Raw genomic sequence first — 44,600 nt, 5'->3', positions numbered from 1 at the left:
ATTCAACATCTTGTCGTGTCAATTCCTCCCTGATGGGTTAGATGGCGGCATCCTGCCGCGTTTTTAAGGCTGGCCATTGAGAGCGGAGAAGGATCTTAGCCTGCCCACGTCTTCGTTATTCCATAAACCCCTAGCAGTTTTAACATCGTTTTTTTGCGGGTGCAGTGGGGTATAATTTCAGCGTAGGGTTTTACTGGGAGAAGTTTGATGATTTCGGAGGCGAAGCCAGAACTTGTTAGCACTAAGCACGGCGGCGCGGGTTTGCGTCGCCGAAGGGAGGGCTTTGCCTGTTAGGAAGGCTCTACTCGATAGCAAACGCGCCGCTTCCGGAAGTTTTCGGAAGCGGTTTTTTCGTTTCTCTACCCTACACCGTCGTTAAGGAGGAGTGAGTATGAAGGACGAGACGAAATATGACGATCTTTATCGGTTACGGCATAGCGCAGCTCATCTCATGGCTCAAGCTGTGGGAGAGCTGTTTCCAGGCGTGAAATATGCCATTGGCCCGCCTATTGAGGATGGCTTCTACTACGATTTTGAGCTGCCGTGCCCTATTCGAGAAGAGGATCTGGAGCGGATCGAGGAAAAAATGCGGGAGATCGCCGCACGTGATCTTCCTATTCAACGCGAGGTGCTTTCCCGCGAGGAGGCGATAGAACTGGAAAAACGGCTCGATCAACCCTATAAGCTGGAGCTGATCCGCGATATCCCAGAAAACGAAGAGATCTCCTTCTACCGTCAGGGCGATTGGGTAGATCTCTGTCGCGGGCCTCACGTGGAATCGACGGGGAAATTAAAACACTTCAAGCTCCTACATACAGCGGGGGCTTACTGGCGCGGCAACGAAAAGAATAAGATGCTGACCCGCATCTACGGCACGATTTGGCCGACCGAAGAGGAGCTCAAGGACTACCTACAGCGATTAGAAGAGGCAAAGAAACGCGATCACCGCGTTTTAGGCAGAGAGCTGGGCCTCTTTATGTTTTCGCATGAGGTAGGGCCTGGGTTGCCGCTATGGCTTCCGAAGGGCGCGGTTCTTCGGGAAACGCTCATGGAGTTCATGAAGGCTGAGCAGACGCGTCGCGGCTATTTGCCGGTAGTAACCCCTCATATTGGAAACGCACGCCTATACGAACGTAGCGGCCATCTGCAAACCTATCACTCAAAAATGTTCCCGCTGATGCGCGGAGAGGAGGAGGACGAGACCTATGTTCTCAAACCGATGAACTGTCCCCATCATATCATGATCTACGCCTCTGAGTTGCGCTCCTATCGCGATCTCCCTCTTCGCTTGGCCGAGTTCGGAACCGTCTATCGCTATGAACAGAGCGGGGAGCTAACCGGCCTGTTGCGCGTGCGTGGGTTTACGCAAGACGATAGCCATCTCTTCGTAACCCCGGAGCAGCTCAAGGAAGAGTTTAAAGGTGTCGTAGACCTTATGCTTTACACGCTGCGACGCCTAGGCTTAGAAGAGTATCGCGTGCGAATCGGCGTGCGCGACCCCAAAGACGACAAGTATATCGGCTCCGATGAGAATTGGGAGGCAGCCCAACGCGCCATTATCGAGGCGGTACAAGACCTCGGCATGGACTATGAGATCGCGGAGGGTGACGCCGCTTTCTACGGCCCGAAACTCGACCTCATGGTGCGCGATGCCTTACGTCGTGAATGGCAGATGGGCACGGTGCAGGTAGATTACAACCTTCCAGAGCGCTTCGAGCTAGAGTATGTGGGGGAGGATGGCCAGCGCCATCGGCCTATCATGATCCATCGCGCGCCGTTCGGCTCCTTAGAGCGTATGGTGGGGCTGCTGCTGGAGCACTATGCGGGTGCCTTCCCCTTCTGGCTGGCGCCGCAGCAAGTAACCATTATCCCCATTGCCGATAGGCATTTGGAGTATGCACAGCGCGTTCGGGCCTACCTTCAGGAAGCGGGCTTCCGGGTGGAGATAGACAGCCGTAACGAGAAGATGGGCAAGCGCATTCGCGATGCCGAGGTGCAGAAGGTGCCCATTATGCTTATCTGCGGCGACAGAGATGTGGCAGCCCAAACGGTGAGCATCCGCAAGCATGGGGAGGGCGATCTCGGCGCGCGCTCCATCGAAGCTACCATTGCCTACCTCAAAGAGCTTCAGGAGAGTTAAGCGGCTCCGGAGGGGTGTTGGCGAGACGCGCAAACTCTTCCAGGGAAAGCGTTTCGCCGCGTCTCTCCGGTGCGATCTTGGCCGCAGAAAGCCAGGCAGCCACACGTGCACGATCGTTTGGAAGCCCGATCTGTGAAGCGGCAGCGAGGAGAGCCTTCAGAAGGGTTTTACGACGTTGTCCGAAAGCGGCGTGCACGATCGAAAAAAAGCGCCGCTCATTTTCCACTGGCTGGGTGCTTGGCGAGACCGGCACGATCTTTAGAATCGCGGAATGAACCTCCGGTTGCGGAAAGAAGACCGTGCGCGGCACGACGCCGGCGATCTCAGCCGTTGCATGATACTGTACAAATACGGAGAGCGATCCGTAATCCTTACTGCCCGGCTTGGCAACAATCCGCCGGGCAAACTCCTCCTGTACCAGCAGGATCATTTGGCGGAAACGGTTTTTGTGAGAGAGCAGCCTTTCTACGAGGGGCGTGGAGATGGAATAAGGAATATTGGAGACCGCCGAGCCGATACTGCCGACGCCGAAAGCCATATCGAGGAGAACATCAAGATCGAGTTCAAGAAAATCGGCAAAAACAAGGCGTACGGTGGGATAGCGGCTAGCAATGGCCTGTAGAGGTGGCTTAAGCCGTGAATCGACCTCGATGGCGGTCACCCTTGCGCCCTGTTCGGCTAGGGCTTGGGTCAATGCCCCAAAACCGGCGCCGATTTCGAGCACCGGCTCCTCGGGCCGCAGATCGGCGACGAGGAGAATGCGCTGCAACGTGTTGCGATCGAAAAGAAAGTTCTGCCCTAACCGCTTACTAGGATGAATGCGGTGCTCGCGTAGCCAAGCTCGAAGGACGTTGAGCGAGGTAGGCTGAAAATCTTCTGGATGCATTAGGGAGAAGTCGCCGGGACTGCTGCCGGATGGTCATCAGCCATTTCGGCCCCGACGACCCTATTTTCTCAGTTTAGGATGTGGACGCGCACGTGGTGCATGTCTCGAATGTGGGCGATATTGTGCAACGAGTCGATACAGAGATCGATTCGGTTGCCCTTGATAGCGCTGCCGACATCGGCAGCGATGGCGTAACCGTATCCCTCAATATAGAGACGTGTGCCTAAGGGAATGTAGTGAGGGTCTACGGCCACCACACCGTACCCACATTTAATGCCGGTGCTGGCGCGCCCAGTAGCGCTGCCCTCATGAGGGTAGTAGTAGGTGGCGTTCATAATGAGAACGCGCCTACCGGAAAAGTAGCCGCGTGAGGCAAGTTTGGCGGCTATGCCTACCTGAACAACTTCCGGCACGGGCTTTTTAAGGATACGCTCTGAGAGGCGAATCCTTTTTATTTCGGTGCCGTCTGGCCGAAGCCAGATACGGTAGGTCACCTCTTTTTCGCCTTTCACTCCACCACGCAAAATACGACTGGTACCGCTTCGCAGCAGAGAGGTCGGCTTCCTGAGGGTGGGATAGGGGATCGGTTCCCTGAGCGTCACCGTTTTCGTGAGCGTCTGTGAGGTTTGAGGTGCGCTCGTGGTAGTATCCGTTTGTCGCGGTGTCGCGTCTCCTGGCCGTGTGGCGCCCACACCGATGGCGAGTGCCATGACCCCGATCGCGGAGATGCGACGGACAGGCGAAGAAGTCGCCAAGAACCTGTCCCTCCTTTCTGTAGGATTTTCCGATGGCCCGAACACCGTTCGGATGCCTTATCTGCGTGCCACTGGAAGCGACATAAGAGCCGCCTCGCGTGTGGCTGCAACAAACATCCGGCCGAATGCCGGATGTTGGCGGGCAGTTTACTATAAACAGCCTCCTTTTGTCAACCCTACCGCCTTTTGGCGCCATCAACACTCACTTTGTTACCCTTTGTTGAACTTTCTTACCTAGGCAGGATTCGCATCTCGCAGCGCGAAATAACATGAAGCTGTATCAAAAAAGGAGAACAGACAAAACATGCCCGTGCAAGCTTTCTGTCGGTTTTTTCGCAGCCTTGTCGTTGCCTCCTGTACTCTCGCCGCTCTTTTACCACCTATAGGCGATGCATGGGCCGCGAGCGTCCAGGCAAAGCGCGATAGCGACTTTCTAAACTCCATTGGGGTTAACTCAGCCATCTGTCAACGCGGTGAAATTCTCGATAAGACCATAGAGTGTGTGCGGTATCTCGGTGTTCGATGGATACGCAGCGGCATCGAGGGCAATCCTCCCCTCGATAAACTGATCTATCTTCATCAACAGACCGGCGTGCGCTATAGTTGGGGGCTCGGCAGCGGTGGCACCGACATTAAAAAGCTCCTTATCACCGGAGAACAGCTTGCAAAAGCCGGGGCCCTATTAGCCTTTGAAGGGCCTAATGAACCGAACAACTGGGGAATCACCTATCAGGGACAGGAGGGTGGCAGAAATCTCTCGTGGCTGCCGGTAGCGAAACTTCAAAGAGACCTCTACCAAGCCGTAAAAAAGGACCCCTTATTGAAACACTACCCTGTCTGGTCTATCTCTGAAAACGGAGCGGAAACGGATAACGTGGGGCTGCAGTTCCTTACGATTCCCCCAGGAGCCAACACCCTGATGCCTGCCGGCACAAGATATGCCGACTTCGCCAATGTGCACAACTATATCTACCATCCAAACGCTCCGGGGCTGGCCGATAACAAAACGTGGAACGCCGCAGACCCCACCTCCGCCTGTAAAGTGGACGGCCTCTATGTGGAGTACGGCCTGACATGGGCGCATCACTATCCGGGCTACACCGAATCCCAGCTTCTTTCGCTACCGCGAGTCACCACAGAGACGGGAGCCCTTATCGGAGGCGCGATCACCGAGGAGGTTCATGCCCTGAACCTGCTTTCCATGTATCTCGACCAGTTCAAGCGCGGTTGGAGCTATACTGCCGTCTATCTCTTGCGCGACAGGGTAGACGAGACGGGGAATCAGAGGTTTGGGTTTTACCGACCGGACTACACGCCCAGAAAAGCGGCCGTCTATCTTCATAATCTGACAACGATCCTAGCCGATCAAGGCGTCCTCCATGACCCCGGCCGGCTCGCCTATGCCATTCCCAACGAGCCGGCAACGGTACACGATATGCTGCTACAAAAGAGCAACGGCACCTTCGATCTAGTGGTGTGGGATGAACAGATAGAGGGCACAAGCTTGGTGAGCGTGCAGTTTGAGAAAACGGTTCCTACCGCAAAAATCTACGACCCCACCGTGGGCACCAATCCCATACAGACGCTCACCAACGTTCGGAATCTTCCCTTGACTTTAAGCGACCATCCGGTTATCATAGAAATATCCCACTAACAAGTCGCTGCCCGTTAGCTTTTTTAGGGAGGGACGTTCACGTTTCTCGCCCCTCCCTTGCCTTCGATATCTAAGCCAACTCCTAACGAGGTGAGTGAGGCCTTGGCGAAATGCTTTTCGAAAAGAAGATGGAAAGGTTCCATCTCCTTCTTGCGCTCTGCAGTACAGGGCATGGGGATTGTTTGGTGCGAGCCTCACCAACGCCGTGGATCCGGTGCCAATTTCAGCGCAAGGGACTTCCGCAATGCTATGAGGTCGTCAATCGCCTATTTTTTTCAAGCCACTCACATAACAATGGGTCGTACAGGACTCGAACCTGTGGCCCGCTGATTAAGAGTCAGCTGCTCTACCAACTGAGCTAACGACCCTTGCCGACTTTAAAGTATACTCGGCAATCAGTAAAATGTCAAGAAAGGCAGCGAGAATGTATCTCGGACGGAACATTAGCCCAAAGTCGGCAGCGGCAGTGATAATAGATAGGAAAATGGCAAACGTTGAGGCGCTTATTCCTTTTCCCCGTTCGGCGATAGAGGCGGAGCTTGCGTCGAGAGCCGGCACTCCATCTAATGTAGGAGGGGCTCACATAGTAGGCGGTCGTATCGTAGTTACCCAAATAAGCAAACGTACGAATGGGGGGACCGAAAACTTTTTCGGTCCCCCCACGCAGGTCCTCCCACGGTTATCTACCGCCTCCACCCGCAATCGGAGGCCGTCGTGGCGGCAGGTGCTCGCGCGCCATGTAAGAGTTGTCGGGGCCTGAAGGCGTGCGAAGAAAGTAGAAGAGGGCCCCTGCCGCGATCAAAACCGCAAGCACAATAAGAACCACCGCCACAAGAGGACTTAACTGTTTCTTCATCGCTCGCTCCTATTTGAACCGGTCATTCTCTACTGAGTGAGAGTGAAGTAGTAGAGATGGGTTTTATCTGGGGTGAGGCGAAGCAGCGAGGGGCCTTTTAAGGCTTTGGCATGTCCGTCTAGGAACGAGACGTTAGCAAGTCCCTGCTCAAAATCGCGTGTATTCGGATTGTTGATATTGCAGGTGTTCACTGACTTTCCATTATGCAGCGGATTCGGCCCGAAGAACGTCCAGGTATATGGATTACCATTGTTGTCTGTAAAGGCACCACACCAGCCGATACCTTGCGGGGCAATTGAAGGAAAAGTAAAGTGCCAAGCATCGAAGTTACCGGCGTCGTAGAGAAAAGCGTACTCTGCCGGACGAGCTACAGCAGCAATCGTGACACTCGGCACTGGTCGTGCCATTGCTATACCAGTCCAGAATCCTCCAAGGTCTGCAGCGCCGGCCACCCCATCATATTGGGTACCTGGTGGGACGAAGTTATTGATCCACTGCTTATTTCTCGTGATCCAACTAGAGAAGTTGCCTCCTGTCAGCATATTCATAGTGGCAATGTTTCCCATGATGCCGTAGGAGGTCATGTAGTCGAAATACTGATGCGGACCGGGTTGTCCCCAGTAAATAGTGTGCCCTTGGTAAAAGCCATCTGGATCAAACATCAGTTGGTAGTTCTTGATGTAGGGTTGGGTGGTATCCTGCCAGGTGACAAAGCTGTAGCCCGTTGAATTGTCCCCAGGGTTGGAGCCACAGAGAAGGGGTATCGTCTCATCATAATCCTGGATGTACATCTGTACACCCGTGTTGAGCTGCTTAACGTTGGAGAGACATACGGTTTTGCGGGCCTGTTCCCGTGCTTGGGCGAAGACGGGGAACAGAATCGCTGCAAGTATCGCAATGATTGCGATAACTACAAGAAGCTCAATGAGGGTAAACCCTCGCACTGCGTCTTTTGTCCGCACATGACGGTGAGAGAACATCTGTTTCATTTTCATTTTGCCTCCTAAGATGTTTGGTTTTTGACCGATTGCACAGAAGGCTCCTCGTTTTTGAGAAGCCTAAAGCCTCATCTCCTCAGGTATGGGGAGATGTGATGAGCAGACAGCTTTCTGGTGAAGGTATCCGTCCTCGGTTGTCCGCTACGGTGCGAGGCAAACACAACGAAACGTGGGTTTCTTTGACGATCTGCTACCTCTTACAACTAGCAAGAAAGAACACCTAGGTGCAGAGGCCTATTTTTCATATTATAACACCCCTTCGAGCCTACGTCAAGAGCAGTGTATTCTTTCTCCCAGCTATTTTCAATGATAGGGTTGTGACTAACTGCATCCAAGCCAAAAGAGAAGAATCCCTTTCAATAGTTCACAATAGAAATAGATTTGGTGTAGGCTCAGCTTCTCGGTGGGCAAAGGCTGACCACGCAACAGCAGATCGATTCGGGCATCCATCCCCGGTAAGAGCCAAAACGTTTGAAGGACGAGAAGACCTATTAAGAGAAGGACTAAAGGAAGGCGAAAGCGCAGCCTCTTTCCTGTTAGGAACACAAGCACCAATAGCGCCAGAGCGCACCCCCACTCCACCCGGTTGAAAAGGTGGAAGGTTGCTCGCCCCACATCTAAGGCTACCGGCATTGTGAGGGAAGGCGCCTGAAATTTGGCAAGCGTCGCCAGAAAGGATACCCCGACGAGCATCCCTGCCCAGTAGATAGCCAACAGCACCACCGCTCTTCGCAACCAAAAATGAAGCCAGACGGAACGCATTTCGGACACCTTATTTTGGATAAATACATCTTAATATACCCTGAAAGCCGTATGTTTTCATAAGCGGAGGCCTGCAACAGGGGAGTATTTGCTATTGTGCTCCAGAGCGCGACGATACTATGGTGGATACCGCAGATTGACGGTCTCCGGGACTTGGGTGTTTCGAAGGCGTCACAAAAAAGGATAAAAACGGAGTAGTGAGGCAAATGGGCGTTTCTACTAACCTCACCTCAGGTAAAATCTTTTCACCTAAGCGACCGCGCTAGAGATGGCGGCTTTGCCTTGGCGCGACAGACAAAGCGGCCTTCGAGCAGTATAACCGGTTTACTGTGGTCTAGTTGGCAATAAGGCCGGCTATGAACCCATCCGCCTGCCCAGCTAACCAGGTGCGAATATGGGGGCGCAACGCCTTGCGCCCCTGCTAAACAACGAAGGAGAAAGCTAATGTTCTTTGCCAACGTGTGGAAGCCTATCATACCGCTGGTTATGGCTAGCTGTGCTCTTGCGGTGAGTGCACAACAAAGCCCTGCACCCGGTAATAGCCCCATTGTCGATCGGTTCGGCCAATATCTTCCTACCGATTGGCCCGGCAAAGTCCATACGGACGCCGATCTTCAGGCCGCCCTAACAAAAGAGCAAGGCCTCATGCGCTCTCAATGGCTGGTGCCCCAGCACCGCGACCCTTTTGGAGGGGAAACCGACCTAGGCTGGCACGCTAAAGCCACTGGTTTCTACTACGTGCTGCAACATAACGGGAAATGGTGGCTCGTTACTCCTCAGGGCAATCCGTGCTTCTATACTGGGGTCTGTACTGTCCCCACACTCGTTAACGGCACGCCCATCACCGGCCGAGAAAACCTGTTTGTCTGGTTACCTCCAAAAACTGGGACCTATGCACCCGCTTGGGGGAGATCGCCTTGGGACAGAAGCGATACAACCGAATATTTCTCTTTCGATACCGCCAACCTCATCCGTAAGTTCGGGGCAGATTGGGCGCAACAAGCGCGTTCAGAAGCCATAGAGCGCTTGCAACATTGGGGATTTTGTGGGGCGGGAAAATGGTCAGAGATGTTACCTAACGTTCCCTCCCTTCCGGTTCTTGGGTATTCTGCAGACTACATAGGCCGCCACCCCGACATCTTCGACCCCAAAGTGCAGGCTCAGATCCGCCAATCCCTCCAGCAACAGATCGCGCCGCGCCGTGACGATCCCTATATTCTGGGATGGTCTATCAAAAACGAGTTCGACGAAATCATTACAACCCAAGAGATCAAAGATCTCCTCCAAAAACCGGCCGCTGTTCCGGCTAAACGGGCTTTAGTGGATGAGGCTCTCAAAACTCGTTACCACAATGATGTCGCTGCTATGGCCGTCGCTTGGCATGTTACCTCTTCAACTCGAGAGGCGCTCTATAACGCCCAGCCCAACCCACCCGCAGACGACCTAGAAGCCCTCCGTCAGTTCTTCGCCAAGAGTTACTATGCCTTTCTCTATAAAACGGTGAAACAGATAGACCCCCATCATCTCTACTTCGGCTTCTGGATCGTGCCTGGCTGGTGGCAGAATGCGAGCGATTGGCAATTGATCGCTCCCTATTGCGATGTCATCGGCTACGACCGCTATGCCAACACCTTCGCTGACCAGTGGCTTGAGGGTCTTTTTGCTTCCACTAAAAAGCCGGTTCTCTGCGGCGAGTTTTCCTTTCCTCCTTACTACCAAGGGCAGCGCGGTTTTGGACGCTATTTCATCTCAACGACGGATGAAAACCAAGAAGCCGATCTCTATACAAAGTGGGCGCGCGATGCAGCCTACAACCCCTACTGTGTGGGGTTCATGTGGTTTGAATATCGGGATGAACCCATTACCGGTCGTGGGCCCGGGCACGGTACGGAAAAGGTGTACGGCGAGAACTATGCCTTTGGGCTCGTGGACGTGGCCGATCGGCCTCGCTGGGACCTTGTGAGCCGAATGAGGGAGGTAAACCTGCAACTCGATCGCCTAAGGTCAGCAGGGCCTACAACTTTGGCAAAATAGGCGCTCAGTCTACGGCGTTTTCTCGGTTCAGCAACTGCCAACAGGCCTGGGCGATAGCCCACTCTTCATTCGTATGAATAACCAAAACGCGGATAGGAGAAGAGGGTGCGGCAATGTCCTCATCTTCTGTTGTAGACATATTTTTGTTCTTATCAAGGGTTATCCCCAAAAAGGCTAGTCGTTGGCAGGTAGCCTCCCGCACGCGGTGGGACTTCTCTCCTATCCCTCCCGTAAAGATAAGGACATCAAGTCCCTCCAAACAAGCGCTCATGGCCCCGATATGCCAACATAACCGTTGGACGAACATACGAAACGCGAGCTCCGCCCGCCGTTCGCCTTTCTGCATCGCGGCCTCTATCTCCTGCATGCTGCTCGAGATCCCAGAGATGCCTAAAAGGCCCGATTGCCTCTCTAATACCTGTTCTAGCTCTTCAACGGTATAGTGGCCTCTCTTCAACAAATAGAGAAGCAGCCCGGGGTCAATGGAACCGGATCGCGTGCCCATCATAAGACCTTCCAAGGGGGTAAAACCCATGGTTGTAGCGACGCTACGACCGTTTTGAACGGCGGCGAGCGAGCATCCGTTGCCCAGGTGGCAGGAGATAACCCGCAGTGGAGACAGATCGCGCCGAAGTATAGAGGCTGCACGCGATGTGACGTAGCGATGACTGATACCATGGAACCCATAGCGGTGAAAGCCCAGCTCTTTCCATGCATAAGGCCCTGCATAAAGCGCGGCCTCCTCCGGCAGAGTGCGATGGAAAGAGGTATCGAAGACAGCGATTTGCGGTATCTCCCCGAAATGTTCCTCCACTGCCTGGATGCCCTCTAGGGCTATGGTGTTGTGTAGAGGAGCTAACTCGGCAGCGAGTTGAATGTCGCGCTTAACCGTGTGGGTAATCAGTGTTGGTTCGAAATACTTTTCCCCACCATGAACCACGCGATGCCCCACAGCATCAAGTTTTTCATGGGTGGGAAGCACCGATAGCTCATCTATTGTGTGCAACATCTGCCTGATTGCCAGAGCGGGAGAGGCAGCCTCTATTTCACGGTGGATGGTTTTCGATTCCGTTTTCGCTTCCAAGCGCGCTTTGCCCTGCATCCGCTCGGGATGTTGCCACACAACGCGACCTTCCCAAATCGGCGCTAATGGGTCTTTTGGCAACGTTTGTAGGGCATAGAGGGCCGCTTTATGGCTGCTCGACCCTTCATTCAGTACCAGAACCTTCATCGTTTTTTACCACGGCCAACTCCAATTTTTCACTTCGGGAAGGTCATCGCCATATTCACGAATATAGGCCTTGTGCTCTAGCAGTTTATCGCGCAACATCTGGCGTAGATGGGCATGTGCCTGCAGACGTGGAACCCTATCAAGCACATCCATAGCCAAGTGGAAGCGATCGAGCTCGTTGAGCACACACATATCAAAAGGTGTCGTTATGGTGCCCTCCTCTTTATACCCCCTCACATGAAGGCGTTGGTTCGTGCGACGATAGGTCAAACGATGGATCAGCCACGGATAGCCGTGAAAAGCGAAGATGATAGGACAGTCGGTGGTAAAGATACTGTCGTACTCCTTATCCGACAGGCCATGCGGATGTAGGCTCGGAGGTTGAAGGGTCATAAGGTCAACAACGTTGACGACACGAATTTTGATGTCTGGGATATGCTTGCGCAGCCAATCCACGGCAGCGAGTGTCTCCAAGGTGGGCACATCGCCGGCACAAGCCATAACCACATCAGGTTGACCGCCCTGATCGTTGCTGGCCCACTCCCATATGCTTACACCCGCTGTGCAGTGCTTAATGGCGTCGTTCATGCTGAGCCACTGCAGCTCTGGATGCTTTCCCGCAATCACCACGTTAACATAGTTTCTGCTACGCAAACAGTGGTCCATCACGCAAAGAAGGGTATTAGCATCGGGCGGCAGATAGACTCGGACGATCTCGGCCTTTTTGTTAACCACTACATCTATGAAACCGGGGTCTTGATGAGTAAAGCCATTATGATCTTGACGCCAAACGTGAGAGGTAAGCAGATAGTTTAGGCTGGCGATGGGACGACGCCAGGGTAACTCACGGGTAACTTTCAGCCATTTGGCATGCTGATTGAACATCGAATCCACAATATGGATAAAGGCCTCATAACTGGCAAAGAGGCCGTGGCGGCCTGTTAAAAGATAGCCCTCCAGCCAACCTTGACACATGTGCTCGCTCAAGACCTCCATCACTCTTCCTTCCGGCGAGAGATGGTCATCGGTGGGTAAAATGGGCTCGGTGGTCATTCGGTCGGTAACCTCAAACACGGCCTGCAGTCTATTGGACGCCGTTTCATCCGGGCACATAATGCGGAAGTTGCGGCTTTCCAGGTTTTTCTTCATGACATCTCTTAAAAAGCATCCGAGAACGCGCGTGGATTCGGCCTGTTGAACGCCCGGCTTCTCTACGTCAACGGCGTAGTCTCGAAAGTCGGGCATACGGAGGTCGCGCAGTAAAGTCCCGCCGTTAGCGTGTGGGTTTGCGCTCATGCGCCGCTCACCTTGAGGGGCCAACGCGGCGATCTCCGGACGGATTCTTCCTTTTTTATCGAACAGCTCCTCCGGCTTGTAGCTACGCAGCCAGTTTTCTAGAAGGCGGAGGTGCTCGGGTTTTCGATGGAGCTCGGCCAGCGGAACCTGATGGGACCGAAAGGTTCCTTCGACCTGTTGCCCATCTACAACTTTAGGGCCCGTCCATCCTTTGGGAGTACGCAGGATGATCATCGGCCAATGCGGGCGCTTGGAGAAACCACGAGAACGCGCATCCGCCTGAATAGATTGAATCTCGCGAATCACGTTTTCCAAAGTAGTGGCCATTTGGGGATGCATGATCTGAGGGTCATGCCCCTCCACCACATACGGACGATAGCCATAGCCCTCAAACAGTTTAATCAGCTCCTCCGAACCTATGCGTCCGAGCACTGTTGGACCGGAGATCTTATATCCGTTTAGATGCAGGATGGGCAGCACAGCTCCATCACGCACCGGATTCAGAAACTTGTTAGAGTGCCAACTTGTGGCGCAAGACCCTGTTTCCGCCTCTCCATCACCTACCACACAACACACCAAAAGATCGGGGTTATCGAAGGCGGCCCCATAGGCATGAAGCAGCGAATAACCGAGTTCACCCCCTTCATGAATGGAGCCCGGTGTCTCTGGGGCCACGTGGCTCGGAACGCCTCCGGGAAAGGAGAACTGTTTAAACAGCCTCTTGAGACCCTCTTCATCTTGCGAAACATTGGGGTAGATCTCTGAATAAGTGCCCTCTAGATAGGCGTTAGCAATGAGGGCTGGGCCGCCGTGCCCTGGGCCGGTTATGAAAATGGCGTTAAGGTCGTAAAGACGAATAAGGCGGTTCATATGGACATAGATAAAATTGAGGCCAGGCGACGTACCCCAGTGCCCAAGTAAACGCGGCTTGATGTGTTCCGGTGTCAGTGGCTCGCGCAAGAGGGGGTTATCCAACAGATAGATCTGCCCTACCGACAGATAGTTTGCCGCCCGCCAGTAGGCGTCAAGTAGTTCAAGTTCTTCAGGAGGCACAGGCTGTGGTTGCTGCTTTACCGCTCGCTTCATCGTTTATGACCTCGCAGTATGATGGGTATCCTTAAGAAAACTGTACCCTAAAATGGATAAAAGTAGGGTAATATCTTGTTATCAATGGCGGGAGGGTAACGATGTTTCAAACGATTCTCGTTGGTTACGATGGCTCTGAAAATGCGCTGCATGCGGCGGAGAGTGCGGCTCGCCTGGCAAAACTTTTTGGCTCCCACGTCATCCTGCTGAACGTTTTTCCCTATCCCTATACGTTAATACCGGACGGTCTTTTCGACCAAGGCGAGGTCGCTCTCGACGCGGAAACGGCAGCACGCCTGGCGCGCGAAGACCTCAAGGTTGTAGAGGATGTGGCGCTGCCGGTATTTGAGAAATACGGGGTGGCCTGCCAAATTGTGCAAGAGATCGGGGCACCCATCGAAAAGATACTGCACACGGCTCGAAAGCACCAGGTAGACCTTATCGTCGTTGGCAGTCGCGGCCTAAGCGGTTGGCAGCAGCTCCTACTCGGTAGCGTGGCCAGCGGGGTTCTGCAGCAGCACGATTTTCCCGTGTTGGTGGTACGCAAGCAACGCGTGGAGTTTCGCTCTTTGCTTCTGGCCACCGATGGGTCTGCAAACTCCGTGAAGGCTACGGAAACGGCCTTCGAGTTTGCCGATCGGCTCGATGTGCCTCTCTCGGCGCTCTATGTGAAGGACACACGAAAACATTGGCTGGCTCGCAGGGCAGAGGCACCCATAGATACGGGCCAGCTTCAGAAAACGCTTGAAGAGGAACTTGAGCGGTTACGGGGCGACAGAGATGTGCTGATCCACTTTCGCATTCGTGAGGGCAACCCGGCCCAAGAGATCGTGGAATTTGCCGCTGAAAACGATAAAGACCTCATTATTGTGGGCAGTCGAGGGCTTGACCCAGTGCGATCGCTCTTTCTCGGCAGCACCTCTCGCGCCGTGGTGCATCATGCGCCCTGTTCGGTGCTGGTGGTTCCCCGCGGAGAGTAGCCACGCTTCGCCAATAAGGAGGAAAAGATGAACGCTTTAGCATGGAACCGCTTTCAATTTGGATTTACAATTACCTATCACTACCTCTTTCCACAGCTCACCATGGGGCTTGCCTTGCTGATCCTGCTCTTCAAGCTGATAGCCCTCAAAACGAAAAACACGTACTATAACGATGCTGCCCGCTTCTGGGGACGCCTGTTTGGCATCAATTTTGCCATAGGAGTGGTTACGGGCATTCCCATGGAGTTTCAGTTTGGCACCAACTGGGCGCGCTTCTCTAGCTTTGCCGGAGGCGTTGTGGGCAATACTCTCGCCATGGAGGGCATGTTCGCCTTCTTTGCCGAATCGGCCTTTCTTGGGCTTTTCCTCTTTGGCGAGCGCAGGTTTGGCAACAAAATTAACCTGCTGGCGGCCTTTATGGTGTTCTTCGGCTCTTGGCTTTCCGGATACTTCATCATTGCGACAAACGCCTTTATGCAGCATCCGGTTGGCTACCGACTTGCTTCAGATGGAAGGCTTGAATTGGTGGATTTTTGGGCTTTTGTGCTTAACCCTTGGGCCATCTATGAGTATCTGCACAACATGTGCGCCTCCGTGGTGACCGCCTCATTTGCCGTTGCGGCGGTGGGTGCGCTTTACCTTCTGCTGGGCAGGCATCAGGAGTACGGTAAAGTTTTTCTTAAGATGGGCGTTGTTGCAGGTCTTGTCTCCTCGCTTCTTCAGGTGTTCCCCACAGGCGATGCACAGGGAAAGATGTTGGCACGCTATCAACCGCCCGCTTTAGCCGCGATGGAGGGGGCTTTCAAAACCAGCGCTCATGCCCCTCTTGTGATCATCGGTCAGCCAAACGAGCGCACAGGCCAGATCGAAAACCCCATTACGGTGCCAGATGTGCTGAGTTTTCTCGCCTACGGCTCTACGCGAGCCGAGGTGCGGGGGCTTGACTCGTTTCCACCCGACCAGAGGCCGGATAACGCGATTATGGCCTACTATGCTTATCATATCATGGTAGGTTTAGGCACGATTTTCATCGCGCTTATGGGGCTTTCTGCCTTTTTGTTATGGAAAGGGCGCCTCTACACCTCTCGTGCCCTACTTTGGGTGCTACTGTGCAGCTTCCCCTTTCCCTACATCGCTACGACAATGGGGTGGGTGGCTGCGGAGATGGGGCGGCAGCCGTGGGTGGTCTACGGTCTGCAGCGCACGGCCCACGCCACATCACCTCTGCTTAGCGGTGGGGATGTGGCCTTCTCAACGCTCGGGTTTATGGGGCTATATCTCGTTATTGGTATCGTATTTCTCTATCTCTTTTGCCGCGAGCTGGCCCACGGACCTAGCCCACTAACCGCCACAGGCGAGGCGGTTGTCCCGGAGTCGGGAACGGCAGTTACGATTTAAGAAAGGAGAGAAAAATGGCCACGCTCTGGTTCGCTCTGCTTTGCCTGATGCTGATCGTCTATGTGGTGCTAGATGGATTTGATTTCGGTGCGGGCATTCTCCATGTGTGGGTGGCTCGTAGCGATGAGGAGCGCCGAACGATCATTGCCGCTATTGGGCCGGTTTGGGATGGCAATGAAGTATGGCTTCTTGCAAGCGGAGGTGTGTTGGTGTGCGCCTTCTCTCGCGTCTACGCAGCGGGCTTCAGTGGATTCTACCTTCCGCTTATGATGGCGCTCTGGTTGCTTATCCTCAGGGGGCTTTCCATTGAGATGCGCTCGCACGAAACGAACTTCCTATGGCGCAGCTTTTGGGATGGCCTGCTCTTCTTCTCCTCAACGCTCATGGCCATTGTGCTGGGCGCGGCACTAGGTTGCATTATTCGTGGAGTCCCTCTTAACCAAACAGGCTTTTTTGAGGGCCCCCTGTTCACCGACTTCCGCGTTAGTTCGCATCCGGGCGTGCTCGACTGGTACACGGTTCTGGTAGGCCTTTTCGCGCTCTGTACGCTGGCTCTACACGGTGCCCTTTACCTCTATTGGAAAACTGCCGGATTGGTGCAACAACGATGTCGTGCTGTAGCGCCCTATCTTTGGGGTATTCAGGTGGTGCTCGGCATTGTTACTACCTATGCAACTAACGCGGTTCGGCCCGATCTCTATGTGCATCTCGTGGCTCGGCCATGGACATGGATATTTGCCGTGACGATCTTGCTGGGTGTTGTTAGCTTACCGATAACGCTGCAAAAAGAGCGAGAGTTGCCGGCATTTCTTGCCTCCTGCGCCATTATCGTCGGTTTGCTGGGGGCCACGGCGGCGGGGCTTTATCCCACCGTTCTTCACTCTACGATAAGCCCCTCCTACGATCTCACCATTTACAATGCCGCTAACGGCACAAGCACGTTGCGCATCGCTTTGTTCTGGTGGGTACCCGCTTTCCTTTTGGCCATTCTCTACTTTGCGACTATTTACCGCCTCTTTCGTGGTAAGGCAGAGCTAGACCCAACCGGTCAAAGCCACTACGGCTAGAGGCTCATCGACAAAGGGAGCTGAGCCAAACGGGGATTGCCCCGTTTGGCTCTTATCAGCTCAGAAGGCAAACGGAATGTTGATGTCGAGGTCAACCCCGAGTTGGTCGCATCCGGCAACCACTTTGGCCCGCACGGTGCGCCCGTGGCGGAACGCGATGGCGGTGACGGTGTAGTTGCCCTGCGGCAAGTTGATGAGATGATACATACCGTCTGGCGCCGTGGTGGCGTAGAACACGCGCTTCGAACCAGCGGTACGGGCAATCACCGGAATGTTTCCTAAGGGCGTGCCATCCACAGTGACCTGTCCCATAATGCCGCCCACGTTCGTGCCTCGTGCATTTTGAAGTGCGAGTGTCGCTGCGGCATCTATGCGCCCATAGCCATAAGTGGGGTCGTATCCTCCATCCCTCCGATTATTCAGCTGATGGCAACCCCTTTCAATGTAGTTTACAAGAATCTGTGGGGCGTTCGGCGTGAAGGGAGTAATGCCCAACCGTGCTGCTAGGAGGGCTGCTAGAGCGGCGACATGAGGACAGGCTAATGACGTGCCAGGCAGATAGCCATAGTCAAGTCCATAAAGCCCAAGGGCAGCGTACTCTCCGTCGGGATTATTGGGGTCGGGGTTGGAGAGAAGCACCTGGTAGGTCGGTGCGAGGGACCACACAAGCACGTACTCCTGGATGGGGTTTAACCCTAAATCCGCTCCATTTGGGCTATTGTTGTAGAACTCGGTGATGTCACCTCCGGGCGCCGCGCAACCGAGTTCATACCCATCGTTGCTATAAGAGGCCAAATGCTCATCAAGCACGGTGTTTGGCTCTCCATCCGGTCCGATGGGGTCGCCATAGGCTGTGGCGGCCACAGCAAGCACACGGTCACAACTAGCTGGATAGCGCCGTGTTCGGGCGAGGATGGGGTAGCTAGGGTCGCCATCGTTACCGGCAGCGGCCACACAGAGGCAGCCATGGTTCCACGCGTAGTTAATGGCGTCCTGCAGTGCCTGCGGAAAGTCCGTGGTATCGAGTGTAAGGCTGAGATTGATAACGATACAGTGCTGATCGGCAGCATATTGGATGGCATCAATCAGATCCGAATCCGAGCCATCCCCATTGGCGTCTATGATCTTTATGGGCACGATAACAGCAGGGAAGGCCAGTCCGGGAATGCCGATACCGTTATTCGGCGCTGCCGCAATAATACCCGCTAGGCTCGTGCCATGCCCCACATCATCGAAGGCGTTGGTAACGCCCCCACCCTGGTCGCCATCAATGAAAGTATGGGCGAGCGCCTCATCAATTTGGCCTCCATTGCTGATGTCGGCATCTGTTACGCCACCGCTTGGGTTGCCCGTATAGGTAAAATCAGGATGGGTAAAATCTATGCCGCTATCAATCACGGCCACACGAGGCAGCGCCGGCGAGAGCGGATTGCTTCGGTAGATTTGGGCGCGCTCCTGAGCCGTCTCATAATGGCCAGGGTAGATGTTCCAAGCGGCAAGGGCGTTCACCGTTTCGAGGTTCCAGGTGTAAGTCCAGTAGGACGAGTCGTCTTGGCGGGCCGTATCCGGAGTGTCCAAGCCTGAGAGCACCACAATGAGGTGTTCCAAATCTACCCGTTTCCAGTAGTAGTCGTTCGGGTCGGGCAGGGGAGTGCTGCACAGTTCCACCGGATAGTCCGGCTCGGCTCGTAGGACGCCTGGCTGCTTACGAAGGAGTTGAAGCGTTGCGTTGAGCGCCGAGGGCGAAGGCAATCGGTAGGTCGTCCACCCCAAGACCTTATTGCAGTGGCAGAATCGCAGAGGAGGCTGACCGTCTGCGATAGCGTGGGCTTTGAGCAAGGCGATTTTGGCAGTTCGGTTAAAGTGCGCTGCGAACTGGATGGGCGAAACCCCTGGGGCCAGCTTCACCAGAATCTGCTGGGGAGGGCGGTGCGGCTGCTTGTGAAACGGCAGGCTGAGAGGCTGCTGCAGCAGCTCCGGGCCGAGAGCTGCTACACGGTAAGCTCCACCCAACAGGGCTCCACAGAGTGTCAGAGCCACCAGTAGGCGAACGTAAGACCGACGGTAAGTTCGTTGCAACGATCGTGTCATCTTTCCTTCCTCCTAATTGAGAACAACGGTTTGCGCGATAGAGAACTTTGGGAGCGCACGGTGAGCGCTCGGAGACAAAAACACGAAGAGTTATGCATGTTTCGCTCCCTACATGCTAACCGAACCGGCTAGCGGAGCGTGCAGGATGCTTCTAGCCAATAAGAAACTTCCACAAGAGCACCCAAGGGCTAGAAACGATCAGAAAGATACACAAGAAAAATTGCGCGAATCCAATGCGGATTCCTTCTTTCGAAAAGCACAAATTTAGGCGAGGAGGAGATGTCTATGCAGCGGGCCTTCATGCAAACGCTCAAAACCAAGCCGCCGATAGAGCGATTCGGCCGGCCCTCCCGCTTCGGTGAAGAGATAGACAAGCTGGTTGCCTTCGGCAAGGGCATCGGCGATAGCGCGCGTTACAAGTGCCGATGCCACACCACGTCGGCGCCATTCAGGATGCGTGATGACGCTATCTATGCGCGCCCATCCATCCATAGAGAACAGATCGCAAGCCCCTACCGGGCTCTCCTCGATGTAGGCTAGATAGAGCCGACACCCAGAAAAACGGGACTCTGCTTCGGCCACGGCTCGCCAAAACTGGCGCTCTTCCTCCGTGCGTTCGTCGCATATCTGCAGCTCCACCCAAATTTGTCGAGCCTCTTCATCGTAAGCAGGTACTGCCGCCACCCAAACTTGGGGAGATGGTGGCAGCGGTGGCTGAGTAGCCTTATAGGCATACAGAGGATATCGGCTTCGGTTCTGCAGGGCACCTTCACGCAAAAGGGCATCCAGAAAGCCCTGTTCTTCGGCCACAGGATCTATATCTATCACAATAGGCCATCTACGATGTTGCTTAAAAACCGCAACGACCTCTTGTAGTATCTTTCTGGGGCCTCGTCCATCATCTCGCAAGCGGAGGGCCCGATTGGCATCGTGATATTTAGGGAGGGTTTCACTAAAAAGATACCAAGCGCAGTCGGTTTGCCATGAAGAGCCGGCAAAGGCAAAATAGTGAATCTCGTGTTTCAAAAGAGGATCGAGCCACCAAAGCGCGTTCATGGTGCTACAGAGAGATTTTCGCCTATTTTACCCGCTTCTTTATAATCTTTTCGTAGAATGGCACAGATGCCACAGTCCTCATAACGGCCGGCTTTTCGTATCCACTCTCGCAGAACACCTTCGAAGTGCATTCCCGCCTTCTCCATAACCCGTCGAGAGGCGGGGTTGCGCGTGAAGTAGGTGGCGTAGATGCGATTCAAGTTAAGTACGTCGAACCCAAAGGCGATAACCCGACGGGCAGCTTCGGTAGCATAGCCTTGGCGCCAGTAGGGTACTCCGATCCAGTAGCCTATCTCCGCTCGGTGATGATCGCACTCCACGCGCAGATCTATAGCTCCCACGAGGGTTTCACCCTCTCTAAGGATAATGGCGAAGGGGTATGTCGTACCAGCCGCTATTTGCGCGGTATGCCCGGCTATCCAGGCCTCCTCGGCGCCTTCGGGGTAAGGATGAGGGATATTGGAGGTCGTATCGGCGATTTCCGGGGCGCTTGCTAGGCGTTGCACCTCGGGCGCATCGCTCAAGACAAAGGGGCGTAAGAGCAGGCGCTCGGTGAGAAGCCTTAACTGGGATAAGTCTGTTGCTCTTTGTTGTAAAGGAGTCTCTTTTTCCATCTTCTTTCAGGTAGTCCTACGGGTTTTACCGTTTAGATACCGTATAACTACGTGCTTTCTGCCTTAAGGAGTTGCAAGCAGGCACCTATAATGTGAAGAAGTCTCAAAAAAATGAAGGGGGAGACAACGATGTCTACAAGCAGTGCCATTCGAGACGGACGTTTCGAGGTGCGGTTTAACGACAACTACACGGAGGCCACGGTAACCATCTATCCGCCAGAACCTGGGGGTAAACCGGTCAGTGCCGACGCGATCGTGAAGCGATTCCGTGAGTTAGGGGTTACCTATGGCATTCGGGAGAGCGCCATCCGTGAGGCCGTCCATAGCGTCCAATTGGGGCAAGACCCCCTCACTTTTGTTGCCGCCCAAGGGGTGTTACCGGTGGACGGGATGGATGGTGTTATCCATTTTCGTATCCCACCGGAGATTCTCACACGCCCATTACCGAAGAACCGTTTCGGTCAAGTAGACTGGTTTGCCATCGAGCCGGAACGTTTTGTGGAGGCCGGTCAGGAGCTTGCCTGCATTGTGCCGCCGAGTGCGGGCACGCCGGGGAAGACGCTTATTTGGCCTATTCGTGTGATAGAGGCAAAGCCAGGGAAACCGGCAGACCTGCGCCCCGGCCCTTGTGTTCGCGTGTCGGAGGACGGCTTTCATTTCTACGCCACCACCGAGGGGGTTGCCGAGCTGCAGGGTAGCCGACTGGGTGTGCGTGCGTTTTCGCGCGTGCATCACACTTTGCGTGGCGGCTTACATCGCTTTGCTCATGGGGCTGCTATTGTCGGCGACACGATAGGTGCCTGGATCGTTTCAGGAAACTTTCTTTCACTGCGGGGTCGTGCCCTCAATTCCTTGCTACGGGTAAATGGTGATCTCTACCTCCATAGCGCGATTGGCTGCAAGATCGTCGTGACAGGAGATCTCTATGTGGATGGCACCCTGAACAACTGCCAGGTTGATATTCGAGGTAAAATTTTGGGTGGACCCGATTCCCAGATCGTAGGTGGCTCTATCTGCGCCCAATCCGGCATACAGATTCAGCAGTTAGGTTCTCCTATGGGCACGCCCACCGAAGTCATGGTGAGTTCTGGCCGTTACAACCAAGTACGCGCCCAAGAGATCGAAGAGGAACTCGCTATGTGCGAGAGCAACATCGAATCGATCTATCGTGCTCTAAAACCTTTTAGCACGCTGCGCTTGCGCGCGCTGCCTGAGGAGAAGCAGACGCTGGTTCAAAAGCTACAGGATCAGCTTCAAGCCTTGGAGGAGCATCAACGAATGCTCTATGGGGAACGGCGCAGCTTGAGCATCAGCCGGCCGGAATCGGTTCATGCGACCATTCAAGTGGCGGGAACTTCTTATCCAGGGGTACGCATAGAAATAGGGAATGCGATCACGGTACTGGGGACTCCGGCAGAAAACTGTCGGTTTTATGTGCCGTTCGGCGAAAACCGCGTTCGGAGCGCTTCCCTAAAAATGGAGCAAGAGAAGGTTCTCGCTGTTTAGGAAAGAGCGGTGGAGACATCTTTTAAATTAACGCGCATCGTACGTACCCAATCTTCCGAGATATTCCTGATATGGGATGGTGAACGCCGTATCGGCCAGGCAGACATCCATTACGCGAACGACACCATCCATGCGACCATCATCTTTGAGGTGGACCTCAGCGTTGCCGAAGAGGAGGAGTTGCTCGCCCAGATAGACGACGATATCGTCTCCTCCTATCTCCCTCGTTTTGATAGGGAGGATTTCGTCGCCCATGTTTTTCGTGGCGAGGAGATCAGTCGCTATACGGATAGCTCCGGGCCTTTGGAGGATTTTGAAGAGGAGGATGGCGAGGACGAAGAAGACGACGAGGATGAGGAGGAGTAGGGTGTGACATCCTCTTCTACCTCAAGCCGCCGAAGCCGAAAACTTGGCGCTCCGGAGCCTATTGCGGCTCTCAATAGGGTGCGTATCTTGGAGCTAGATAAACCATGGACGGAGCGAGAGCCTCTCGTTGATGTTCGCATCCACTGTCCCGACGTGGTTTTATCGCCTCATCTATGCCCCTACTTACGCCGTACCGTAGCCGATATGCTGAATCGCGCCCAGGCCTCGTTGCCGCCGGGCTACAAGCTGCGCGTTAGCACCTGTCTGCGAACGCTCGACATGCAGAAGAGCGGGTGGGATAGCTTTTTTAAGCGCATGCAGGAGGAGCATCCCAACTGGCCGCTCTCCGCATTGCGACGGGCAACGAACAAGTACTTTGCACCCTACGATCAGAAGGCACCCCCAGGGCACTGCACGGGCGGCGCGGTGGATGTGGGGCTGCTCGGCCCCGACGGCAACCCCCTGGATATGATCGCGCCCACCAAAGGATGGGAAGCGGCCTATACGTGGTCGGACAAGATAGGCCTAGAAGCCAAACGAAACCGCATGATGATGGTCGAAGCCATGCTGAATGCCGGTTTTTCCAACTGCCGCGACGAATACTGGCACTACTCATGGGGCGATTCCGCTTGGGCGGTGCGGGTTGGCAAAACGGAATGCCCCTACGGATGGGCCTATCCACCGGTTGCTCTCGAAACGGACTTTTCGGGGAAAGACCTCCGCATCGAAAAAGCGCAGGTAGCAAACCCGCTTATTGAAACGGAGCGAGATTGGCACGGTCGGCCTCTCCGCGCTCGCGGTCGCTTCGACATTCTTCCCAATAGAGAAGATGATCGGCTCTTTGCCATCGGCCTTTACTGGGCCAAGGGGGTGGATGTGGAGCTAGAAGCCTGCTTGCCGGAAGAGATTAAGCGGTCTGTCCCGGTTTTCGTTGGTGACGGCAAAGAACAGTGGCGGCCCCTCGAAACTTATGAGCGACAGGGAAATCGCCTGCGCATTTGGCTTTGCCCCGAAGCCGACCGAGTCTATCTGACCGATTTCCCTCCACCGCCTAAAGAGGCGGACCAGCAAAGTTAAGCTGTGGTTGATTCTGGTTCTGCCTCAGTCCCTCTAGCCTAACCTGCAGCGATATCTCCGTTGCTCTCCAACGAAAGAAAGAGAATGCAACTTGGCGCTGCGAGAGCTACATGTCGGTTTAGAGGCTGGGGCATGCCCGTCTCTCGATCGCGGTGGAAAAACACCACGTTGTTGCTCTTTTGGTTGGCCACTACAAGCCATCGTCCGTCGGGAGAGATGGCAAAATGACGAGGCCAATCGCCCTCTACTGCCACATGGCCTAGCGGTGATAATTGACCGGTCGCTTCCTCTATCTGAAAAACAGCTAGGCTATTGTGCCCTCGATTGGCTCCGTAGAGAAAGCGCCCATCCGGCGATAGAGCCACTTCGGAAGGGTAGTTCTCACCGACGTGTGAGGAGGGTATGGTGGGGTGGGTGTTGGTGGGAAGAAGCACGCCTTTCTCTGCATCAAAGAGAAAGTGGGTGACCGTGGAATTTAACTCGTTGATCACATACAGAAAGCGGCCGTTTGGGTGGATGGCGATATGGCGCGGCCCCGCCCCCACTGGTAAGGTGGCTTGGCTGTGAGGTTCAAGCAGAGCTTTCTGGCGGTCAATACGATAGACAAAGACCCGATCGACACCTAAATCGGCCACGAAAAGGTAAGGTTGTTGCGGGTGAGGAACCGTACAATGGACATGCGGTCCTTCCTGCCGATCGGGGTGTGCCCCACGGCCCTCATGGTGAATGCTGGCGGCTTCGGGCAAGAGGGCGCCATCTGCGGCTAAGGGCAGCAGATGCACATGCCCGCTTCCGTAAGACGCCGCAAACAGCATCCGTCCCATTGGGTCTACGGAGAGGTGGCATGTGTAGGCCCCGGAGAGGGCTTGAGCGTTCTTGAACCGTAGTTCACCTGTAGCCGGTTCCAACGTGTAGGCGGTAATGCGCCCCGGCCGCGTCTCGCTGAGAGCGTAGAGGGTCTGCTTGTTCGGGTGCAGGCAGAGAAATGCCGGCGCTTCCGGACCGGCAATGCTGCGTTGCGCGGTGATCTTGCCTGCCTCTGAGAGTTCAAGTAACCCGATCTGCCCGCTATAGGTGCCAACATAGATTCGCATCATAGCACGTGCTCCTTTTTAGGGGATTCTACCAGAACCAGACACGGTTATCTTCTTGGCCTCTCCGTGTGCGAGGAAGGCAAGCTAGGGGAATGATAGTTGTCGAGAGAAAAAGGCGCGTCGAGTGCGTCCGGACACACTCGACGCGCGAAGAACTTAGGCTGTTCGACGCAGTTTGCGACGAACAACAAAAAGCCCACCGCTGCAGAGAAGGGCGCCAAGACCCGCCAGCGACGAGGCCTCCGGAGTGGAGGTGAGGGAGCCTTTGATGTAGTAGGTTTTCCATTGCCTGCGGTTATATGGAAGCCAAAGCTGCTCGGGGCGGGTGTATCTAGAAACTCAAACCCACTTACCGAGTTACTTGGAGTAACCGCATTGCTTTTATTATTGTTTTCGTATCCAAACATCTGGCCAGTGGTATTATGCCCGTGAAGATCGTCTTTTCACTCCATCCGCTTGGTGTCGTATAATTAGAGGGAATCACGGAAGAGACGGGGTTGTCGAACAGTTCAAAAAAGCCAAAGATGTTCGTGATGGTGGTGTTGCCGTAGCCGGCGTTGGGCGCTAGGGAGAGCGTGTAGGAGGCAACCCCATCGGATACCGTTTTGTTGAGAGTGATACCGTGAATCGATCCCACGTTTGTAAAAGAGCTGTAGCTCTATGCATGAGCCACCGCTATCGAGCAACCTATAACTGCAAAGGTGCACGGCAATCTACACAAGGTCTTAAGATGCATCTGTTCCTCCAAACATTTTTATTGGGTGAAGCTATACTGCAAAATCTTGGCGCTACAACAACCTACATCGCCCTATATTAAAGTATATTCTAACGATAATGTTAAATAAAACGATAAAAATACTAGTTTTACAAATTTTGCGTGCCCTATCGTTATGGGAACAGAGGATTGTAAGGGCGAAGCAGGAAATTTTTAGAGCAAACGCGAAGTAACAAAAGAGTGCAGGTGAGTGAGGCTCCTACCCAAGAAGGGAGCCAACTTAAGGAGGTTGAAAACCATGTTGACGCCCGAACAGCTTGACTTTTATCGGGAGAACGGCTATCTGCTGGTGAAAAGATTGTTGACTCAAGAAGAGGCGGCTCTCTATCGCAAGGCCTGCCATGCCTTGGCCGAGCGCCTCAGCGCCATGCGCAACATAGATGCCACTTGGGGCAGTGCCAAGCAGGCGGTCGCCGGTGCGGAGAAGACGGTGGTGCTGCATTGCCATGATGTGCAGTTCTACGATGCCCTCTTCACCCGTCTCATTACCGACCCGCGCCTAACCGATGCAGCCGCCGAGATCATCGGCTCGCCTAACGTGCAGCTTCACCACACCAAGATGTTTATCAAGCCGCCGGAGAAAGGGGCGCCGTTCCCTATGCACCAGGATGCTCCTTATTTCCCCCATGAGCGCCACACCATGATCGCGGCCATTATCCATTTCGATGACGCACCCATTGAAAAGGGCTGCGTGCGTGTGGTTCCTGGCAGCCATAAGTTAGGCCTGCTGGAGCATAATCCAGAGGGCGGTTGGCATCTGCCCTTCGAGCAATACCCCATCGAGAGCGCCGTTCCCTGCCCGGCGGAAGCGGGCGATGTGCTTTTCTTTAGCTACCTAACCATTCACGGCTCCGGACTAAATACCAGCAACGAAGCACGTACCACTCTCTTGGTGCAGATGCGCGATCCCACCGATAAGCCCACGCAGATGGTGCATCTCTCTCGAGGGCAGGGCATGATGCTGCGCGGGATAGACCCAACCGCCTCGGGCAAAGCCGCCTGGCAAGAGTAGCGCAAAAACATGATCGTCTCGAATCCGCCTTCGGATCCCGCTTCTCAAAAGCTGGTCTATACGCCTCCTCTACCGTTGGATGATTTCCCGGTAGAGGAGTTCCGTAAGCGTCGCAAAGCCTTACGCGAAACCTATCCGGATGGTATCGTGCTGGTGCGCGGCGCCACAGAGAGAGAGTTTAGAGGGCCTCTACCCTATCGGCAGAATAGTGCCTTCTACTACCTCACCGGTGTGCAGACGCCAGGAGCTTTTCTTGCGATGCTGCCGGATGGCTTGCCTCCACAAGCGGGGAATACGGGTCTGAGCAAACAGGTGCGAGAAATCCTTTTTCTGCCTGCCCGCAATCCCTCCTGGGAGCTTTGGACAGGCCCCCAACTCGGCCCTGGGGAGGAGACCCAGAAGCTTACCGGCATCGAGGCGACGTTAGAGGCAGGCCGTCTTTGGGGGCTGCTAACCACGTGGCTGTCGTACTGCCCAACGCTCTACGTTGTTGCACCCTATGGCGAGGATGCGCGGTTTTCACCGGATTATGCGCTTATCGAGCGCATTCGCCAGATGGCACCGACGGCGCAGTTTCGCGACCTCGGCCCAGGACTAGCAAAACTGCGTATGATCAAATCGCCCGCAGAAATAGAGTGCATCGAGCAGGCCATCGCCATTACCGATGCAGCCCTCCGCGCCGCACGCAATCTCATTCATGAAGGAGATGGGCGCTACGAATATGAGGTCGAGGCCGAGGTGCTTCACACCTTTCGGCGCCATGGAGCGAACTTAGGCTTTGCCCCTATCATCGGCAGCGGCATTAACGCCACGATCCTCCACTACACGAACAACAACAAGCGCATGGAAAACGGCGAAACCGTCGTTGTGGATATCGGGGCGCAGGTAAGAGCCTACACAGCCGACCTTACGCGCACCTTCATTGTAGGGGGTAAACCCTCCGAACGCCAGCGTGAGATATATGGGCTTGTGGCCGCTGCTCTGAAATACCTGGTTAGCTCCTATCGCCCCGGGGTCGACTCGCTAGACGATCTGAATATGCGCTGTAAAGCGTTTCTGAAAGATCATCCCTTGCGAGCTCCCGATGCGCACGGCGAAGAGCGGACGATGGACACCTTTATGCCGCATGGGGCAGGGCATCATCTAGGGCTCGATGTGCATGATGTGGGAGAACGCTACGAACCGTTGCAACCCGGCGCGGTTTTTACCCTCGAGCCCGGTATCTATCTTCCAGAGGAGAGAATCGGGGTGCGTTTGGAAAACGACTATCTGGTAACCGAATCGGGGCTGCGGGAACTAGGCAATGCGCTTTCCGTTGACGCGGAGTTGGAATAGATTTGTAAGATGGCAGCCCTTGTAAAAAGGGCAGAAAAGCAGTAAGATCAATAGACATGGAAGAGATTTCTCAGGAACAGCCCCGTCCGCTTTGGAGCGCCGAAGATCAGCACGCACGACTCGAAGAGCTATTAACCGACGACCCAGAAAAAAAGTTTGCGCCGCTGCGCCGCGATGTCCGCTGCCTTGGCCGCCTATTGGGATGGACGCTGAAGGAGCAGGCCGACCCCTCTCTGTACGACACGGTAGAGACGCTGCGCCAAACGGCTATTGGTTATCGTGAAAGACTGCAAGCGGGCGAAAGCGCGGAAGACGCTCTCGCGGCCATGGAGGCGTGCATTCGTTCTCTCTCGGTATCCCGTGCCTACCAGGTTACCAAAGCGTTCTCTATCTACTTTGAGCTAACGAATTTGGCGGAGGCGAACCACCGCAAAAGGCGTTTACGTGCGGCCCGTGTTGCGCCGAATCACGTTCCCCAACCCGGATCGATGGAGGGAACCCTCTTGCGCATGAAAAGAGGGGGCATTGGGGCTCAGGAAGCGTTGGAGTATCTCAGCAAAGTGGAGGTGATCCCCACATTTACGGCGCACCCAACCGAGGTGGCACGCCGCACCGTGTTGTATAAACGCCGTCAAATCGCCACGCAGATCGAACGGATCGACTGGCTTCCCCTGACCGATGCGGAGGCGCGCGAGCGCGAGGGCTTGATCGCCGCGGCGATCACCGAGCTCTGGCAGACCGATGAGGTGCGCCGGCGGGCTCCAACGGTTCAAGATGAGATACGCATGGGACTCGACTACTACCCAACGTCCCTCTTCACCACCCTGCCACGATTTTATGAGGGCCTGGCCGAGGCCTTTCAACGGGTTTACGGTGTTGCCCTAACGCCCTCCCAGCTGCCCACCGTGCTACGATTTGGCAGCTGGATTGGAGGGGATGGAGATGGCAACCCCTATGTGCATGGGGGCACTGTTCAGGATGCCCTCGAAATGGCACGACAGATTATTTTGGATCACTATCTGCAGCAGATAGAGGGATTAATAGCGCGCCTCAGTCTTTCTGTAAGACAGGCGGGCGTTTCGCATGCGCTCACAGAGGCTTTGGCACGCTACGAGCAGCAACATCCGTTGGAGGAGAAGCAGGCTCGCGCCCGATCGCGAGAGGAGGTTTACCGCTTCTTCCTAAGCTATGTGGCCCAAAGGCTTCGTGCCGTTCTTGCTGGTGATGCCTCCATAGCTTATCCTAACGCCGAGGCTTTCAAGGCCGATCTGCTTCTCGTTCGTGACAGCCTGCAGGCTAACAAGGCCCAGCAGCTTGCCCGCCTCTATCTCGACCCGCTCATAAGACAGGTAGACACTTTTGGCTTTCATCTGCACACGCTGGACCTGCGCCAGCATGCACGCGTTCACGCTAAAGCTATTCAGGAGCTAGCCCAAGCTGCTTCCACCCAAGTGGGCGAGATTCCTCCGCCCTCCTCACAAACCATACAACTGTTGGACACGCTTCGAGCCGTCGCCGCCCTAAAACGCAAGTATCCGCCGCAAGCTATTCGGGCCTACGTGATCAGCGGAGCCACCAGCGTGCAAGACATTTGGAATACCATTTGGCTTGCACGTAGCTGTGGCATTCGCGTTGAGGCCGAAGGCGATGACCCCGGTCTGATGCCGGTGCCTCTCTTTGAAACCATTCAAGACCTTCGGAACGCGCCGCAGATTTGCAGGGAGCTTTGGAGTTCTCCAGAGTATTCTCGTCTCCTCGATACATGGGGGCGTCAGCAAGAAGTCATGCTCGGCTATTCCGACTCGAACAAGGATGGCGGCATGCTCACCTCCACATGGGAGATCTTTAAAGCGCATCGAGCTTTACATCAGGTTGCAGCGGAGTGTAACGTACGGCTACGCCTGTTTCACGGGAGAGGTGGCACCGTGGGGCGTGGAGGAGGGCCAACCCATCGGGCCATTACCGCCCAGCCTCCGCATGCCTTTCTCGGCTCCATTCGCATTACCGAGCAGGGTGAGGTACTCAATTGGAAGTATGCTGACGAACAGATCGCCGAGCGCAACCTGGAGCTTATGGTGGCCGCTGCCTTAGAGGCGCTGACCAGAGCCGGTGGGTGGGGAGCCGTGATCGAGCCGGAGTGGGAGGCCGCCATGGAGTGGATGTCGCAGAAGGCATTTGCCTTTTATCGGAAGCACATCGCAGAGAATCCAGAGGTTCTCACTTACTATGAGCAGGCCACCCCTGTTGAGGAGCTGGCCCATGCCCGTATCGCTTCCCGTCCACCACGGCGAAGCGAAAAACGAAACCTGGAAGACCTACGCGCCATTCCTTGGGTGTTCGGATGGATGCAAAGCCGACATGTGTTGCCGGCTTACTTTGGGGTGGGCTATGCCTTAGAACAGTTTATCCAGGCGAACCCTAACCACGAAGCGCTGCTGCAGACAATGATGCGCAAGTTTCCTCTGTTTGAGGATATGATCCGCAATGTGGAGACCGGACTTGCCAAAGGAGACCCCAACATCGCCTGGCGCTACGCCTCTTTGGTAAAGGATAGGGCGCTTGCGGAGCGTGTCTATAACCTGATTATGGAGGAGTTCCATCGCACGGCTCAAATGGTGCTGCGCATCACCGGTCAACGTACGCTTTTAGAAGAAAACCCCACTCTCGCCGCCTCCATCCGCCTGCGCAACCCCTACGTAGACCCCATGAGCCTCATCCAGGTAGAGCTGTTGCGTCGAAAACGTGCGTTGCAGCCGGAGGCGGCGGCAGATCAAGAGGATCTCGACTACGCTATCGCGGCCACCATCAACGGTATAGCGGCGGGGCTACGCAACACCGGTTAGCCCGTAGGAGGAGATCGTAGATGCCTGCAGCGCTCACGCTAACGAAAAAGGCGTATTTCGACAAGGTGAAAGGAGCTTGGTGGGGAAAATGCGCCGGTGTAACCTTGGGAATTGTCGTTCGTGGGCGCACCGTGCCCTCCAACTTACGCTACTATAACCCGATCCCTGCCCAGCATGCAGCGGGGGTTGGACTCGACTTTTCGGTCGTCTGGCTCGATACCCTCGAAAAAGTGGGTACCGGTGTAACCGATGCCGATCTCATGAAGGCTTGGCAAAGCCACCTAGACTATTGGCAAGACGAGTTCGGCTACGCTCAATGGAACTGGGCGCGTGGTTTAGAGCCTCCCGCTTCGGGCACCTACTCCAACTGGTTTCACAACAGCACAGGAGGCGCTCTGCGCGCCGACATCTGGGCTCTGCTTTTACCGGGGGCACCGCAAGTGGCCGCTGCATTTGCCGCTCGCGATGCGCGCATAGACCACGGAATGGAGGGCGTTTGGGCTGCCATGTTTTTGGCAGCGCTGGGCAGCGCTGCCTTTTTTCTCACCGAGCCACGAGCTCTATGCGTTATTGGGCTGGCCATGATCCCCCGTCACTGTCGTGTGGCGCGCGCCGTGAAAGCGGTGCTCGACGCGGCCTTTCGGGCACAAGGGTGGTTGGCGGCACGTGAGGCCGTTCTTAAAGAGGTTGGCGACCCAAACTTTTCTGACGCGGCCCAAAATATAGGGTTCTTTACGATCGGGCTGCTTTACGGCTTTCAAGATTTTGAAACGGCCCTGTGTAACGCTGTAAATTGTGGCTACGACACGGAGTTTGTGGGAGGAGCCATAGGCGCGGTTAAGGGCATCTTGTATGGTTACGACCAACTACCTGAGCTTTGGAAACAGCCCCTAGGAGAGATGTTCATTCCAGGGCCGGGTCTGCGCCAGCTTCCTGTACCTAGCTCTCTTCACGACATAGCGGAACGGCTCGCCACCGTGGGAACACACTTCATCGAGACCTATGTGCCTCATCTCGCCCTGATTGAAGAGACAGCAGAATCGCCAACAGATTCCTCGCCAGTGCCCTCCAACGCAGCCTCTGAAGGGCAGGCCTCCTCTGCAGCCGACGTGGGCTTAAACGAACAACCACCTCAAGAAGCTGTCGTTGAGCTCTCGGAGGAAAACCCGCCATCGTCCTCAAGCGAACCTACCCCAACCGTGAAAGAGACCGACCTTTCACCCGATCCGTCTACGCCTCGTAGTGCCACAGCTGTTACCGATGTAACCCAGGCCATCGCGTGGGCCGATAATCGTCTCGTCAAGCCCCTGCTTGTCTATCCTCCCTACCTCATGGAGCGGCGCGTAGGGCCTTATCTCCTCTCGCTGGACGCAGGTGAGGTTCTCGCGGTATCCCACCTTCAACCCAAATCGTTCCAGTTGGCGATAGCCAACCAAAGCCAGGAGCCCTTCATCGGAAAAGTACAAGTGATGGCGCCATCTGGGTGGCAGATCACCATGCCACCCGGTTTTGGAAGCCGCCAAGTCATCGCCCCCCAAGGGCGGCTGCAGACGACGTTCACCCTTGCTGTCCCTAGTGGTCAGGGGGTTATTGAGATAGTAAACCCGCTTACCATCGCGCTTCTACCGGAGTCGGGCGAAGCGTCTCTATCGGCACAGTTCCTTGTTCCTGGAGCTTCCTGCTGGTGGGTTGTGGGAACCTTCGAAAATTCCGAAACCGAAGGGTTCGACCGGGTCTATGCGCCGGAGAGCCGACCGGAACTCTATGAGACCTACACAGGGCGGCTTGGCCAGATCGTGCGATGGGAGCGTCGGAGTTTTCCGGAACTGGTCTTAGACCTTGAGCCTCTCTTTCATGGCTCCCCGGGCGTCTGCTACGGGCAGACAACCGTATATGTTCCCTCGGAGCGCCCCGCGCGGCTCGTTGCGGCAACCAACAGCGGCGTTAAGGTTTGGCTGAATGGGCAAAGGGTGTTGGCGCGGTTTGAACGACGTCCATTTCGCCCCACCCCTATCGGTAGCGTCTGGGGAGTGGATGTGCTTTTGCGTCAGGGGTCCAATCGCGTGCTGGTGAAATGGGTGCGTGGCAAAGACCCCTTTGCCTTTGCCCTGCTTTTTGCCGACCAAGAAGGCCGTCTCATGCCGGATGTGGGCAATACCAAGTGGTAAACTAAAAACTCCACCTCAATCTCTTAGGAGGCTTGCTCTATGGCGTTACGCCGCCCTTTTTGGCGCTTTTTTATGGGTTTTGTGCTTCTCTCCTCGCTCTATCGAGCTCGCGCCCAGACAACCGGTGATCTCCACTATCCTTCCACACCGTTGCCCTATACCACAACCCTCGAACCGGAGATAAACCCAAGTGGTCTCATGAAGCCACCCCACTACGGTTGGCATACGGACTTCATCGGCCCATGGCGCGGCTATTTTGATCTTTCGATTGGTGTGAAAGCCTGGTCGGACCGCTTTACTTTTCAAAACCTTATCTTTGGCGGATTCGTAGACCTACTACCTGGCTTGCGGGCACGCCTGGAGTTTCGTAAAAGGAATAACAACAAGTTCGCCCAGGTGATACCCGATGAGTTCTATCTGGAAGCTTACGATCAGTACCGAGGGCACCATATGGAGGGGGGAGTGAGTTTGCGAATAGGGCACGTACGCTACCTTCACTTCCCTTTCCCCGATGCCATAGCGCTTTTTGACACGGTTCCGGACAATCGCGATCTCTACATTTCGCATGCGGAGAGCGACTATCGGTCTATCGTGCTGGAGGGAGAGGTGGCCTCCTATGGGGGTTGGGGAGCCCATTGGACTGGGCGCGCCGCCGGGTTTAGCCATGGCGACAACCCGAAGGGGACGGTTATCGAGGCATATGCGTTCTATCGAACCCATTTTGGCGACGGCTGGCGCTTTGAGACGCGTGCCGGCGACCTCGCTGTGCGGCGCTATCCTGTAGGCCAACCAGGGGAGCCAGGCTATAACGTCTATTTAGGCAAACAGATCGGCGAGTTCAATGTGGGGCTCTTCTACGAACACAAGCGCTCCGAACCCGATTTTACCGGTATTGCAATTCAGTTTCGGCCTGGGCCGGTAACGCGTGTTTTTGGGCGTTACGACATTGACTATTCACGACGACCGGAAGGGTTCACTGCCCAAATTCCTATCCTGCACCTACTCCTCAATGAGGATAAAAAGCCAGCGCACGGCGATGTCTTGGTAGGGCAGGTGCGTGCCGTTCGCATACGCACTCTCGATGTACAGGGGCTTGTACGCAACGAGTACGAGTTTCGATTGGAGTCGTGGGGGCAGACAAGCGGACCGGGGGTTCGATGTGTGGTGCGTGAGGAGCCATGGTATCTGCAAGCCGAAGCTCTGGTAAGCCCGCACACCTCCTTAGATAGCCGCTGGTTTCACGACCGCGCCGGGCCCGGGCAGTATGTACAGGTGGTTACCTACGACTTCTTCAAGCCGAAATCTCCGGCAGAAGGGACGAATACGGCGGATATCGCGCCCAATGAGGAACGCTTAACTCAACAGACCACGGACAGATAAGAAGAATATGCCACCATTTAAAAGGAGCACAGGATGAGGCACAACGCACATTACGATGCTATTGTGGTAGGTGCTGGTCCAGCAGGGACAACAGCCGCATGGGAGCTGGCACGTCACGGAGTCCGCGTGGCCCTTTTGGAACGTCGCAAGCTGCCACGCCATAAAACCTGTGGTGGTGGCATGCCCATCACGGTACGTCAACTTTTGCAAATAGATGTCGCCCAAGATCTAGCACCGGAGACCTTTGTGGAAGCGAAGGTGCGCTATCTGCGCCACACATTTCGCTTTGCTACCCCCTACCTCGCCCCTCTTAACCACGGACCCGCAGACGAGGATAGCTCGGCCGACCTTGAGCTTTGGATGGTGCAACGTTCTATCTTTGACAACGCGCTGGCCCAACGGGCTGCCCGCGCCGGAGCCGAACTGCGCGATGCCCTAACGGTGCGCCGTGTAGAGTGTGGGGATAGAGGCCCTATTTGCGTTACTGCAGAGGGTGAGACGGGTATGTGGAGCGCTACCTGTGATTTCTTAATAGGGGCCGACGGCGCAAACGGTGTGGTGGCGCGCCAAGTAGGTTTAAGAAGCGAACGTGCCATCGCCATCGCCATCGAGGTAGAGGTGCCTCACCGATGGGGTGAAGGCCACGAAGACCTGCGCCCAGAAATAGCCCATTTAGAGTTTGGGGTGGTGCAGGGCGGCTACGCTTGGGTCTTCCCAAAAGAAGATCATCTCAACGTTGGGGCCGGCTGTTTTCGGCCAAAGGGCTTAAGTGTGCATGGCGACCCGAATCTACGTGCCGAACTGCGAAAAACGATTCTAGACTACCTGCGCTATCTTAACGTGCCGTATCGGGAAGAGGAGCTGGTTTTTCATGCCCATCCGTTGCCTATCTGGAATGGGCTAGACACGGTGCAAAACCATCGTGCGAACATTCTGTTGGTGGGAGATGCTGCGGGGCTCATCAATCCGTTTTTTGGCGATGGCATCTACTCAGCCATCAAGAGCGGCTCGATTGCGGCAGAGGCGATCATTGAGGGGCGCACAGCGGCCTATACCGAGGCCATTGGTAAGGCGTTTCGCGCCAATTTCGACGATGCCCTGAGGTTTGCGCGCTTTTTCTATCGCTGGCCAGGCTTCTGCTATCGGCACGGAATTCTACGGCCTTACGCCACGCGCACGGCCGTCCGCATCTTGGCGGGCGAGCTTACCTTCCCCGAGATATCGCGCCGTGTTATCCGGCGCATTCGTCAAGCCATGGCCCTTGAGCGCGGTGGTCCCTATAGTCGCCGATTGCGCGATCTGGAGATATTGGAGTAAGCCTATGGCATCCATCGCAATTCAATTCGGTGCAGGAAATGTTGGCCGGGGGTTTTTGGCGCAGCTCTTTTGGGAAAGCGGTATGGAGGTGGTGTTCGTAGAAGTTAATTCCACTATCGTGGAGCTTTTAAATGCACGTCGTTCTTATCCTCTTTGTCTTATCCCTATCCCTGACGCTGCGGCTGCTTCTGGAAATGAGAAGGATACCGCCTCAACGCCCCTACAGATAGCGCCGGTGAGGGCGCTGCACACCAGTCAGCACGAAGAGATCGCCTCGGAGATAGCCCGCGCCTCTGTGCTCTGTACCGCTGTGGGTGCAGCCGCTCTACAACATATCGCCCCCCTCATCGCTTTGGGGCTTGTAAAGCGCTATGAACTTCAGCGTCCGCCCGTGAACATCCTATTGTGCGAAAATCTCTATCGAGCCGATAACGTTTTACGCGAAGCGGTGTCTCAGCACCTACCGCAAGAGGTTCGCGATCCAATACTCCAACGCACCGGCTTTGTGCCCACCGTTGTGAGCCGCATGATCCCGATCCCTTCTCCTGAGGAGCGCGCTGCCGATCCCCTCTATATTCGAGCAGAGAGCTACCACCGCCTACCGGCCGACAAAAATGCGGTGGTTGGAGAACTACCCTCCATCTCCGGGCTTGAACTTGTGGATAATTTTCAAGCCCATATGGAGCGTAAACTCTATTCTCATAATGCCGCCCATGCTGCTTTAGGCTATATCGGCTGGCTTAAAGGCTATACATACGCCGCCGATGCCCTTAAAGACACCACGATTTTGGCGCGCATTAGGGGACTGATGGAAGAGACCGGCATGGCGTTGGTGAAACAACATGGGTTTGATCTTTTGGAGCAGCGTGCCTACGAAGAGGAGCTGTTGAGGCGCATTGCAAACCCAGCGCTCGGCGACACCTGTGATCGTCTTGCACGTGACCCCCTGCGCAAGCTCGCCCCAGAGGATCGCTTGGTGGGCGCCGCTCGGCTGTGTTTGCGGCATCAGATATTCCCCGATCACGGTGCCTACGCGATTGCGGCAGCGCTGCACTATGCCCACCCAAACGACGTTTCCGCTAGAGCGCTTCAAGAACGTATTGATCTGGAAGGAGTAGCGACTTTTCTAGAGGCTCACTGCCATATCGCAGCCACAGAGCCTTTGGGAGAGGCCATTTTGCGCTACTATTCTCTACTAAAGGAGAGAACCACCGATGGGGTTTGAAGTTCGTGCCGTGCGGCCGGAGGAGAGAGAGGCCTGTTTGGATTTGTGGTGCCGTGTATGGTCAGAAAATGGACGTGGTTTCTTTCATCGCTATCTCTATGCAGACGAAACCTGGCTGCCGCACTATACGCAGGTAGGCGTGCTCGATGGCAAAATCGTGAGTGCTGTTCAGATCGTACGGCGCAAAGTGGCTTGCGGGGAGATATGGTTGACGATGGGGGGCCTAGCCAATGTGGCTACCTTGCCAGAGTATCGTGGTCAGGGCTACAACACAGCTTGCCTCAAAAGAGCCTTGGCAATCATGGAGGCGGAGGGAATGGATTTCTCCGCGCTTAGCACGGGCATTCCCGGCTACTACGAGCGCATCGGATATACCGTTTTTCCTCTTCCGGAGGTCGAGGGCGCTGTTAGGCAGCCCTTGCCTTCTGGTTCTGCCGATATCGGTGTGCGTGCCGCCCGCGCCGACGACTTACCCATCATTCGCGCCATTTACGCCAGCTATAATCGCTACCGACCTCTTACCTTAGAGAGAACCCAGAGCTATTGGAGCTATTGGATAGGTCTTTCTGAAGAGCGCGATCCGAAAGAAGTGCTCGTGGGTCTTGACAGAGAAGGGCACGTGATTGCCTATCTCTGTTACAGCACGTTTGAGCGGGAAGGGCAGAGATATGGCGAGGTTCGTGAAATCGGCTTGGCCGATATGGCAAGCGCACAGGCAGAACAGGCGCTGTTTAACTTGCTGGCGACCCTATGCTGGCAAGAGGAGATCGGCTTTCTTCGCGCACATATCGCCTTGGATCCAGAGGTCTGCTCCGCCCTTGAGCGGATTTTAGAGAAGCCTATTCCCGGCTATCATCGCAGCGGGATGTTGCGACTGTTGCATCGAACCGAGCTGTTTCAAAAGCTTCTGCCCCGCTTCGAGCAGAGATGGATCGAGCAGGGATGCCCGGCAGGTCGGGTGAGTTTTGAAACACCTTATGGGCCGATCTCTTTAGAAGGGGCTGGCGAGGCGTTGATCTTGAGGCGGATGGAAGAGGGCGAAGGGGTTTTACCTCAGGTTCATTTCTTTCAGCTGCTTTTCGGCACAGTACGCCCTCATCACGTTACGGAAGATGGAGCGCAACGACGCTTCTTAGAGGCCCTGTTTCCTCGAGGAAAGGCGCCCGTTTTCTACCGAGCCGACGGTTTTTAGACGCATCCCCCTAGGTAGGAGAGATAGAGAATGGTCTTTATGTTGGAAGAGATTTACGAGCAGCCGGAGGCCGTTGCCACCGCGGTTCAACAAGGCGATGCCGCCATCCGGAAGCTCGTGAAAGAGTTGAAACAGCAGGATGTACGTTACGTGGTCATCGCCGCTCGCGGCACCTCCGACAACGCCGCCACCTACGCGAAATACCTTATCGAGATCGTTTGTGGCATTCCGGTCGCCCTTGCGGCGCCCTCGGTGTTTACCCTCTATGAAGCGAAGTTGCGATTAGAACGATGCCTGGTTTTAGGCATATCGCAGTCGGGGCAGGCGGAGGATGTGGTTCAGACGCTGGCTTCTGCTCGGGCAGGCGGGGCGCTAACAGCTTGCATCACCAACGTGGCCGATTCGCCGTTAGCAAACCAAAGCGAGTATGTTCTACTATGTCATGCCGGGGTGGAGAGGGCGGTGGCGGCCACAAAAACCTATACAACAACGCTTGCCCTCATCGCGCTGTTGGCCGGACATTGGGCCGAGGAAACCTCCCTTTTGAACGAGCTCCGCGAGATACCAAAGCACATGCATCAGGTGCTGCCGTTGGACTCGCAGATTGAGGCGGCCGTCGAACGCTACCGTTACATTCAAGAGTGCGCCGTGCTGGCACGTGGCATCAATCAGGCCACCGCATTAGAGGCCGCTCTCAAGATGACGGAGACGAGCTATCTGGTGGCAAAGCCCTACTCGGGCGCCGACTTCCTCCACGGGCCCATAGCCATGATCCACGAGGGGTTTCCCACCTTCCTCTATGCCCCAGACGGTCGTGCCTATCCTTTTATGTGGGAGTTAGCCCGGAAGCTGCAGGAGCGTGCCGCAGAAATGATCATCTTTGCACGGTCGCCGGAGCTCCTAGAGTTTGCTCGATGCCCCATTCGCATTCCAATAGATATTGACGAACGGCTTAGCCCGCTGCTCTACATCGTTGCCGGCCAGCTATGGGCGTGTCGGCTTGCCCTCGCCCGTGGTTACAATCCTGATAGCCCGCGCGGTCTTAATAAGGTGACCGTTACACGCTGACAGCCATGTTGTTCCGTACGGAAGGCCGAGTGGAAGCGGTTCTTTCTGATGACCCCGATCTGCAGGTGCTTGCGGTGCGGCCTATCTCGGCGGATGAAAATATGCCACCGAGAAAAGCGATCAACTACAAGGCGCTCAACGGTACCGCACAGGTTGGCGAGCGCGTCTTGCTGAATACGGTGGCCGTGGAGCTTGATTTGGGAACCGGCGGCTACGATTTTGTGGTGGGAATCGTGGGGCGCGAGCTGGAGGATGAGCCCCCAGGGCATCTCATCAAGCTGCGTTATACCCCAATCCAAACGCCGGTGCTGGCGGTGGAGGCGCCGGAAAGCCCATTTCATTCGCTCCTCGAATCGTTTAGCCCGCTTCAGGGGACTCCTGTGGTCTGCTGCGGTCTGCACAGTCAGATCGGCCCGGTCTGCTTCGCTGTGCATGCGGTTTTCAAAGAGCGAGGATATGGTGGACGTGTCGCCTACATCATGACGGATAGCGCTGCCTTGCCTATTGCCTGGAGCCATCTGGTGAGGGAGCTGAAACAGAGCGGTTTACTGCAGACGACGATCACCTGTGGGCAGGCTTTTGGAGGCGATTATGAGGCCATCAACCTCTACTCGGCCTTGCAGGCGGCAAGACAGGTGGCGTCTGCCGATGTTATTCTCGTTTGCCAAGGGCCGGGAAACGCCGGTACACAGACCGCATTGGGGTTCTCTGGAGTAGACCAAAGCCTCGCCTTGAATGCGGCCACTGCCCTGGAAGGCCGCCCCATCTGCGTTCCGCGTATTAGCTTTGCAGATAAGCGCCCGCGTCACCACGGTGTTAGCCAGCAGACCCTCATGGTTCTGGAACGTCTGGTGGTTGGCTCGGTGTGGCTGCCCCTGTCGGTTATGCCTTCCCCCATGCGTGACATCGTGCTCACCACTCTTCAGCAGAGAGGGATTTTAGAAAAGCACATGGTGGAGGAGGTAGAGACTGAGGCTCTCTTCAACGCGATGGCAACCTATCGTTGGACCACCATGGGGCGCAAGCCACAAGAAGACCCCTACTTTTTCCGAACCGCCCTGGCGGCAGGAGTCGTAGCAGCCCAATCGGTATGCAACACACGCTAATGGCCTACCGAATCGTGCCGATAGCCGTCCGGCCCGTTGCGACCGAGCCTCAAGCCGAAGAGATAGTCACCGCAACAGGCCATAACGATCATCAGCAGATATTCCAACCCCACCCAAAGCAGGTAGGTCGGCGGGGCATATCGGGAGAAAAAGAGATGCGCTATCAGCAGAACGATCGGTACGGCGAGGGTATACAAAAAGACTCTCAGGCCGCCCGTTGCCCATGCGGTTACTCCTCCAATGACAAAACCGGTGAGGGCTAATGCAAGCCACCATTCCCATCCCATTTCCTAGCTCCTCATGTAATTTGCGTTTCTCCTAGCCTTTTAGCTCCACAATGGTCACCCCATCGCCGCCTTCCTCAGCGGTGCCAAGCCGGTAGGAAGCTACCAAAGGATGGTCGGTCAAAAACTGATGAACGGCTCTTCGTAAGGCACCGGTTCCCTTCCCATGGATTATACGTACTTTGTCAAGCCCGGCGGCATAGGCATCATCGAGGTAGCGTTCCAATAGAGAAAGCGCCTCGTCTACCCGCATGGCCAGCAAAGTTAGCTCCGGTGCGATCTGAAGCGCTTTACGTAAGGCTATCTCAGAAGCGCTTGATGTCGTATGTGAAGTGGGAGAGGGTTGTGTTGTAGGCGCTTTCGTCAGAGGGCGCAGTTGATCCACGGGGAATGTGGCGCGCATCGCTCCCACTTGCACAACGACCTCTCCGTTCTTCGGCTCTTCAAGCACTTGTGCCTCCAGCTGAAGCGCCGGAATACGCACCCAGTCGCCTCGACGATAGACGTGGTGGGCTGGCGCCGGCTCGGTGGGTTCTATGGGGGCAGGTTCAAGGGCGGCATAGACCTCTTCACGCAACGCTTTCAATTTTTGGCGTGCGCTCGCGCCCTTTCGGGCCCCTCGGTTCAGGCGCTGTAGCTCTTTTAAGATGTTTTCGGCCTTCTCGGAGGCGTGCGAGAGAATGCGTCTCGCCTCCTCCTGGGCTTGCTGGCGAACCGTTCTTTGGACTTCGGCAACTTGCCGTACCCGTTCCTGATACTCGGCGCGTGCGCGTTCCGCCTCTGCACGGGCGGCCATAGCCGCTTGTTCCGCGATGGCGGCGTTACGGCGGCTCTGCTCCAGCTGCTCAATGAGCTGCGAGGCTTCGACCTCCCGTTTTGAAAGGGAAGCGCGCGCCTGCTGGAGTATCTCTTCTGGCAAGCCTAAGCGAGCCGCAATGGTGAAGGCATGCGAGGAGCCAGGAACCCCTTGCAACACACGATAGGTTGGCGAGAGCGTCTCTCGATCGAACTCCACCGAGGCGTTCTCCACGCCGGGCGTTGAAAAGGCATACTCCTTTAACTCTCCGTAGTGTGTGGTTGCCACCACCCGCGCTTCTCTCTCTCGAAGATACTCCAAAATCGCTTTGGCCAGGGCTGCCCCCTCCGCCGGATCGGTTCCAGCCCCTATCTCATCCAGCAGAACAAGCGAGTTGCTGACCAGGTGTTCAAGGATGTGAACGATGTTTTTGAGGTGGGCGCTGAAAGTCGAGAGGTTCTGCTGAATATCCTGCTCATCGCCGATGTCGGCAAAAACCTGCTCGAACAGCGCGATTTCGGTGCCCTCCTCCGCAGGGATTTGGAGCCCCGCCAAGGTCATGAGGGTGAGCAATCCGATGGTTTTGAGGGTCACCGTTTTCCCTCCTGTGTTCGGGCCGGTGATCAACACAACCGTGCATCGTTCCCCTATCTCAAAATCTATGGGCACCACATTCCCTGTGAGCAGCGGATGGCGTGCTTTGCGCAGTTTCACCACGCCTCTTCGATTCAACCGCGGCTCTATCGCGCGCATCTCTTCGGCAAGAATCGCTTTGGCATGAACTAGATCGAGATGACCGAGAATAGAGATCATGCGCTGCAACTCGGTGTGGCGATCGCCAACCATCCGAGAAAGCTCGCGCAAAATTCGGTCTACCTCGTGCTCTTCTTCGAGGGATAGCTGCTTCAGTTCGTTCCCCAAAGAGATGGTAACCTCCGGCTCGATAAACACCGTGGCACCGGACTGGCTTGTGTCGTGAACGATGCCACCGAACGCACGCGCATGCTCCGCCTTCACCGGAAGGCAGTAACGCCCTTCACGTAAGGTGATGATGCTGTCTTGCAAGAAGGGGCGATACCGTTCGCTGGTTACAATGGACTGCAGTCGGTCCATCAGGCGGTTGTGCGTGACCCTCATTTGGTGACGAATACGGGCAAGCTCCGTTGATGCGGTGTCACGTACCTCTCCGGTCTCTGTGAGGGCGGCCTCGATGCGGCTGTCAATGTGGGGGAACAACGGAAGATTGGCGGCCATTTCGGCCAGTAGGGGCACGTTCTCGCGGCGGTCAAGCAGAAAGGCTCGTAGGCGATGGGCGGCAACGATAGTGGACCGGATGTCTACCAGCTCTTTACCGGTCAATCGCACCTGAAGGCGGGCGCGTTCAAGGGCTTCGCGAACGTCGAAGATGCCTCCTAAAGGGAGGCCGCTTGTGGTGTCGCGTAGCCAGCGCGCTTCGCGCGTTTCCTGCAGGCGCCGAACCACCGTTTCCGGATAAGACAGCGGCTCTAGCTCTAAGGCGAAATCGCGACCCACGGCGTTGGAGGTGTGGGCCGCAAGTCGGTCACGAATTTTCGGATACTCCAGAACTTGGAGTGCGTGTTGGTCTATCATAGACTTTCCGCCCTAAGATACGATAAACGATCTGCTATTGTAGCATAACTACGCAAGAGGAGGCTGGAAAAACAGCGCTAGAAGGAAGCCGAGAGCGTGAGACCATAGACATGGCGTTCAGGGCGTATCCAGGGAGCGAGGAGCAACCCCCTTGGAGAGGCGACCTCCCAACGCGCAATGCCATAGCCCAGCGCGGCGCCGGCCAGTACATCGCCAACGGTATGCCGGTGCAGTCCCACACGGGAAGCCGCAATGAGGGCAGCGCCGGCGAACCAGTAGGGGGTTTGATCGGGGTGCAGAGCGCTCTCGGTGGTCGCTACAGCGAAGGCAGCGGTAGCATGTCCGCTAGGAAAGCTGTCGTGTGCGTTGCTATCCGGTCGTTTTTCGCGAATAAGTGCCTTAAGCCCCTCACACAAGAGCACGCTGGTGCCCACCGCGTCGGCCACACGCAGCGTGTGGTTCCAGCCAAGGTGTCCATCGGTTAGCAATGGCAACCCCACGCCGGTGGTCAAGTAGATCACGTTTCCGGTGCCCGAAAGAAACTGCCACATCTGATGGTCGAAGGGCTTGTCGGCTCGAGCTCGGCACGAGAGCGACAGAAGCGCTAGGGAAATAGAGGTGCAAATGAGTTGAGATCGCGGGAAGGCCATACCTATTCCTTTCTTCAGCTGATGGGAGAAGTTAGTAACGACGGCAAGATCGGCAGAGACAGTGCCACATTTCGTACTGCTTATACGCGAGCCGGCCCCCAATATCCTCTTCTGTCGGCGGCGCGACGTTATGGCAACCCTTCCGTGCGCATCGCAAGTCCTCTCTACCCTCGTTTAACGCTCCGATGGCGGGCTGTAAGAACATCCGCGTTCCATGCCCAGTAAGCTTCCTAATCCAGTTCAGAATAGCGACCTCGTCTTCCACTCACGCCATTTAAAAAAATCTCTCACAAAAAATCTTTTCTATTTTGCCCAAAAAACCCTTGACAACTTCGCACCCTGTGTGTTATACTTACTTTGTAAGTGAGCTGCCTCTATATCCCTCACTTCCCTTACAAATCTATAACGCTTTCCCTGTGGCCATTCTGAGGCTCCTGAGAAGACCCCTCTAACCTCTAGCCCCTTTTGAGAGGCCTCCCCAGCCCTCTTGGCATAAACCCTTTCAAAGCTTCCTGAAAAAGGAGAACTCAAACAATGGCTAACCACAACAAACGCAACAAGAAGCTGCAACAGGGAGAAGGGAGTGTCCCCCCCCCCCCCCGAAGGGGGAAACCCCCCGAAACCTTTGGCTCGTTCGGGGGGAATCCCACGCCCCCAGTTCCCCCCCCCCCCCCTCGCTAGCCCCGGCGCCGCTGTTTTTGGGGGGGCTTCCCTCAAAAGCGCTCAAAGGGCCCAAGCTCTCTCCACGGGTTCTCCGCCTCGGCCGCCTACCCCGGGCCCGGAAGGCCCCTGGAACCCTCTCGTCTCTTTGGGCAAAGGGCAGTCCAACCGGGCCTCGGGCAACGCCCAGGGCACCTTCCCTCTCTTTGGCTGGAGCGAAAAAGGAGGGGG

General features: G+C 55.5%; 36 protein-coding genes, 1 tRNA gene and 1 pseudogene. 21 read left to right on the top strand and 17 right to left on the bottom strand.

Annotation, left to right across the window (positions count from 1 at the left end; all coding sequences use genetic code 11):
• Positions 1-391 precede the first annotated feature (391 nt).
• Entirely contained in the window at positions 392-2,140 is a 1,749-nt protein-coding gene (gene thrS / locus CCALI_RS09065) for a threonine--tRNA ligase (RefSeq protein WP_016483185.1), read from the top strand.
• Here thrS and rsmA read toward each other — a convergent pair.
• The gene (rsmA, locus tag CCALI_RS09060; RefSeq protein WP_016483184.1) at positions 2,118-3,026 is read right to left on the bottom strand and encodes a 16S rRNA (adenine(1518)-N(6)/adenine(1519)-N(6))-dimethyltransferase RsmA; all 909 of its coding nucleotides are present in this window, start codon (positions 3,024-3,026) and stop codon (positions 2,118-2,120) included. The genes thrS and rsmA overlap by 23 nt on opposite strands.
• Positions 3,027-3,094: 68 nt before the next feature.
• Positions 3,095-3,781: a 3D domain-containing protein gene (locus CCALI_RS09055; RefSeq protein ID WP_016483183.1), complete on the bottom strand. Its 687-nt coding sequence runs from the start codon at positions 3,779-3,781 to the stop codon at positions 3,095-3,097.
• 304 nt (positions 3,782-4,085) lie between these two features.
• Between CCALI_RS09055 and CCALI_RS09050 the strand changes: the two genes are divergently transcribed.
• A complete protein-coding gene (locus CCALI_RS09050; RefSeq protein ID WP_016483182.1) occupies positions 4,086-5,435 on the top strand; it encodes a hypothetical protein in 1,350 nt (449 codons plus the stop codon).
• A gap of 295 nt (positions 5,436-5,730) precedes the next feature.
• Here the strand turns inward: CCALI_RS09050 and CCALI_RS09045 are convergent.
• From CCALI_RS09045 to CCALI_RS09035, 4 genes are all read right to left on the bottom strand, one after another.
• Positions 5,731-5,803 (bottom strand) — tRNA-Lys (locus CCALI_RS09045).
• A 311-nt stretch (positions 5,804-6,114) separates the two neighbouring features.
• Positions 6,115-6,291 carry an archaellin/type IV pilin N-terminal domain-containing protein gene (locus CCALI_RS16140; RefSeq protein ID WP_016483180.1) on the bottom strand — a complete coding sequence of 59 codons (177 nt, stop codon included), beginning with the start codon at positions 6,289-6,291 and terminating at the stop codon, positions 6,115-6,117.
• Between the two features lie 29 nt (positions 6,292-6,320).
• A complete protein-coding gene (locus CCALI_RS16485; protein WP_052572373.1) occupies positions 6,321-7,280 on the bottom strand; it encodes a type II secretion system protein in 960 nt (319 codons plus the stop codon).
• A gap of 330 nt (positions 7,281-7,610) precedes the next feature.
• Positions 7,611-8,051 (bottom strand): DUF4149 domain-containing protein, encoded by a 441-nt coding sequence (locus CCALI_RS09035; RefSeq protein WP_016483178.1) that lies wholly within the window; start codon positions 8,049-8,051, stop codon positions 7,611-7,613.
• Between the two features lie 444 nt (positions 8,052-8,495).
• Here CCALI_RS09035 and CCALI_RS09030 point away from each other — a divergent pair, with 444 nt between their 5' ends.
• On the top strand, positions 8,496-10,085 hold the full coding sequence (locus CCALI_RS09030) for a glycoside hydrolase 5 family protein (RefSeq protein WP_016483177.1): 1,590 nt from the start codon (positions 8,496-8,498) through the stop codon (positions 10,083-10,085).
• Between the two features lie 4 nt (positions 10,086-10,089).
• Here CCALI_RS09030 and CCALI_RS09025 read toward each other — a convergent pair whose 3' ends face one another.
• Together CCALI_RS09025 and CCALI_RS09020 are read right to left on the bottom strand one after the other, a co-directional pair.
• Positions 10,090-11,316 (bottom strand): acetate/propionate family kinase, encoded by a 1,227-nt coding sequence (locus CCALI_RS09025; protein WP_016483176.1) that lies wholly within the window; start codon positions 11,314-11,316, stop codon positions 10,090-10,092.
• Between the two features lie 6 nt (positions 11,317-11,322).
• A complete protein-coding gene (locus CCALI_RS09020) occupies positions 11,323-13,698 on the bottom strand; it encodes a phosphoketolase family protein (RefSeq protein ID WP_016483175.1) in 2,376 nt (791 codons plus the stop codon).
• Positions 13,699-13,799: 101 nt separating this feature from the next.
• Between CCALI_RS09020 and CCALI_RS09015 the strand changes: the two genes are divergently transcribed.
• The 3 genes from CCALI_RS09015 to cydB are packed head-to-tail and all read left to right on the top strand — an operon-like array spanning position 13,800 to position 17,143.
• Positions 13,800-14,678, top strand: a complete 879-nt coding sequence (locus tag CCALI_RS09015) for a universal stress protein (RefSeq protein WP_016483174.1) — start codon at positions 13,800-13,802, stop codon at positions 14,676-14,678.
• Positions 14,679-14,705: 27 nt separating this feature from the next.
• Positions 14,706-16,076: a cytochrome ubiquinol oxidase subunit I gene (locus tag CCALI_RS09010; RefSeq protein WP_016483173.1), complete on the top strand. Its 1,371-nt coding sequence runs from the start codon at positions 14,706-14,708 to the stop codon at positions 16,074-16,076.
• A 14-nt stretch (positions 16,077-16,090) separates the two neighbouring features.
• Complete coding sequence (cydB, locus tag CCALI_RS09005; protein WP_016483172.1) at positions 16,091-17,143, top strand: cytochrome d ubiquinol oxidase subunit II; 1,053 nt, start codon at positions 16,091-16,093, stop codon at positions 17,141-17,143.
• Positions 17,144-17,203: 60 nt separating this feature from the next.
• Here the strand turns inward: cydB and CCALI_RS09000 are convergent, their stop codons facing one another.
• The 3 genes from CCALI_RS09000 to CCALI_RS08990 form a co-directional block, all read right to left on the bottom strand.
• Positions 17,204-19,234: a S8 family serine peptidase gene (locus CCALI_RS09000; RefSeq protein ID WP_016483171.1), complete on the bottom strand. Its 2,031-nt coding sequence runs from the start codon at positions 19,232-19,234 to the stop codon at positions 17,204-17,206.
• 264 nt (positions 19,235-19,498) lie between these two features.
• Positions 19,499-20,260, bottom strand: coding sequence for a GNAT family N-acetyltransferase (locus tag CCALI_RS15205; protein ID WP_172636648.1), 762 nt, complete (start codon positions 20,258-20,260; stop codon positions 19,499-19,501).
• 26 nt (positions 20,261-20,286) lie between these two features.
• Complete coding sequence (locus CCALI_RS08990) at positions 20,287-20,904, bottom strand: GNAT family N-acetyltransferase (RefSeq protein WP_016483169.1); 618 nt, start codon at positions 20,902-20,904, stop codon at positions 20,287-20,289.
• A 129-nt stretch (positions 20,905-21,033) separates the two neighbouring features.
• Here CCALI_RS08990 and CCALI_RS08985 point away from each other — a divergent pair, with 129 nt between their 5' ends.
• The 3 genes from CCALI_RS08985 to CCALI_RS15200 are packed head-to-tail and all read left to right on the top strand — an operon-like array spanning position 21,034 to position 23,853.
• On the top strand, positions 21,034-22,410 hold the full coding sequence (locus CCALI_RS08985; protein WP_016483168.1) for a FapA family protein: 1,377 nt from the start codon (positions 21,034-21,036) through the stop codon (positions 22,408-22,410).
• 9 nt (positions 22,411-22,419) lie between these two features.
• Positions 22,420-22,776, top strand: coding sequence for a hypothetical protein (locus tag CCALI_RS08980; protein WP_016483167.1), 357 nt, complete (start codon positions 22,420-22,422; stop codon positions 22,774-22,776).
• Positions 22,777-22,779: 3 nt separating this feature from the next.
• The gene (locus CCALI_RS15200) at positions 22,780-23,853 is read left to right on the top strand and encodes a M15 family metallopeptidase (protein ID WP_016483166.1); all 1,074 of its coding nucleotides are present in this window, start codon (positions 22,780-22,782) and stop codon (positions 23,851-23,853) included.
• Between the two features lie 38 nt (positions 23,854-23,891).
• On the opposite strand, the gene CCALI_RS08970 is transcribed toward CCALI_RS15200, so the two are convergent.
• The 3 genes from CCALI_RS08970 to CCALI_RS16125 form a co-directional block, all read right to left on the bottom strand.
• Positions 23,892-24,950: a lactonase family protein gene (locus CCALI_RS08970; protein ID WP_016483165.1), complete on the bottom strand. Its 1,059-nt coding sequence runs from the start codon at positions 24,948-24,950 to the stop codon at positions 23,892-23,894.
• Between the two features lie 153 nt (positions 24,951-25,103).
• On the bottom strand, positions 25,104-25,217 hold the full coding sequence (locus CCALI_RS16950) for a PEP-CTERM sorting domain-containing protein (RefSeq protein WP_155850621.1): 114 nt from the start codon (positions 25,215-25,217) through the stop codon (positions 25,104-25,106).
• 79 nt (positions 25,218-25,296) lie between these two features.
• Positions 25,297-25,584 (bottom strand): hypothetical protein, encoded by a 288-nt coding sequence (locus CCALI_RS16125; protein ID WP_155850524.1) that lies wholly within the window; start codon positions 25,582-25,584, stop codon positions 25,297-25,299.
• Positions 25,585-25,960: 376 nt separating this feature from the next.
• Between CCALI_RS16125 and CCALI_RS08965 the strand changes: the two genes are divergently transcribed.
• From CCALI_RS08965 to CCALI_RS08920, 10 genes are read left to right on the top strand one after another with little or no spacing between them, the layout of a single operon-like run.
• Entirely contained in the window at positions 25,961-26,734 is a 774-nt protein-coding gene (locus CCALI_RS08965; protein ID WP_016483164.1) for a phytanoyl-CoA dioxygenase family protein, read from the top strand.
• A gap of 9 nt (positions 26,735-26,743) precedes the next feature.
• Complete coding sequence (locus CCALI_RS15195; protein ID WP_016483163.1) at positions 26,744-28,069, top strand: aminopeptidase P family protein; 1,326 nt, start codon at positions 26,744-26,746, stop codon at positions 28,067-28,069.
• A gap of 56 nt (positions 28,070-28,125) precedes the next feature.
• On the top strand, positions 28,126-30,912 hold the full coding sequence (locus CCALI_RS08955) for a phosphoenolpyruvate carboxylase (protein ID WP_016483162.1): 2,787 nt from the start codon (positions 28,126-28,128) through the stop codon (positions 30,910-30,912).
• A gap of 20 nt (positions 30,913-30,932) precedes the next feature.
• The gene (locus tag CCALI_RS08950) at positions 30,933-33,080 is read left to right on the top strand and encodes an ADP-ribosylglycohydrolase family protein (protein WP_016483161.1); all 2,148 of its coding nucleotides are present in this window, start codon (positions 30,933-30,935) and stop codon (positions 33,078-33,080) included.
• A 39-nt stretch (positions 33,081-33,119) separates the two neighbouring features.
• The gene (locus CCALI_RS08945; protein WP_016483160.1) at positions 33,120-34,460 is read left to right on the top strand and encodes a hypothetical protein; all 1,341 of its coding nucleotides are present in this window, start codon (positions 33,120-33,122) and stop codon (positions 34,458-34,460) included.
• A 33-nt stretch (positions 34,461-34,493) separates the two neighbouring features.
• The gene (locus tag CCALI_RS08940) at positions 34,494-35,777 is read left to right on the top strand and encodes a geranylgeranyl reductase family protein (protein ID WP_016483159.1); all 1,284 of its coding nucleotides are present in this window, start codon (positions 34,494-34,496) and stop codon (positions 35,775-35,777) included.
• A gap of 4 nt (positions 35,778-35,781) precedes the next feature.
• A complete protein-coding gene (locus CCALI_RS08935) occupies positions 35,782-37,002 on the top strand; it encodes a mannitol dehydrogenase family protein (protein ID WP_016483158.1) in 1,221 nt (406 codons plus the stop codon).
• On the top strand, positions 36,992-38,194 hold the full coding sequence (locus tag CCALI_RS08930; protein ID WP_016483157.1) for a GNAT family N-acetyltransferase: 1,203 nt from the start codon (positions 36,992-36,994) through the stop codon (positions 38,192-38,194). Before CCALI_RS08935 ends, CCALI_RS08930 begins: the two co-directional genes overlap by 11 nt.
• 30 nt (positions 38,195-38,224) lie before the next feature.
• Positions 38,225-39,262: an SIS domain-containing protein gene (locus CCALI_RS08925; protein WP_016483156.1), complete on the top strand. Its 1,038-nt coding sequence runs from the start codon at positions 38,225-38,227 to the stop codon at positions 39,260-39,262.
• A 29-nt stretch (positions 39,263-39,291) separates the two neighbouring features.
• Positions 39,292-40,368, top strand: a complete 1,077-nt coding sequence (locus tag CCALI_RS08920; protein ID WP_172636647.1) for a DUF3866 family protein — start codon at positions 39,292-39,294, stop codon at positions 40,366-40,368.
• Here CCALI_RS08920 and CCALI_RS08915 read toward each other — a convergent pair.
• The 3 genes from CCALI_RS08915 to CCALI_RS08905 form a co-directional block, all read right to left on the bottom strand.
• The gene (locus tag CCALI_RS08915) at positions 40,365-40,655 is read right to left on the bottom strand and encodes a hypothetical protein (protein ID WP_016483154.1); all 291 of its coding nucleotides are present in this window, start codon (positions 40,653-40,655) and stop codon (positions 40,365-40,367) included. The two genes, CCALI_RS08920 and CCALI_RS08915, sit on opposite strands and share 4 nt — an antisense overlap.
• Before the next feature lie 31 nt (positions 40,656-40,686).
• Positions 40,687-43,059, bottom strand: coding sequence for an endonuclease MutS2 (locus CCALI_RS08910; protein WP_016483153.1), 2,373 nt, complete (start codon positions 43,057-43,059; stop codon positions 40,687-40,689).
• A gap of 77 nt (positions 43,060-43,136) precedes the next feature.
• Positions 43,137-43,709, bottom strand: a complete 573-nt coding sequence (locus CCALI_RS08905) for a phosphatase PAP2 family protein (protein ID WP_016483152.1) — start codon at positions 43,707-43,709, stop codon at positions 43,137-43,139.
• Between CCALI_RS08905 and CCALI_RS16120 the strand changes: the two genes are divergently transcribed.
• Together CCALI_RS16120 and CCALI_RS16530 are read left to right on the top strand one after the other, a co-directional pair.
• A complete protein-coding gene (locus tag CCALI_RS16120; protein ID WP_156412953.1) occupies positions 43,689-43,934 on the top strand; it encodes a hypothetical protein in 246 nt (81 codons plus the stop codon). The two genes, CCALI_RS08905 and CCALI_RS16120, sit on opposite strands and share 21 nt — an antisense overlap.
• 358 nt (positions 43,935-44,292) lie before the next feature.
• A pseudogene (locus tag CCALI_RS16530) lies at positions 44,293-44,600 on the top strand (hypothetical protein); the annotation flags it as partial.

The organism is Chthonomonas calidirosea T49, assembly GCF_000427095.1.
GTDB lineage: Bacteria > Armatimonadota > Chthonomonadetes > Chthonomonadales > Chthonomonadaceae > Chthonomonas > Chthonomonas calidirosea.
This window is presented reverse-complemented; position numbering and strand designations above follow the sequence as displayed.

What these genes read in the sequence shown, in the direction of transcription:
- thrS (WP_016483185.1), top strand. Translation starts at nt 392, where the DNA reads ATGAAGGACGAGACGAAATATGACGATCTTTATCGGTTACGGCATAGC.
- rsmA (WP_016483184.1), bottom strand. Translation starts at nt 3,026, where the DNA reads ATGCATCCAGAAGATTTTCAGCCTACCTCGCTCAACGTCCTTCGAGCT.
- CCALI_RS09050 (WP_016483182.1), top strand. Translation starts at nt 4,086, where the DNA reads ATGCCCGTGCAAGCTTTCTGTCGGTTTTTTCGCAGCCTTGTCGTTGCC.
- CCALI_RS16140 (WP_016483180.1), bottom strand. Translation starts at nt 6,291, where the DNA reads ATGAAGAAACAGTTAAGTCCTCTTGTGGCGGTGGTTCTTATTGTGCTT.
- CCALI_RS16485 (WP_052572373.1), bottom strand. Translation starts at nt 7,280, where the DNA reads ATGAAACAGATGTTCTCTCACCGTCATGTGCGGACAAAAGACGCAGTG.
- CCALI_RS09035 (WP_016483178.1), bottom strand. Translation starts at nt 8,051, where the DNA reads ATGCGTTCCGTCTGGCTTCATTTTTGGTTGCGAAGAGCGGTGGTGCTG.
- CCALI_RS09030 (WP_016483177.1), top strand. Translation starts at nt 8,496, where the DNA reads ATGTTCTTTGCCAACGTGTGGAAGCCTATCATACCGCTGGTTATGGCT.
- CCALI_RS09025 (WP_016483176.1), bottom strand. Translation starts at nt 11,316, where the DNA reads ATGAAGGTTCTGGTACTGAATGAAGGGTCGAGCAGCCATAAAGCGGCC.
- CCALI_RS09020 (WP_016483175.1), bottom strand. Translation starts at nt 13,698, where the DNA reads ATGAAGCGAGCGGTAAAGCAGCAACCACAGCCTGTGCCTCCTGAAGAA.
- CCALI_RS09015 (WP_016483174.1), top strand. Translation starts at nt 13,800, where the DNA reads ATGTTTCAAACGATTCTCGTTGGTTACGATGGCTCTGAAAATGCGCTG.
- CCALI_RS09010 (WP_016483173.1), top strand. Translation starts at nt 14,706, where the DNA reads ATGAACGCTTTAGCATGGAACCGCTTTCAATTTGGATTTACAATTACC.
- cydB (WP_016483172.1), top strand. Translation starts at nt 16,091, where the DNA reads ATGGCCACGCTCTGGTTCGCTCTGCTTTGCCTGATGCTGATCGTCTAT.
- CCALI_RS09000 (WP_016483171.1), bottom strand. Translation starts at nt 19,234, where the DNA reads ATGACACGATCGTTGCAACGAACTTACCGTCGGTCTTACGTTCGCCTA.
- CCALI_RS08990 (WP_016483169.1), bottom strand. Translation starts at nt 20,904, where the DNA reads ATGGAAAAAGAGACTCCTTTACAACAAAGAGCAACAGACTTATCCCAG.
- CCALI_RS08985 (WP_016483168.1), top strand. Translation starts at nt 21,034, where the DNA reads ATGTCTACAAGCAGTGCCATTCGAGACGGACGTTTCGAGGTGCGGTTT.
- CCALI_RS08970 (WP_016483165.1), bottom strand. Translation starts at nt 24,950, where the DNA reads ATGATGCGAATCTATGTTGGCACCTATAGCGGGCAGATCGGGTTACTT.
- CCALI_RS08965 (WP_016483164.1), top strand. Translation starts at nt 25,961, where the DNA reads ATGTTGACGCCCGAACAGCTTGACTTTTATCGGGAGAACGGCTATCTG.
- CCALI_RS15195 (WP_016483163.1), top strand. Translation starts at nt 26,744, where the DNA reads ATGATCGTCTCGAATCCGCCTTCGGATCCCGCTTCTCAAAAGCTGGTC.
- CCALI_RS08955 (WP_016483162.1), top strand. Translation starts at nt 28,126, where the DNA reads ATGGAAGAGATTTCTCAGGAACAGCCCCGTCCGCTTTGGAGCGCCGAA.
- CCALI_RS08950 (WP_016483161.1), top strand. Translation starts at nt 30,933, where the DNA reads ATGCCTGCAGCGCTCACGCTAACGAAAAAGGCGTATTTCGACAAGGTG.
- CCALI_RS08945 (WP_016483160.1), top strand. Translation starts at nt 33,120, where the DNA reads ATGGCGTTACGCCGCCCTTTTTGGCGCTTTTTTATGGGTTTTGTGCTT.
- CCALI_RS08940 (WP_016483159.1), top strand. Translation starts at nt 34,494, where the DNA reads ATGAGGCACAACGCACATTACGATGCTATTGTGGTAGGTGCTGGTCCA.
- CCALI_RS08935 (WP_016483158.1), top strand. Translation starts at nt 35,782, where the DNA reads ATGGCATCCATCGCAATTCAATTCGGTGCAGGAAATGTTGGCCGGGGG.
- CCALI_RS08930 (WP_016483157.1), top strand. Translation starts at nt 36,992, where the DNA reads ATGGGGTTTGAAGTTCGTGCCGTGCGGCCGGAGGAGAGAGAGGCCTGT.
- CCALI_RS08925 (WP_016483156.1), top strand. Translation starts at nt 38,225, where the DNA reads ATGGTCTTTATGTTGGAAGAGATTTACGAGCAGCCGGAGGCCGTTGCC.
- CCALI_RS08915 (WP_016483154.1), bottom strand. Translation starts at nt 40,655, where the DNA reads ATGGGATGGGAATGGTGGCTTGCATTAGCCCTCACCGGTTTTGTCATT.
- CCALI_RS08910 (WP_016483153.1), bottom strand. Translation starts at nt 43,059, where the DNA reads ATGATAGACCAACACGCACTCCAAGTTCTGGAGTATCCGAAAATTCGT.
- CCALI_RS08905 (WP_016483152.1), bottom strand. Translation starts at nt 43,709, where the DNA reads ATGGCCTTCCCGCGATCTCAACTCATTTGCACCTCTATTTCCCTAGCG.